Origin of the sequence: Rhodococcus sp. NPDC127593 (genome assembly GCF_042671975.1) — a bacterium.
In the GTDB taxonomy this organism is placed as follows: domain Bacteria; phylum Actinomycetota; class Actinomycetes; order Mycobacteriales; family Mycobacteriaceae; genus Rhodococcus_F.
The window spans coordinates 1-55,956 of record NZ_JBHXWI010000055.1 but is presented as its reverse complement, the minus strand read 5'-3'; the positions used below and the strand labels follow the sequence as shown (position 1 = coordinate 55,956).

The following is a 55,956-nucleotide window of genomic DNA, read 5'->3' as shown; positions in this document are numbered from 1 at the left end:
TGTCGGATATCGCCATGCTCGACTCCAGATTCCGGATCCACCCCGGGACGGCTGTGGGTCAGTAGTAGTGGCGTCGGCCCGCGACCGCGTGGCCGGCCATGCCCATGACCTCGAGCACCACTCCGATGATGATGAGCGCTATCCCGATGTACAGGAGCACTGGGACGCTGAGGACCAAGCCGACTATGGCGAGGATGATTCCGAGAATGATCATGATGACGGCCTGATTTCGGGACGGGGGTTGAGATTCGGACTGGTGTGGGTGCGGTCAGTGTTTGAAAATGCCTTTGATCTTCTGCCCTGCCTGCTTGATCTGGTCGCCGGCTTGCTTGGCTTTGCCCTTGGCTTCCTGTGCGCGTCCCTCGGCTTCCATGCGCTCGTTTCCGAGCGCCTTCCCGACGGTCTTCTTGGCGGCGCCTTCAGCGGTTTCAGCTTTGTGGCGAAGCTTTTTCCCGATACTCATGGCGGTGTTTCTCGTTTCTCGGTTGCGCGGCGGGCGCGGACCAATGGTCGTTCGTCAGCGGGTGTGTGTCACCGCTGGAGTTCAACACGCTTGCGACTCCGACGATCTCGGACGATCATGACGGCCTCCTGTGGCCCACGTTGCATACCCAAGTCAACGCCGGATTTCGTCGCATGTCAACACTGTAGATCTACGGTTTAGGCCTACAGTTGAAGCGAGGGAAGGTGTCGTGATGGCGAAGATGCCTGCGCGTCGTTCGATCCACTCCGACGGTGGCCCGATCACCCGTGAGCGGATACTCGAGTGCGCGCTCGAGATCATCGACCGTGACGGCATCGACGGGCTGTCCATGCGCCGCCTCGGTAAAGCACTCGGCCGCGACCCGATGACCCTGTACCGCCACGCCCCGAACAAGGCGGCGTTGCTCGACGGGGTCGCCGAGCGTGTCGTCGAAGAACTCGAGGTTGATACCGACGACGGCGACTGGGCCACGCAGCTGCGGGAGGTCGCGCGGGGCTTTCGCCGGCTTGCTCTCGCCCATCCTGAGGTGGTACCGCTACTGGTCACCCGGCCGCTGTCGACACCGCTCGGGCTCAGGCCGCTCGGCACCCTGCGCCCACTCGAGGACATCCTGGCCCTGCTCACCAAGGTGGGGTTCACCGACGCCGATGCCTTGCACGTCTATCGGGCGTTGTTCGGCTTCCTCTACGGCCACGTCCTCAACGAGTTGCAGGAACTCGTCGAGCGCCCCGACGAGTCCGACGACCTTCTGCGCCTCGGCCTTCACCGCCTGCCGATCGGCGAGTTCCCTCTACTCCGGGGCCTGGCACCGGTGCTGGCGTCCTACGACGGCGCCGCCGAACTCGAACGTGGAGTCGACATCCTCCTCGCCGGCCTGACCGCGACGCTGACGCCGCCCGACCCTCCGCCGGGCCGGTGACGTGAACGGGCGCCGGGTACCGTCGCCGGCGTGGCTCTCATCCATCAGGCTCAGCTGTCCCCGTCCAAGGCCGAGATGCTCGGTGACTGGGTTCCTCGCCAGTCCTGGATCGGGTCCGCCGACGCGTCGGCGCTCGAGGTGGTCGGTGCGTACCGGTTCGACGATCCGGCCGGGGAGGTCGGCATCGAAACCCACCTGGTCCGGACGGCGGACGGGCAGGTCGTGCAGGTGCCGGTGACCTACCGCGGTGCCCCGATGCCCGGTGCGGAGGCGTCGTTGATCACCACGATGCAGCATTCCGTGCTCGGTGAGCGCTGGGTCTACGACGCTTGCGTCGACCCGGTGTACGTGAGTGCGCTGGCGACGGCCATCCTGACGGGAGGGACCGAGGCGGAACTCCAGTTCGCCGCACCCAGCGAGCGTCGAGAGGTGACCACCAGGGTGTCGGGTAGCGGCTCACCAAGCTCGGCCGTACCCGTCGTCGGTGCCGTGACCTGCGCGAATGAGGGAACGACCACCGTCATCGCGACGGACGAGATCGGCGTGCGAGTGTTCCGGGTGATCGATCCGGATCAGGTCGCGGCTCTCGGCTCACACACCCTCGAGGGCACCTGGCCTGGCCGAGGCGCGCCGGCGCTGCTCGCGATCGCATATCCGACGGAGCACGACGAGGTGTGACGTCGGAGGGGCGGAATATCTCCGAAGGCGGTACTGTTGAAGCCGTCGACGGTGTCGGACATACCCCGGGTACCACATTAAAATTGTCGCCGAGTGCGACCACTTGCCGAGAGGCGATATGACGGCACCGTCGCAGAGGCCGCCGGCACCTTCAGGTGTCGGCGGCTTTCTTATGCCGTGATCCTTACCCGACAGTCTCGAATCCGGCCAGCATCTGCTCGAGGGCGGCCTGGTCGGGCCCGACGAAGGGATCCGACTTCGGTGCCTCGGCGAGCATGTCCAGAAACTCGGCGGTGCGTCCGTCCGCCGGTGGGAGGTGGGTGCTGAGGATCCAGCGGGGATCGAGCGCGCGCAGCGCGGCGACGGTGTTCAGGAACTTCGTCTCGTCCACCAGGTGCACCCAGGGGCTGTCGACGGTGGCCCACACGTGCTGCGCGGCACGGACGGCGCCGGGTGTGGAGTACCCGACGTCGTCGGCGGTGGCGAGTTCGGCGGTCTCCATCGGCGCCCCGAAGCAATCCGATGAGAAGTAGGCTTCGCTGCGGTCGTCGTAGAAGCCGACCGTGCTGGGATTGTCGAACAGCGGCGGACGCAGCGCCGTCAGTGTCCGATCGCCGACGTCGAGGGATTGACCCGGATTGAGCAGGTAGACCCGGTCCATCGGGACGGGCCGTGCGCACGACATGATGCCGACGCCCGTGAACGTCGTGATCAGGCGGGCGCGTGGCGCCGCGTCGAGCAGATCGAAGAGCGCGCCGGTGTGATCGCGGTCCGGATGTGTCAGCCAGATCCACTCGACGTCCGCCGGGTCGAGCGCCGATCCGAGGGCGTCCATGAAACCGCGTTCGGGCAGGGTCAGTCCGGTGTCGACGACGACGGGTTCGGCGGCGTGAAGCACGTAGGCGTTCACCGGTAGGTGCCCGATCCCCGGTACTTCCAGTTCGTCGCCGAGTACCGTGATGTCGCGTCGGATTCTGTTGATACGCATGGGATCGCCTTTCGCTCGTCGTGACCGTCACGAACTGGACATCCCTGACGCTAGGAGCGATGGAACGCGCGCACCATTCCACAATTCTGGTATTTCCGGAGGCCGATCCCCGCTCGTAGGATTGACTGGTGAGCGTGGATTCCGCGCAGTGCGCGGCAGACAAGATCGCACGACTGTGCGCCGCCCCACGTGGTCTGGTCTCGCTGTGGCAGGCCGCGTCGGACGTCGTCGCCGCTGTCGTCCCGTACTACTGGACGCCGTGCTGGTTCACCCTCGACCCCGTGTCCTTGCTGATGACCAGTCACTATCACCCCGGCATGGACGAGTTTCCGGTGGAATGGCTGGCCGCCGAGTACTACGAGGACGACGTTCAATCCGTCCCCGACGTAATGCGTTCCTTCGAAGGGATTTCCACGCTGCACGAGGCCTCGAACGGTGATCCGTCGAGAAGTCCGCGCTGGCTCCGGAACCGGACGCTCGGTGGCGACCAGGAGTTGATCGTGCGGCTGCGCACCCACTCGGGAGAAACATGGGGAGCGCTGTCGCTCTATCGCAACGAGGGGATGCCGGTGTTCTCCGAAACCGAGAAGTCGTTCGTGAAGGAGATTGCGCCGGCTCTCGCGGGCGGTGCCCGCCGTGCACTGCTCTTCGGGCAGGCCGAGGAACCGGAGTATGCCGATTCGCCGGGTCTGCTCGTCCTCGACGAGAACTGGAACATCGAATCCGCGACCCCCGGGGTCGACCGGTGGATGCTGGATCTGCCGGGCGGGGACTGGGATCGCGGTCGGCTACCGGCCGCGGTGATCACTCTCGCCGGTCGTGTGCTGCGCGGTGTGGAAGACCGCGACCGGCTGGGCGACGTGGCCATCTCGCGGGTGCTGTCGCGGTCGGGAGCGTGGGTGGTGCTGCACGGCGCCTGCCTGACGTCGACGGGGCGGCGGCGTATCGCGGTGATCGTCGAGCCGGCTCATCCGAGTCGTCTGTATCCGCTGCTGATGTCTGCGTACGGGCTGACCGAGCGTGAGAAGGAAGTCACGTCGATGGTGTTGCAAGGGGCGTCGACGTCGCAGATCTCCGCTGACTTGTCCGTGTCGGCGTACACCGTGCAGCAACACCTGAAGAGCATCTTCGACAAGACCGGCGTGCACAGTCGGCGAGACCTGGTCGGGAAGGTGTTCTTTCACCACTACGAACCGCGGTTCCGCGACAACGAGAAGCGGACCCTCGCAGGTCGGCCTGTCCGAGGTGGTCCCTGGCCGACGCAGACCGTGCCCCGGTAGACCGGTTCTACCGGCAACCGGGGCACGGTCCTGATCGGGCGGCGGTCAGGGGCCGGAGCCTACTGTTCCTTCTTCAGGCGGGCGGCCAGCATCGCCTTACCCAGGTCGCCACCCTTCCGGCTCACGGCTTGGGCGCGGCGGAAGAAGTCGGCCAACTCGGCGTCGCCGTCCATGTCGGCGTCCGAGATGTAGCCCTCGAGACGCAGGGCGTTGCTCAGTGACGCTTCGACGAACCAAATCAGGTTGTAGTCCTTGTCCCGAACACCGGTCACCGAACCTGCGTCTTGTTCACTCATCAGTGCGTCCTTCCCGAGAAACGGCCGACTGTCTTGTGGTTCCTGCCTACCCGTGTGGTTGCGTCGTAAACGTGAGGCGCGCCGGGCTCAGGCGAATACCCAGTTCATCAGGACGACGTACAGCCCGGTCCCGACGACGATCGAGAGCACCGCATTTTTGCGCCACAGGTGCACCCCCGCCGTCGCCCCCACTGCGATCAGTTCGGGGATCCCGTGCGACGGGGCGGTGACGGAGACGTTCTTCAGGGAGTACGCCACCAGGATCAGCATGATCCCGGCCGGCATGTAGACACCCAGATGGCCGACGAGTGCAGACGAGCGCAACGGCATGACGATCGCGAAGGGGACCGCGCGCAGAGCGAACGTGACGATCGCCATGATCGCGATGGCCGAGAGGATGTAACCGGCGTCAGGCATCGGTGCGCACCTTTCGCCGGCTGAAGAAGTAGCGGATGACGAGCAGGCTCACGAAGGCGAACATCGCTATCGGCAGCATGTGTTCGGGGTCGACGAGTCGCGCGATCAGCGCGCACATCACGGCCATCGAGGGAACCGCGAAACCGCTCTGGGCCCGGATGGCCTCGATGGACAGCACGACGAACAGCGCGGTCAGCGCGAAGTCGAGGCCGACGATATTCTCCGGGATCCATTGCGCCGCGGTCGCTCCGAGCATCGCTCCACCGATCCAGTACGCGTGGAGATACAACTGCGAGTACACGATGACCCGACCGGACATCGACTTCCGGTCGCCGGTGACCGTCATGGCGTAGGCCTCGTCGGTCAGCGCGAACATGCTGTAGAAGCGGGCGAGCCGGCCCTTCACCCGGTCGAGGGGAAAGCTCAAGGCGTAGAACACGTGCCGGAAGTTCACCAGCAATGCGGTCAGCGCGATGTACGGGAGCGGCGTCATCGCGGCCACCATGCCGACCGCGATGAATTCGAGGGAACCGGCGTAGATCAGCGAGGTGAAGACCATCGCCCACCACGGGTTGAGGCCCTGCTGGACGACGAGCACCCCGAGGGCGATGCCCAGCGGAACCAGCCCGATTCCGACGGGGAGGGACGCCTGCAGGGCGCGACGCCACTCCGGGGGCTGCCGGGGGTCGGGGTCGACGACTGCGGTCGTCGAGAGGGTTGCTGGATCGATCACCACGCAAATCTATAGCAACTATCCCGGTGCACGATTGCGAGCAAATGCCCATTCTCCGCACTCTGCGCAATATTAGTTCAATGGACGACATCGATCACGCAATTCTGGACCATCTGCGGAACGACTCCAGTCTGACCAACACGGAATTGGCGGATCTCGTGGGTCTGACCCCTTCCCCGTGCCTGCGCCGGGTCAAGAAGCTCGAGGCGGACGGAGTCATCACCGGCTACCGCGCCATCGTCAGCCAGGAAGCGCTCGATCGGGGTTTCCAGGTGATCGTCACCGCCGAGATCGGTGTGAACGACCAGGCGACCATCGAACAGTTCGAGTCCCGGGTCGCCGCCTTCGACGAGGTGATCGAATGTCGGAGGCTGTTCGGGATCCCCGACTACTTCATCCGGGTAGCGGTCCGCGACCTCGCGACGTACGAGAACTTCATGGCCACCAAGCTCAGCGGGCTCCCGGCGGTCTCGCGGGTCACCTCGTTGATCACGATGAAGACCATCAAGAGCGCCGACTGAGTCAGCGGTGTGCCGCGACCTCTCGGTAGAACTCGAGATGTTTCTGCGCGACGTCGTCCCATCGATGTGAGCGAGCGAAGGCGCGCCCCTCGTCGAGGGAGGAATCGTCGGCGGGTTCGGTCAGGGCACGTGCCATCTCTTCGTGGGTGGACGCGTACCGGACCGTCCCGAGAAAGACCTCCCGGAGGACCGGCAGGTCGCGGGCGGCGACGGGAACGCCCGCCGCCAGGGCTTCCATCGCGGCCAGCCCGAATCCTTCCTTGGTGGAGAGGAAGGCGAACGAGTGCGCCTGGGCCACCAGCGAGGGGAGCTCGGCGTCGTCGATCGTTCCGAGGATGGTCGGTGCCACACCCAGCTCTGCGGCCCGTCGGTCGAACTCGTCCCGGTACCCCCGGTAGTCGAACAGGGTCTCGCCGCCCGCGAACACCAGCCGCAGGTCCGGTCGCTCCTTGACGAGCAGCGCGTACGACTCCACCAGGTCGATGCTGCCCTTGCGCGGTTCGATACCGCCGACCGCCAACACGTAGTCGCCCAATTCACCGGCCCACCTGCCGCGGCGCCCGGTGTCCTCGCGGGCTTCCTCGAATCGGGCGGCGTCCACACCGTTCGGAATGACGGCGCAATCGAGACCCCACCCGGCGGAGACCTCCGCGGCGACGGCGGCGGACACGCAGATCCGCGCGTACGGATCCACGATCGCGCGCTCGTGGCAGGCGGCGAGCGCGGGCGTCGTGAACTGGTCGAGATGGTGGATGGTTCGCACGCACCGCCCGACGGCGTTGGCACTGATGCAGTCCTGCGCGTGGACGATGTCGTAGGCCTCCGGTGTGAAGGCGGCACGCATCGTCTCGATGGATCGGAGGATCCGCTCACCGACGGTCTCGTCGTCGACGTGTGCGAAGGGCACCACCCGCACGGCGACCGTCGGGTCGACCGGACGGAAGAAGGCGGCGTCGCCCTGCCTGCCCAGGGTCCAGACCGTCACGTCCGCGCCCTGCCGTGCGAGGGCCTCGGCCAACGCCAGCGTGTGCACGACTCCCCCGCGCGGTTTGGTCGAATAGGTCAGAAGCGCGATCCGCACGTCAGTGTTCTCCTCGGTCCAGCAGTCTCCGATAGGTGTCGATGCGGCGTTCCTCCAGGTGCCGCAGCACCTTCCTGGCCCGGTCCACCTCGTAGTCGACGTCGAGTTCGGCGACGGCGAGGCCGCCCTTCGTCCCCGTTCGCGCGAGCACGTCGCCGCCCGGGCCCACCACCTTGGCCTGACCGAGGAATCGCAGTCCACCCTGGATTCCGGTCTGGTTGGACGACACGAGGACCACCTGGTTCTCGGCGGCCCGTGCCGAGTCGTAGAGGTCGAACAGGCGTGATTGCCTGTCCTGCGTCATGCGCGCCGCCCGGTCCGTGATGCTGGCCGGCCACGCGGACAACGCGGCGATGATCCGCGCGCCGTCGAGCGCGAGGGTGCGGGCGGATTCCGGGAACGTCTTGTCGTAGTCGATCAGCATCCCGATCCGGCCCACCGGTGTGTCGAAGGCGGTGAAAGAGTCACCCGCGGCGTACGCCAGGGATTCCCCGGCCGGCTGATGCACCTTGCGGTGACTGCCCAGCACTCCGTCGCCGGTCACGCAGGTGGCGGCGTTGTATCGCACCCCGTCGCACAGTTCCGTGTACCCGATGCAGACCGTCATGCGGCCCGCCATCTTCGCGACGGCATGCAGCTCCGGGCTGTCCGCGGCGAGCGCGGGCGGGAGCTCCTCCGTGTCCGGCCGCCGGAGATCCGAGATGTAGCCGCCGAGGCAGGCGTCGGGCAGGACGAGCAGGTCCACGCCGTCGTTCGTCGCACTCTCGATCAGCGCCTGCAACTTCAGGAGCGCTCGATCGATGTCGCGGCCGAAGTGCCCCGCCAACGCTGCCAACCGTGTCGTCACCATAGGCGTCAGGCTAGTGTCGCCGTCGCCGGCAACACACCCGCCTCCAGTTCGATGCGATCCGCCAGATACTCCGCGTCCCGCGCCACTCCCGCGAACCGTCCCGAACCCCACGTGTGCTGCCACGGAAGGCCGAGGAAGTACAGCCCGGGCACCGCGGTGACGCCGCGGTTGTGGGTGGGATGGCCCTCACCGTCGAACACGCCCGCGCGGAGCCACCGGTAGTCGGTCCGGAAACCGATGGACCACACCACCGACGTGATGCCCGACGTCGGCAGGTCCAGCTCCGTGACCTCACGTTCGGGGCGCCAGACCGGCACGTAGCGGTCCTCGTGCGGCGCGTCGATGCCCGCGCGGTCGATGTAGGCGTCGATGGAATTCTTGATGCTCTCACTCACGGTGTCGGCAGCATCCAGCGACGACTCCAGGGTGGGCGCGAACCGCAGGGTTCCGTCCACGACGTCGAGCAACCGCCCGTACAGACGCATTCCTGCGAGCGCAAAGGCGCGGAGGTCGATGTCGCGGCCACCGTCCCGGCCGGTGACGTAGTGGTTGGTGTTCTCCCGCTTGCCCAGACCGCCCGGGTGATCGGCGATCGAGACATCGTAGGTGCCCATGTCGTGCAGCCAGGCCACGCAGTCCCGGCCCCGGTAGAACCGCGCGACCCGCGGCGCCCCACCGGTGACGAGGTGGACGGTGCGACCCGCCAGATGAAGATCCTCCGCGATCTGGGCGCCTGACTGGCCGTTGCCGACCACGAGAACCTCGCCCGCGGGCAGGTCGCCGGCGCTCCGGTACTGCGACGAGTGCAATTGGGTGATGTCGGCGGGCAGCCGTTCGGCGAACCGGGGCACGACAGGAGTGTGGTACCCGCCGACCGCGACCACGACGTGGTCGGCGTGCATCGAGCCTTCCGTCGTGTCCACGTCGAACCCTCCGGAACCCGATTGCCGCACCGCGACCACCGTGACCCTCTCGCGCACAGGAGGATCGAAGGTATCGGCGTACCCGCGCACGAACTGGTAGGTCTGCTCGCGGTTCATGAACCCGTCCGGATCGCCGCCCGAGTAGCTGTATCCCGGCAGGCTGCACTGCCAGTTCGGGGTGACGAGAGTGAAGCTGTCCCAGCGACTGTCGCGCCACTCGTGTGCGATCGACTCTCGTTCGAGCACCACGTGGTCGATTCCACGCTGCACCAGATGCCAGCTGATCGACAGGCCCGCCTGGCCGCCGCCGATCACGACGACTGTGTGTTGTTCGGTCATCACGACTCTCCGGGGAGGGAAGCCGGGTTCATCTCGAGGACCCGGACGAGGGATTGGGGGTCGAGGGTGCGGCCGGCGCGTTCGAGTTCCTGCATCTGCTCGGACGCGGACGTGCAGTACATCCCGAACTTGGCGCGGACCCGCTCACTGGCCTCGGTGAGCGCCGTCGTGGTGCGTGTGAGGAAATCGGCGACCGTGTAGTCCTCACCGGCCACCAGGTGGTCGTGCATGACCAGCGACGGCGAGTAGCAGGACTGGGTGCGTCCGTCCGGCCACCGCACCGTGAACGTCATCTCAGGCATCGACGGGCTCCAGTTCGGCTGTCGTGGTGCGGAGGAACGACGGTCGCGCCGTCGCGTCGAGGCGGGTGCCGCTCACCCGGTTGTCCGCGATGACGTCGCCGTACAGTTCCGGCCGGCGGTCCCGGAGGTTGTACATCCCGCCGCTGCGAATCGCGTCCAGTTCGGCCCGCACATCCAGCGTGGCCGAGGCGAGGCCGGGTTCCACGCCTGTGGTGGAGAGGATCTCGCCGCCCGGGCCGACGATTTTCGCGCTGCACACGAACCGGAGCGACCCGAACGTCCCCGCCTGATTCGACGCCACCCAGACCACCTGATTCTCCGTGGCCCGCGCGCGGTCGTAGATGTCGAATCTCTGCTTCCACCGGTCGTCTTCGGGATTCTCGACGCGGTTGGTGCGGGCGGTGGGCCACGCCGACAGGGACGTGATGATCTCCGCGCCGTCGAGGGCGAGCGTCCTCGCGGCCTCGGGAAAGGCCTTGTCGTAACAGATCTGCATGCCCATCCGTCCGACCGGTGTGTCGAACGCTTCGTACTTGTCGCCGGCGCGGTAGCAGAGGTTCTCCCCCAGTGGCTGGTGCACCTTGCGGTACGAGCCGAGTATCCCGTCGCCGTGCAGCGTCACCGCGGCGTTGTACCGGTCGGCGCCGTCGGCTTCGCAGAACCCGAGGGTGATCACCAGGTCGCCGGCCATGTCGGCGACCCGCCGGATCTCGGGCCCGTCCAATTCCAGTGCGGGCGGAAGGCTGCGGAGCCGGCGCTGCCGCTGCTCTTCGCTTTCGTCGCCTCCGCCCAGGCTGGGCAGGTAACCGCCCAGGCAGGCCTCCGGAAGCACGAGTAGCGAACTCCCGGCTGCCCGCGCCTGCTCGATCAGTTCACCGATCGTGCGATACGCCTGTTCCATGTTGCGGCCGAACTCTGCTGCCGCAACGGAGATTCCGATGTCAGTCATGCTCTTCCCAATCCTGTGACCGTGGAGTGCACCACGCGTGTCGTTACGCCGTCGGGCCAGCGAAGGCTGACCCCCGGCTCAAATGTCAATTCCCCGCAGACGCCCGAGGTGGCCGGTCCGGCGGGCGCCACCGCGCTACCCCGCCGATCGGCAGTGACCATCGCGAACCCGGGAAAGCACGTCATCCAGTCACCCGCCGTAGTCCCGGGCGGCCGCGGGACCGCTGCGACGTCGAGGACGGCGCCCAGTCCACTCGCCTCGGCGAGCATCCCGGTGGTGCCCGCGATCCCCGCCATGCTGATGTCCTTCGCCGCGGCGGGGCGGGTGCGGGCAACGAACGAGGCCATGTCCCGCAGTGCGTCCGACCTGCGATGGGACGTCGAATCCCACTGTTGTCCGGTGTATCCCGGCCGCCATCGCCCGCCGAGATCTGCCGTCAGCGTGAGCTCGTCGCCGACCCGGCCACCACCCGCGGGCACCGGATCCGGGGTGCGTCCGAGCGCCGTCACCGACAGCGCCGCGGGAACACCGAGTTGGGTGTGGCCGCCCAGTACCGGTACGTCCCACGCCGCCGCAGCCCGGCTGAGCCCACGGATCACCTTCGACAGGATCGACGTGTTCGGTGCGCCGACGGAGTCGAGCATTCCGACCGGGACGGCACCCATCGCCGACAGGTCGTTGAGGTTGACGAGGGCGGCGCACCATCCGGCCCACTCCGGATCGCGTTGAACCATGGCGGGCAGGATGGCGTCACACGCCGCGATCAGGTCGCTGCCCGGTACCGGCGCGCCGTCGTCGCCGCGGAACCCGCTGCCGCCGAGCGCATCACCGTGCGTACCGAAGGGCGCCAGGGTGTCGGCCAGACAGGACTTCGTGCTCTGGACCAGACGCTCGACGCGATCGATCGGCCACGTCATGTGCACGTGCGGGGCGCCCGCCACCGTGACGTCTCCCATCCGCGTCCAGCCCAGGTGCGCGAACATCGTTTCGTTCCCGCTCTGTACGGTGGCGTCGAACCGCAGCACACCACGGGATTCGGCGTGAGCGCAGGCGGCGCGCACGAGTGCCTTTCCGATTCCCCTGCTGTTCCGGACGTTTCGACCCACCACCAGGCGGCTTCCCGCCCACCACCCTAGGTCGGTGCCGTCCGTCATCGGTGCGAGGCGAACACCGCCGAGCACCTCGCCCGTGGTGCTGATCGCCACTAGCACCACGGTTCGGGGGTCGTCGTCGACATCGTCCCGGTCGCTGGCGGTGAACAGTCCCTGTTCCATGACGAACGTCTCACGCCGCAGTCGTCGGTACGCCTCGGTCATCACCCGACCGGTGGCGGGTTGCACGAGGAAGCTCCGCTGTGACTCCTGAATCGACGGCCCGGTGAGGACGGCGAAGTCGGAGGGAGTGCTCTCGGCGGTCGGCAGGTCCCACATGTCAGCCTCCGGCGTTCTGAAGGACGCTGCAGGCCCCGCACGCGGCGCAGCCCGCCTTCTGGTCGGCGCCGCGCATACCGCCCGCCTGCAATTCCTTCGCCACCCGTGAGGTGACGTCGGCGAGCAGGGCGGGCGACGGCGCCTGCGCCCCGTCCTCGACGGCCAGCGTGCCGGCGAGCGGCCGGAACGGGACGACGAACGGGTAGACGCCCATGTCGATCAGTTCGGCTGCGCCCGCGACCAATTCGTCTGGATCTTCACCCAATCCGACCAGCAGGTAGGTCGACACCTGATTCCGCCCGAAGACCCGTACCGCCTCCCGCCACGCCGCCCGGTACTCGTCCAGCGGCACCGTCGACTTGCCCGGCATCCAGCGCCGCCGAACCTCCTCGTCCAAGGACTCCACGTGGATGCCGATGGAGTCGGCCCCCGCGTCCCGGAGATCCGTGATGGTCCTGAGATCGCCGGGCGGTTCGCACTGCACCTGGATGGCGAGTTCCGTAGCCACCGCCTTGACGGCCGCGACGCATCGCGCCAGGTGACGGGCACCGCGATCCTTGGCCGCCGACGTGCCCGTGGTCATGATCATCTGGGTGACGCCGTCGAGACGCACGGCGGCTTCGGCGACCTCGGCGAGTTGTTCGGGCTTCTTCACCGCGACGGTCGAGCCGGACTGCAGTGATGCCTCGATCGAGCAGAACCGGCACCGCTGCTGCGGGTCGTATCGAATGCAGGTCTGGACCACGGTGGTGGCGAGGACGTTCGTCCCGTGCAGCCGGGCGATCTTCTCGTAGGAGATGCCATCGGCGGTGTCCAGGTCGTAGAACCGGGGCCGGCGCACCGGCTCGATCTCCACCCCCATGTCGGTGCCGTTCATCAGCAGGCGGTTTCCGCTGACTTCGTACGGGCTGTCGGACCGGATGGGGATGGCGCCGCCGATCCCGCCGATCAGTACATGACCGTCGTCGCTGGGGCCGGCACCGGAAGTCCGGGTGACCGGGACGTTCAGTGACCGAATCCCGCGTACTGCTACGTCAACTCGCGTCGAGAGATCGCTCATGGTTCACACCTCAGACCATGTATGTGGAATTGATGATGGCGCCCTTGCGGGAGTAGTGGATGATGGCGTCCTGCACATCGAGGGGATGTGCGGGCACGACGCCCTCGATCAGGTCCTCTTCCCTTCCACCGTGCAACGCGAGACCGAAGCGGCACGCGAAGACGGTCCCACCTTCGGAGATGAACGTCGCGAGTGCGTCGTTGATGTTCTGCTCGCCCGGGAACCCGTTGTCGCCGGTGGTCGGAAATCCGCGTGTCGCAAGGCAGTTGAGGGCGCCGGGGCCGTAGAAGTAGATCGCCGACTCGAACCCCTTGCGCAGTGCGCGGGTTGCCTGCAGGACGGCGACGAAGCTGACGGAGGATTCGTGCGCGATGCCGTGCACCAGCGTGAAGTAGGACTCGCCGTCCTCTGCCTTGTAGTCCGGGAAGATCTTCGTCGACCCGTAGATGTTGCTGCCCTTGGGCAGCGCCGGGTGGGGAATCTCGCCGAGTGACTTCTGGATGTTCTCGGCGATGCTGTTCTCGATGTCGGTCACAGGGGACTCCTGGTTGTTCGTGGGGCGGAGGCGCCCGAAGGGCCTGAACGCGCTGATGAGATGCTTGGGCGACGGGCCGGGCGTAGACTTCGATGTCCATTCGCTCTGCGTGAGGAGAGTGCGCTGCGCACTCCGTCGACCTGAAACAAGTACACGGTTCGGTGATTTCCGAATGGTCACGCGCGGAACAAGCTCAGGTTTCGTAACCCTCACCGCGGCCCGAATCCGGAAATCCGGTAGTAACACCGACCGTGTGACTCGGCGCACCCATCGGTCGAAAAAAGTAAAGAGTCCTTTACTATGGGTGATTCGTACCCCGAATACAGAGAGAGCCATGACCAGCGCGTCGCGCCCCCGAAGACCCAGCCCGCCCCAGAGTGATCACCGCAGTCCCGGACGCAGGGCGCGGGTGAACCCATGGTGACCGTCCTGAGCATCGGCTTCGGCGTCGTCGTCGTATTACTGATCACCGCCCTGACCGGCTACTTCGTCGCCCAGGAATTCGCGTACATGTCGGTCGACCGCTCGCGGCTCAAAGCCCGGGCCGAGGCGGGAGACGCGGGCGCCACGCGCGCCCTCGGCGTCGCCCGCCGCACCTCGTTCATGCTCTCCGGCGCGCAGCTGGGCATCACCGTCACCGGCCTGCTCGTCGGTTACGTCGCCGAACCCCTGATCGGGCGCGGCCTCGGTGAGCTCCTCGGCGGCGTCGGCATACCGACCGCGGTCGGGATCGGTGTCGGCGCCGTCCTCGCCGTCCTGTTCTCCACCTTCGTTCAGATGCTGTTCGGTGAGCTGTTCCCGAAGAACCTGGCGATCGCCCGTCCCGAACCGGTGGCGCGATGGCTCGCGTTGTCGACCACGATCTACCTGAAGCTGTTCGGCTGGTTGATCTGGCTGTTCGACCAGTCGTCGAACCTGCTGCTGCGCGCGCTGCGGATCGAGCCGGTCCACGACGTCGAGCACTCGGCGACCGTGCGCGACCTCGAACACATCGTCGCCGAATCCCGCGACGCCGGTGAGCTGCCGCGGGAACTGTCGACCCTGCTCGACCGGATCCTCGACTTCCCCACCCGCACCGCCGGGCACGCGATGATTCCGCGCGCCCACGTCGACACCGTCCGGGCCCACGATTCGCTGAGCAGTGTTCTCGAGAAGATGGGCGCCGGCCACACCCGCTACCCCGTGGTCGGCAGTTCCTCCGACGATCTGCGCGGCGTCATCCACCTCCACGACCTTCTCGGCGAGCAGGCCGACGGTACGGCCGCGTCCCGGGCCCGTCCGGCCGTCGTCGTGCCGGCGTCGCTGCCTCTGCCGGACGTGCTGGAACAGCTGACGGCTGCCCGGGACGAAATGGCCCTCGTCGTCGACGAGTACGGCGGCTTCGCGGGTGTCATCACGATCGAGGACCTCGCGGAGGAACTCGTCGGTGAGATCGCCGACGAACACGATCCCGACGGCGACGCATCGGTGACGGGCTCGGAGTCCGACGGCTGGACGATGCCCGGCGATCTGCACATCGACGAGGTGGAGCGCATCCTCGGACACGACCTGCCGTCCGGCGACTTCGAGACGCTCGCGGGTGCCGTCATCGCCGAGTTCGGCGGTCTCCCCGTCGTCGGGGACGCCGTCGCGATCCGATTGAACCCGGATCCGGCCGACCTGATCAACGACGCCGACCCACCCGTCCGCAGCCTCGACGCCGAGGTGCGGGCAGTCGACAAGCACGTCCCGTCCTCGCTGTTCGTGAGGCTCCGCATCGTGGAGAGTGACTCGACCGATGAGTAATCCGTGGGTCGTCGTGCTCGTCACCGTCGGGTTGATCGCGGCCAGCGCGTTCTTCGTGGCGATCGAATTCGCGTTGATCGCTGCCCGTCGCCACCGGCTCGAGGACGCCGCCCCCACCAGCAGGGCGGCCCGCGCGGCTCTGCGCAGCGCATCCGAGTTGTCCGTGTTGCTGGCCGGATCCCAGCTGGGCATTACCGTCTGCACCCTCGCGCTCGGTGCCGTCACGAAGCCGGCCGTGCATCACTGGCTCACCCCGGCCTTCGAGGGGTGGGGCGCCCCGCTGTGGCTGGCGGACGTGCTCGGATTCATCCTCGCCCTGATCATCGTCACGTTCCTGCACCTCGTCGTCGGTGAGATGGCACCGAAGTCGTGGGCGATCGCGCACCCGGAGAAGTCGGCGACCCTGCTGGCGATCCCGATGCGCGGGTTCATGTGGGCCACCCGCCCGCTGCTGCTGGTGCTGAACCGGATGGCGAACTGGTGTCTGCGGAGGTTCGGCGTGGAACCGGTCGACCAGGTGGGGGCCGGGCAGGATCCCGACGCGCTGCGGCACCTCGTCGAGCACTCGGCGACCGTCGGCACGCTCGACGAGCGATACCACGGCCAACTGACCAGCGCCCTGGAACTCCAATCGCTCGCCGTGCGAGACATGGTGCGGCCGAACACCGCCCCGAGCAGCGTCGCCCCGGACGCCACCGCGGCGGCGATCAGGGCGGCCGCGGATCGAAGCGGCCACCTCCGACTGCTCGTGCGCGACGAGGACGGGATCAAGGGTGTGGTGCACGCCCGGGACAGCCTGCGGGCCGGCGCCGCGGTCACGGCCGCCGACCTCATGCGCCCGGTGCTGACCCTCGACGCGGACGCCGCCGTGTACGAGGCACTGCACACCATGCGAGAGACGCGCAGCCATCTCGCGATCGTCACCGACAGCGAGCAACTGATCGGTGTCGTCACCTTGACGGACGTCCTCGCGCGTCTGCGCCCGGCGGCCGGGGCTTCCGCCTGACCCTGTAGCGAACGCCCGCGGCCGGGGTGGGTATCGGAAGCGGTACCCTCGCGGGGTGAATTCACGGTTGGATGTGGTCGCGCGGGTGCGCGGCTCCGTCGTGGGTTCACTGTCCGGCGCGGTCAGCATCGCCGCGCACGGCATCGGTGGAGGCGGAATGCCCCCGAGCGATGGCTCGGTGGTGCTGCTCCTCGCGGCGTGCGCCGCGGTCGGGGCGTCGGTCGCCGCCGTTCGGGTGGCCACCCGTGAATGGTTGTTCGTGCTGTCGGTGCTCGCGGCGGGCCAGTTGATCGGCCACACCACGCTGGCCTTGGCCGCTGATCATTCCCATGGGCTGGGGCTTTCCACCCCGATGATCGCCGCGCACCTCGCCGCGATCGCGGTGGCCGCGGTGCTGGTCCGGTCGGCCGAACGCGCCTGTCTGAGGGCACTGGCGGCGTTGACGCGCATCGTTCTCGCAGTCCTCGCCCCGTTGCAGGTCGATACCGGCACCTGGACCGCGACCCCGGTCTACCGCGCGAAGCTGTCGTTGTGGCTGCTGGTCGCCGCGGGCGCCGGCACCCGCGGACCACCCGCTCTCGTCTAGTCGAATCCTTTTCTCACCGCCCTCCCGGCGCACACGTCAGACGTGTGGTCGCCGGTCCGGCGTGTTCTCACACGGCACCAGCAGACTCCCCGGCGGGTCCCGGTGCCGATCCCTTCCTGAGTCGGCGCATCCCTGCCCTCGAGTTGCCCAGCGCACCCCTGACGCGCGCGGCCCCGGGGGCGCTGGGTGCCCGTCTCACCCGATTCGAAGCGAGATCGTCATGTCCATCCCTGAACTCGAACGCGACAAACCCGTCGCGCCCGCCCCGTCCCCGCAGGCGTCGCCGCGCGGTTTCCGGCCACTGATTCTGCGCCTGCATTTCTATGCGGGGATCCTGGTGGCCCCGTTCCTGGTGATCGCGGCTGTCAGCGGCGGCCTCTACGCCCTCGCACCGTCGGTCGAGCAGCTGGTCTACCGTGACTACCTGCACGTCGATTCGACCGGCCCGGACCTGCCGATGTCCGAACAGGTGCGGGCCGCGCAGCAGGCTCGCCCGGATCTCGCCGTCGCGGCCGTGCGCCCGGCGACCGAACCGGGTGACACGACGCAGGTGATGTTCGCCGATCCCACCCTGGGAGAGTCCGAACGCCGCGCGGTCTTCGTCGACCCCGTCACCGCGCAGTCGGTGGGCGAGCTGGTCGTGTACGGCAGTAGCGGCGCGCTGCCGATGCGGACCTGGATTTCGCAGTTGCACCGGCACCTGCACCTGGGCGAGCCCGGCCGCATCTACAGCGAGCTCGCCGCGTCGTGGCTGTGGGTCATCGCTCTCGGCGGCGTGTACCTGTGGGTGCAGCGCTACCGCACCACCCGGGCCCGGAACGCGGACGGCGCCGGGCTGTGGACGCTCGACCGGTCGAGCCGCGGACGCAACCGCACCCTGAGCTGGCACGGTGTGGTCGGCATCTGGATCGCGGTCGGCCTGGTGTTCCTCTCGGCCACTGGGCTGACGTGGTCGCGGTACGCGGGCGAGAACGTCGGCGAACTCCGCACCGCCCTGAGCTGGACCACCCCCAAGATCGACAAGAAACTGGCTTCGGCGCCCGATGCCGGCGACGCCACATCGGGCGGTCACGACGGACACGGCGCAGGGCACATCCCCGCGTCGGACCCGGGAATCCTCGACAGCACTGTGGGCGAACTCGACACCGTCCTCGACGTGGCTCGGCGGGGCGGTGTCACCGGCGCTGTCGAGGCGACCGTTCCCGCCGACGCAACAACCGCGTTCACCGTCACCCAGACCCGCGAACCGTGGCAGTTCTCGACCGACTCGATCGCGGTCGACGGAGCCACGGGCGCGGTGACGGACGTGTCGCGATTCGGTGACTGGCCGCTCGCAGCGAAGCTGACATCCTGGGGAATCGCCCTGCACATGGGGTTGCTGTTCGGCCTGCTCAACCAGCTGGTCCTGGCGGCCCTCGCGGTAGCGTTGCTGGCCGTGATCGTCCGCGGCTACCTCCTGTGGTGGCGGCGCCGGCCCACCCGCGGCACCACCCGGGCCGTCGGCAGGCCGCCGGTGCGCGGCACCTGGCGCCGAATCCACCCGGCCGCGGCCGTGGCCGGGGTCGCCTGCGTCGTCCTCGTCGGCTGGTTCGTTCCGCTGCTCGGCGTCAGCCTCCTCGCGTTCCTGCTCGTCGACGTCGCGATCGGGGCACTGGCCCGCACCCGGGCAGGGTGATCGAGCGGGGCACCCTGCGCCGACGCGGCGGTTACGGTTTGGGAACCGGGTGCCCCTCCGAGGCCTGGACGACGACGACGCCGTTTCCGGTGAGGCACAGCTGATATGCCTCACCGGAACCCCGGCCGATCGCGGCGCCCATCTTCGCGGTCTTGCGGATCGTCGAGTGCAGGCCGGTCGACCACAGGACCGCGCTCTGCATGTCGACGTAGGTGGGGGTGTCCACGTTCAGGACGACGGGGGTGCCGTAGATGGTGACGGCGAGGACGCCGCGGCCGGTGAACGTGGTGTTGAACAGTCCGCCGCTGAGCATGGACGCGCCCTCGACGCGGTTGATGTCCCAGCTCAGGGAACTGTCGAACGCGAGGACGTTGGAACCGCTGACGGTCACCGACTCGTCCTCGAGTTCGAGCAGGAAGATCTCGTCGGCGTCGCGGGCGAGAAACACGTCGCCGCTGCCGGAGACCTTCATCAGCGACATGCCCTCACCGGTGAATGCCTTCTTGAAGAACTTCCCGACGCCGCCGCTGCCCTGGTAGGCGAAGTCGACGTCGCCCTGGTAGGCGACCATCGATCCCTGCCGGGCAAAGAAGTGACCGCTGGTTCCGGCCAAGTCCACCTTGAGCATTCGGGGATTCTGTAGCACGAAGGTGCCCGGTTCACCACTGCGTTCCGCGTTCTTCATCAGGTCGCTGCGCATGACGGAATCCTATCCGTCCCGTCAACGAACCCATTCCGGTCCGGGCCCGTTGGCTTCCTCGAAGATCAGCCACGTCTTCGTCGCCTGCACACCTTCGAGGCTCTGCAACCGTTCGAGGACGACATGACGCAGTGCGCTGTTGTCCGGCGCGCGCACCAGGACGAGAACGTCGAAATCGCCGCCCAGTAGCGAGAAGTGCTCGACGAAGGGAAGTGTCCGGAGCTGGGTGGAGATTCCCCGCCACGAGTCCTGTCTGATCGAGAGGGCGATGAACGCGGAGGAACCGAGTCCGGCCTTGGAGTGCGAGATCCGGGTGGTGAAGCCTTCGATGATCCCCGCCTCCTGCAACCGCTCGATGCGGACGTAGGCGTGCGCGCGGGAGATGTGCGCCTTCTCCGCCAGCGCTCGCATCGAGATGCGGCTGTCGGCGACGAGTTCCTTGATGATGCGTCGGTCGATCGCGTCGAGTTCATACGTGTCCGCTGTGTCGCCCGCCATCTGTCCATCCCTGCTGTGGTCGCTCACCCTCCGGTGAGACATTCTGCTCCCGATGCGCCGATTCTAGACCATTTGTCTCTGATTCCTCCTTGTCGTTGTCGATAGGTTGTTCAGTTGCGAGCATTGACGGACACAATGCATCTGGAGGTAGACGTGACGCTCGTAGAGCCGCCCCTGGCGAGGCCCTATCGGAAGTTCCTTCCCGCCGAGTGCGCGGTGCAGTATCTGGACGCGGCCGGCGAGCTGACCGAGAGCGAGGCCCGGTATCCGAGGCCGAGCTACGACCGTCTGTTGGAGATGTACCGGAATATGGTGCTGGGCAGGCGCTTCGACCAGCAGGCGACGGCGTTGACGAAGCAGGGCCGGCTGGCCGTGTACCCGTCGTCGCGTGGTCAGGAGGCCTGCCAGATCGCGGCGGCGATGAGCCTGCAACCCAACGACTGGATGTTCCCCACGTACCGCGACTCGGTGGCCCTGGCCGCCCGCGGCATCGATCCGGTCGAGATCCTCAGCATGCTCGCCGGCGACTGGCACTGCGGCTACGACCCGGCCGCCCACCGCAGCGCACCGCAGTGCACCCCGCTGGCCACCCAGTTGCTGCACGCGACCGGTGTGGCCTACGGCGAACACCGCAAGGGAAACGACACCATCGCGCTGGCGTTCTGCGGTGACGGCGCGACCAGTGAGGGCGACTTCCACGAGGCCCTCAACTTCGCCGCCGTGTTCAAGGCCCCGGTCGTGTTTCTGGTGCAGAACAACGGATTCGCGATCAGTGTGCCGCTCGCCCGGCAGAGCGTGGCGCCCACGTTGGCGCACAAGGGGGTCGGCTACGGAATCGGCTCCGAGCAGGTCGACGGCAACGACCCGGTCGCCATGCTCGCCGTGATGGACGAGGCAGCGAAGTTCGTCCGCGCCGGCAACGGCCCGGTCATCGTCGAAGCCCACACCTACCGGATCGACGCGCACACCAACGCCGACGACGCCACCCGCTACCGCGACTCGTCCGAGGTGGAGCAGTGGCTCGGACGCGACCCGCTGGCCCGGCTGGAGAAGTACCTGCGCGGGAAGGGCCTGATCGACGACGCATCGTCGGAGGCCCTCACCGTGGACGCCGAGGCCGCCGCGTCGGTGCTGCGTGCCGGCATGAACGTCGACCGACCCACCGACCCGATGGACCTGTTCCGGTACGTCTTCGCCGAACAGACCCCGCAACTACGAGAGCAGCAAGCGCAGGCGGAAGCCGAACTGGCCGCCGAGTCCGAGGAGAACTGACACCATGCCCGTGCTCACCATGGCCCAGGCCTTGAACACCGCACTGCGTGACGCCCTCGTCGCCGACGAGAACGTCGTCGTCTTCGGCGAGGACGTCGGCACCCTCGGCGGGGTCTTCCGCGTCACCGACGGCCTGACCCGCGACTTCGGCGACGACCGGTGCTTCGACACCCCGCTCGCCGAATCCGGCATCATCGGCTTCGCGATCGGCATGGCGATGTCCGGGTTCAAGCCGGTCGTCGAAATGCAGTTCGACGCGTTCGCCTACCCGGCGTTCGAGCAGATCGTCTCCCACGTCGCGAAGATCCGGAACCGCACGAAAGGGGCGCTGTCCGTGCCGATCGTCATCCGAATCCCGTTCGCTGGCGGCATCGGCGGGGTCGAGCACCACTGCGACTCCAGCGAGGGCTATTACGCCCACACCCCCGGCCTGAAGGTCGTGGCCCCATCCACCGTCGAGGACGCCTACACCCTGCTGCGTGAGGCGATCGACGACCCGGACCCGGTGATCTTCCTCGAGCCGAAACGCCTGTACTTCTCCCGCGCCGACGTCGATCTCGCGGTGGGCGCGCCGATCGGGCAGGCCGCCGTCCGGCGTTCCGGCCGGGACGCGACCATCGTCGCGTACGGGCCGTCGGTGACCGTCGCGCTCGAGTCCGCCGAAGCGGCCGCGGCGGAGGGTCGCGACATCGAGGTGATCGACCTGCGTTCGATCGTGCCGTTCGACGACGAGACAGTCATGGCCTCGGTCCGGAAGACCGGCCGCTGCATCGTCATTCAGGAGGCACAGGGGTTCGCCGGTGTCGGCGCCGAGATCGCCGCCCGCGTCCAGGAACGCTGCTTCCATCACCTGCATGCGCCGGTGCTGCGGGTCAGCGGGTTCGACATCCCATACCCGGCACCGAAACTCGAACGCCTCCACCTGCCGAGCGTCGACCGTGTCCTCGACAGCGTCGACCGACTGCAGTGGAACGACAACGTCGACACCCAGTGGGCGGTGACCGCATGAACGATCAAGTGTTTCTCCTCCCCGACCTCGGAGAAGGACTCACCGAGGCCGACATCGCCGAATGGAAAGTCCGGGTCGGCGACACCGTCACCATCGACCAGGTGGTCGTCGAGGTCGAAACCGCGAAAGCCGCGGTCGAGGTGCCGATTCCCTTCGAGGGCACGGTGATCTCCCTGCACGGCGACGAAGGCTCGACACTGAAGGTCGGCACCCCACTGATCACCGTCAGCGGAACACATGCCACACACGAGCAGTACCGCGAAGAAGAACGAGCCGGCTCTGGCAACGTCTTGATCGGCTACGGCACCAGCGAGGACACCGGGCGGCGTCGGCGGCGGGTCGGCGTGAACCGCGAGGTCACACCGCCGCGGGAACACACCGGTGTTGCGCGACGGGTCATCTCGCCGATCGTCCGCAACCTCGCGCGGCAGAACGATCTGGATCTGTCGCGGCTGTCCGGGAGCGGTCCCGGCGGTGTGATCAATCGCGCCGACGTCGAGCGGGCACTCGCCACGCCACCCGAGACGGCCGACGCACAGCGGATTCCGATCAAGGGCCTGCGGAAGGCGGTCGCCGACAAGCTGTCGGCGAGCCGACGGGAGATCCCCGACGCCACCACCTGGGTGGACGTGGATGCCACCGAACTCTTGCAGGCCCGTCGCACGATCAACGCTGCGCTGCCGGATGCTGAGAACGTCAGCCTGATGGCCCTGCTCGCCCGCCTGGCCCTCGCGGCGCTGAAGCAGTACCCGGAACTGAACTCGACCGTCGACACCGAACGCAACGAGATCGTCCGATACGGTCACGTCCACCTCGGCATCGCGGCGCAAACGCCACGTGGCCTGGTCGTCCCGGTGATCGAGAAAGCCGACTCGCTCACCACTGTCGAACTCGCCCGGCAACTGCGGGACACCACGGCGCTGGCCCGTGAGGGGACGCTCCCGCCGGCACGGTTGACCGGTGGCACATTCACCCTCAACAACTACGGCGTCTTCGGTGTGGACGGCTCGACCCCGATCATCAACCATCCCGAGGCGGCGATCCTCGGTGTCGGCCGCATCATCGACAAGCCGTGGGTGGTGGACGGGCAGTTGGCCGTTCGGAAGGTCACCCAGGTGTCGCTGAGCTTCGATCACCGGGTGTGCGACGGCGGTGTTGCAGGCGGGTTCCTCAGATTGTTCGCCGACTACATCGAGAATCCGATCACCGTGCTGGGGAGGCTGTAGATGACCGACACGCACAGTGACGTCCTGATCCTCGGTGGTGGCTCGGGCGGCTACGCCTGCGCCTTCCGGGCCGCGCAGCTCGGGGTGTCGGTCACGCTGATCGAGGCGGACAAGATCGGCGGAACCTGTCTGCACCGGGGCTGTATCCCGACCAAAGCGCTGCTCCATTCCGCCGAGGTCGCCGACACCGCGCGGACCGGTGCCGCGTTCGGCGTGCGAACGACGTTCGACGGCATCGACATCGAGGCGGTGCACCGGTACAAGAACGGCACGATCGACCGGTTGCACAAGGGGCTGCAGGGCCTGGTCGCCCATCACAAGATCAGCGTCGTGAACGGGTACGGAAAGTATCTCGGAGACAAGACGATCGAGGTGAACGGCACCCGCTACACCGGGACGTCCGTGGTGCTCGCGACCGGCTCCTACGCCCGGACGGTCCCGTCCATCGAGCTCGGTGAGCGCATCGTCACCAGCGACGACGCACTGAACCTCGGGTTCGTCCCGAACAAGGCCATCGTTCTCGGCGGCGGCGTGATCGGTGTCGAGTTCGCCAGCGTCTGGGCGTCGTTCGGCGCAGAGGTAACTGTCGTCGAGGCGCTCCCCCGCCTGGTCGCCGCGGAGGATCCGTGGTGCTCGAAGCAACTCGAACGCGCGTTCCGCAAGCGCGGCATCGCCGCCCGCACGGGCGTGACGGTCGCGGCGGCAAAGGAAACCGCGGACGGCGTTCTCGTGGAACTCGAGGACGGCGAAACCCTCGAGGCGGAGATTCTGCTGGTGGCGGTGGGACGCGGTCCGCGCACCGGCGACAGTGGATTCGCCGAACACGGGATCACACTGGACCGGGGGTTCGTCGTCACCGACGAGCGGCTGCGCACCCACGTCGACGGTGTGTATGCCGTCGGAGACATCGTGGCCGGACTTCAATTGGCGCACCGCGGCTTTCAGCAGGGTGTGTTCGTTGCAGAGGACATCGCCGGCCTCGATCCCGTTCCCGTGGCCGAGCATCTCGTTCCGCGAGTGACGTACTCGCACCCCGAGATCGCGTCCGTCGGACTCACCGAGGACGCCGCCCGCGAGCGGTACGGCGACGTCACGTCCGTCGTGTACGACCTCGCAGGAAACGGCAAGAGCCAGATCCTGAAGACCTCGGGTGGAATCAAGGTCGTCCGAGCCGGCGACACCGGCCCTGTCGTGGGTGTGCACATGGTCGGCGACCGCGTCGGTGAGCTGATCGGTGAGGCCCAACTGGCCGTTGCCTGGGAAGCCCTGCCCACCGACGTCGCGCCATTCATCCATGCGCACCCCAGCCAGAACGAAGCGTTGGGTGAAGCGATGCTGGCGCTGTCGGGGAAGCCGCTGCATTCGTACGGCTGAATGAATGCAATCCGCGTCGGGAAAGATCGCGCACCGGTCCGCGGTTGATGGCCAAGCTCGCGAACATCGGCAAGAATCCGCAGGTTGCGCTCAATTTCAACAGCAGCGCCAACGGCGGTGACGTGTCGGTGTTCACCGGTAGAGCCCACGTCGACGCGGACGGTCCCTCGACGGAGGAGTGGGAGACCTACGTCGAGAAGTACCGCGAGGACATGGCCGGTCTGGACTACACGCCCGAGAAGTTCCGGCAGGACTACTCGACGCTCGTCCGCGTCATCCCGGACCGGTTGCGCAGCTGGTAGCCCCGATTTCTCGGCAGAACGACGGCGACGACGCCCCCGATGCGCCACCATCTGATGCGGAGCAATTTCGCTCCCCACCTATTCGGAGGAACTCGCATCATGGACTGGACACTCGAAGTGGTCGTTCTGCCCGTCAGTGACATTGATCGTTCCGTCGCGTTCTACCGCGACAAGCTCGGATTCCATCTCGACCACGACACCACCAACGAGCACATGCACGTCGTTCAGCTGACCCCGGCCGGTTCGGGGTGCTCGATCGTGATCGGTGACCTCCCGTCCCAGACGGAGATGGCACCGGGGTCGATGAGGGGACTGCAGTTGGTGGTCGCCGACGCCGCCGCGGCTCGCCAGGAGTTGCTCGATAGGGGCGTCGAGGTCAGTGAGATCACCGTGTTCGACGAGCGTGACGGGGGAACGTTCTTCGGATTCGCCGATCCCGACGGCAATACGTGGGCGGTCCAGCAGATCAAGGCGCGGGCGGAGAAGCCGCTGATTCCGGTCGAGGCCCGCGGACGGTTCGGGGAGAACGCCTGAGGGTTCGCACGCTCACGTCAGGGGACAGGCGTTGCGGGTGTCCTCGACGAGTTGTTCGGCCAGGGTGAGGGCGGCGGTCAGTTCGTCGGGCGTCGTTCCGAGCCGGCCGAGGACGACGTGGGCACGATCGGTGAAGTCGGTGGGTGCGTTCGGCAGGGCACCGGCGGCGGCAACGGCGCCCTTCTCGTTGATCAACCAGCGCCGGGCGTGCGCGTGGAGGGCGTGCGCGCAGAGGCACACCACGCGGAACAGACAGCCCGCCACATACGTCGCATCGGCGCGCGGGATCGCCTTGCGGGCCAGCATGGTGACGAAGTCCGCCTCCCACAGTCGCCGCACCAGGGCTTCGCGCAGCGGGTTCGGGTAGTGCTGCATGTCGGCGTGGAGCGCAGCGATGCGTCCGGACGGATCGGCGAGGATCACCGCCGACGCGAGTTCACCCGCGTAGGCGAAGTCCGCGAACCCGAACGGGTGACCGGTCTGAGCGTGAAACCCGTACACACCCTGCTGCGCGTCCCGCCACACCGCGGTCACCCGGTCGAGGTCGCGGTACAGCCAGTCGACCGCCCGGTCGTCGATCGTCAGCCACGCCCCGCCGTCGACCCACGGTCCCCACTCACCCGTCCGCGTCGCCGATGCAGAGGCGCCCGCCCACTCCTGCGCGAGGTCGTTCAGCCCGTCGGTGTCGAGGGCCCCGCGGTAGTAGACGCCCAGGTCGTAGTCGGATTCCGCCGTGTGTGTCCCTCGGGCGCGGCTGCCGCCGAGGGTGACGCCGACGACGCCGTCGACGCGGCACAACCGCTCGGCGAGTGGTCGCAACACCAGGTCCTCGAAATCCACACCCCACATCGTCCACCGCGGCCCGGCGCAGCGGATAAGTTCGGTTCATGCTCATCTTGGGAACGACCGTGATCGGGGCACGCGACGTCGGGCGTGCAACCAGGTTCTGGACCGAGGCACTCGGACTGACTGCGCTCCCGCCGGTCGGCGACAACAACTTCACCAACCTGTCCCTGCCCGACGGCCGACTTCTGCTGGCGATCCAGCAGAGCGAACACGACGCGGAACCCGAGCCACGGCTGCACCTCGACCTGCACGCCCGCGACAGCGAGGATCAGGCCGCGGAAATCGAACGACTCGTCGGTCTCGGCGCGCAGCGGGTGCCGTGGGACCGGTACCCCGAGGACTCGGACTTCGTCGTGCTGGAGGACACCGAGGGCAACCGGTTCTGCGTCATCGACAACTCTCGCGCGCCGGAACAGTGCCGGCTCGAGATGTCCTGAGGTCGCCGGGCTACGCGGCGCCCGCGTAGTGGGCGGGGCGGGGCAGCATCGGACGGCAGACGGCGCGCGGGATCCCGCACACTTCGAAGAAGTCGATGACGATGGATCGGACCTGCGCGGAGACGACCGCTGCGGAGAACCCCGCCGAGATCTCCTGCTGCGGCAGTGAGCGCGCGAATCGCTCGAGTTCGTCGCTGATCTGGATTTCATTGGGTTTCTTCGCGGGAGTCGCGAGAATCATCAGCCGCATCCGGTCGGCGAGGTGCGCCAGATCGGAGACGGCGTCCGCCAACTGCGGGTCCACTCGCTCGCCGTCGTACGTGGCGATCAGGGCGCGCCGCACCAGGACCCGGGTGTTGCGTGCGGCGTTGTCGATCGGGTCGGCGATCGATGCCAGCCGGCCGATGCGGCGTCGTCCCCGCCAGTGGATCGGTGACATCCGTGCCACTTCGGAGCCGGAGCGGAGTTCGACGCGCATGCTGTCGATGGTCGACTGCGTCGAACGGGCAAGTGCGAGAGCATCCTCCAGCGCGGAGACGTCACCGGCGGCCAGTCCCTTCGATGTCTGCCGGAGGGCTGCGGCCACACTGTCCAGCACAGCGGCGGCGCACCGGCGCGTCCGTCGCACGGGGTCGGTGGGCAACACGGACAGCGCCACCAGGCTGAGCGCACCCCCGATCAGTGCGTCCACGACACGGTCGAACGGGTGGGCGCTCGTGGCGGATGCCATGGCCGCAACCAGCGCCGCGGAGGAACCCGCCTGCAGCACGATCACCGAACCACCGTCGAGGAGCACCGCGAAAGACATCGCCACAGCCACTACGAGGCAGATCTGCCACGGCCCGTTGCCGATGTACCGCACGACGACGTCCGAGACGATCGTTCCGATGGTGACACCCGCAATCAGCTCGCCGGCCCGGCGACTGCGGGCACCCCGTGCGACGCTCAGGCATACCACCGCCGCCAGCGGGGCCAGCAGCGGCTGCTCGTGACCGGCCACCTCGACCGACACCCACCACGCCGCCCCAGCGGTGACCGCAGTCTGCGCAATCGGCACCAGGTACCCCGCGAAGCGAAGCAACGCGGCACGCACTGACGGCAGCGCGGTGGAGCCGATTCTCCGGAGAAAGCCGAGTATCGAAATGAGCTGGAACACAGTGGTACAGCTTTCTGGACGGTCACACGTGGGCAGGAGCACATTCACCAGCGCCTGCCGCTGCCGACGACTGCCGGTGGACAAGCCTTCGCAAAGCTTGTCCTGGATTTCTTACGCCCGTGTAAAAGTCGCCGCTTTCATAGCGCAGATCACGTTATGCGCCCTATTTCGGGCGATGCAGGTCACAGCAGACTGCTGAACGTGGCTTGAAATCTTCGTGATTCAAACCACTCGCCGCGGTTGTGAGCCACCGTACTATTCCCCCACATATACGGGGAAATCGGTCTCCGTGAGTGAAGGGATTGCGCGCGTGCCCGAAGTGGGAAGTAACGGAACCGGCGGTGTCGCGGGCCAGCAGGAGATCCCGCCGGACGCGCGAGGGTACGACGGATTCGGCGGACATATCGGGCGGACGAGTGCGGAGTCGACGCCGTGGTGGGCGCCGGAGACGACAGCGCCGGCCGGTGCACCGAACATCGTGGTCATCCTCATCGACGACATGGGATACTCGGACATCGGACCGTTCGGCTCCGAGATCGACACCCCCAACCTGAACCGGCTCGCCGACAGCGGCTACCGGCTGTCGAACTATCACACCACTTCGGTCTGCTCACCGGCTCGCGCGGCGCTGCTCACCGGCCTGAACCCGCATCGCGCCGGCTACGGCAGCGTGGCCAACTTCGATCCCGGCTTCCCCGGACTGCGGATGGAACTCGCCGACGACGCGCTCAGCCTCGCGGAGATTCTGCGCGCGAACGGGTATGCCACGCACGCGGTCGGCAAGTGGCATCTCGCGCGCGACACCAACCTCGCGCCGGGTCGCACCCGCGATTCCTGGCCCCTGCAGCGCGGATTCGACAGCTACTACGGATCGCTCGAAGGAATGAATTCGTTCTACTACCCGAACGAGTTGATCTCGGACAACTCCGTGGTCGACGTCGAGGAGTATCCGTCGGACTACTACGTCACCGACGACATCACGGACAAGGCCATCTCGCGCATCAAGAGCCTGCGCGCCCACGACGCCGACAAGCCGTTCTTCCTGTACTTCTCGCACATCGCGATGCACGGACCGCACCAGGCCAAGCCCGAAGACCTGGCCAAGTACCGAGGCCGCTACACCGAGGGTTGGGACGCAGTGCGGCGCAGCCGCTTCGACGCGCAACTCGAGGCAGGGTTCTTCCCGCCCGGCACCCAGATGGCCGAACGCAACACCGAACCCGGCTACGACGCCCCGCCGTGGGACGAGCTCACCGAAGAAGAGCAGCTGCGGTTCGCCCGGTACCAGGAGGTCTACGCTGCGATGGTCGACAGCATCGACCAGAGCGTGGGCCGGGTGCTCGACACCCTCGACGAACTCGGCGAGACCGACAACACCATCATCGTGTTCACCTCCGACAACGGCGGCACCGCCGAGGGTGGCGCGGCGGGAACACGGTCGTACTTCAGTCAATTCGTGCACGGACCGGTCCCGGCGGACTGGGTGCGCGACGTCCCGCACGACGAGGAACTGATCGGCTCGGAGAAGATCGGCGTCCACTACCCGCGCGGCTGGGGGCAGGCGTCGAATACTCCGTTCCGCTTCTACAAGGGTCAGACGTTCGCCGGTGGTGTCCGGGTGCCGTTCCTGCTGTCCTGGCCCGCCGGTCTCGGGCGCGCCGACGGCGATACCGGACTGCGCAAGCACTACTCGTACGTCACCGACATCACCCCGACCCTCCTGGATCTCGCCGGACTCGAGACTCCGAGCCATCGGAACGGGCTTCCCGCGCAGGAGCGTGACGGTGTCAGCATCGCCGACGTCCTGCGGGACGCCGCGCAGCCCACCCCTCACACGGAGCAGTACGCCGAGTTCGGTGGTCACCGCGGGTTCTACCGGGACGGCTGGAAACTGCTGTCGCTGCAGACGGATCCGACCCGGGTCGACGATCCGCAGTGGCAACTGTTCGACGTCGAATCCGACCCTGCCGAGACCACGGACGTCGCAAGTGTCTTTCCCGAGAAGGTGCGGGAACTCGCCGAGGCGTGGGATCGAGCGGCGTGGCACAACACCGTGTTCCCGATCCTCAACGACCGCAAGGCCGTGCAGCGGCGGCCCGACGAACGCCGACTCGCGGAGCCGGTGAAGATCCTCGCGGGTACCCCGACGCTGGAACGCTATCGGTCCAGTGTGCTGATCCAGTACCGCGACTTCACCATCGACGTCGCCACCCACGCGATCGCCGCGGGCGACGAAGGGGTGCTCGTCGCTCACGGTGACCCCCACGGCGGATACGTGCTCTACGTCGAGGACGGCCGGATCGTGTTCGCGGTCAACAGCTACGGCCGCGTCGCGCACACCTCCGCGCCCCTCGGTGCGGATGTGGTGGGCGTGCAGGTGCGGGCGGAGGCCACCGAATCCGTCCGGTGGAACTTCACCGTCACCCTCACCGACGCGGCCGGGGTCAGCACCGACGTGGCCACCCTCGACGACCAGTTCCAGCTGGTCGGCATGGCGCCGTGGACCGGGATCTCGGTGGGCGTCGACGCCCGCGGACCCGTCGTGTGGGATCTGCGGGAACGGCGCGGAACCTTCCGATTCACCGGCGGGCTGCGGTCGGTGACCTACACCCCCGGCCCCGTGCGGGTGCCCGAACCGGTGATCCAGGAGGTCGAAGAGTTGGCCGAGGCGATGGCCGACTGACCGGAGCGGGCGGGCGCGCGAAATCGCGCCCGACCTCCGATAGATTCCTCATTGCCTGCACCGCGAATGCGGTGTCGCCACCGGGGCGATTGTGTGGGCCAGGGGGAAGGTAACGCTGTCATGACCGATCCGAACTCGAATTGGCCGGTTCCCTATCAGCCGAACCCGTCGGCAGCGTCTGGCTGGTACCCGGATCCCGCCGGGTCCGGGCAGGTCCGATGGTGGGACGGGCAGCACTGGGCGCCGCTGCAGTACCCCGCCCTGCAGAACTCCGTCCCTCATCACGTCGTGGTGCACCAGCCGGTCGGGCTCGTTGCGCCGAAGAGTGTGGGTGTCGCATTTCTGCTGGCATTCCTGTTCGGGCCGCTCGGACTGCTCTACGCGTCGGTGGCCGGCGGAATCATCATGCTGGCTGTCGGCTTCTTCGCGTTCTTCCTGTCGTTCGTGTCGTTCGGTTTCCCGTTCCTTGTGCACTGGATCATCTGCATGATCTGGGCCTGTGTGGCAGCGAACGGTCACAACGAGCGCATTCGACGCGGGATGATGCACTGACACATCCGATTCCGCCGGGATCGGATGGTTGATCAGTTGTCGTCGTCGGAATCCTTCTTGCCGTCGGAATTCCGTCGCCAATGGGTGAACCGCTCCTTGATGTCCGCCGCGACGTCGCCGACGCCGTTTCCGACGGCGTCGACGGTGGTGCCCAGTCCGCTGCCGATTTCACGGAGCATGCGGATCAGCGGGTCGTTCGAGGTGTCGAAATTCTGTTTGTACGATTTCGCGGCCTTGCGGAATTCTTCGCTGATCTTGGCGTCGTCGTCCTCGCTGCGGCGCGGGTATTCGCCTCGCAGGATCGCCGCGTAGGCGCCGCTGTCCACCCACTTCTTCAACTCGGCGGCACGCAGCACCGAGAACGGGTGAGAGAGCAGTTCGATGTTGAGGAGCTTGAGGACGCCGTCGCGCAGGTCGCCGCTGGCGTCGTACTCGGCGGCCTGGGCCAGGAAGGCGTCGGTGTCGATCTCGCTGACCCGGGAACCGCCGGCCAGCTTCAGCTGCACGCGAAGGGCGGTGTGGACGTCCTGCCCGCACAGCAATCCGGCACGGTCGCCGGACAGTTCCGATTTACGCTGCCATTCCATGAGCGCGGCGATGATCGCCCGCAGCGCCCACCCGCCGATCGGGATCCAGCCGATGGTCCCGGCCAAGCGCATCAGATGCATGAGGATCGTGCGATACACCGCGTGCCCGGACAGGGCGTGCCCGAGTTCGTGGCCGATGATGAACCGCTGCTCCTCGTAATTCATCACGTCGAGCATTCCGGTGGTGACCACGATGAACGGCCGGTCCATGCCGATGGTGAAGGCGTTCACGACCGGGGTCTGCAGCACGAACAGTTCTGGTGTCTCGTCGGCACCCAGAATGCGCACGCAGTCGCTGCGGAGGTCGTGGAGATCGCTGAACTGCCGTTCGTCGACGCGCACGGAGGTGGCCAGGTACATCAGCCGGTGCTGACGCTCCTGCAGCAGACCCGAGATGGTCCGGAAGACCGTGTCGAACCCCTTCAAGGTGCGCAGGGTGACGAGCGCCGCCCGATCCGCCGGGTGCTCCCACGCACGCGAGCTGATCTCCGGGAACGCCGTGCGAACGCGGTCTGGTGTGGTGGTCAAGCTTCCCCCTGGGTCGGTGTGCGTGGCCTCCAGGTCAGGGTAGCGCCGGAGGGTAGCGGCGGCGGTCGTGCTGGGCATTTTGCCAACCACCGACCGCGGCGACTGCTCCGAACATGCGCAGTATGCTCAAGCTTGACGCTCGGTATTGCTCAAAGTGCGTTCCGATGTTCGACTGTTGTGAGAGATCTGCACACGAGACCTCGAAGATGCGGTGAGGTCGGTTCCCACAGGTCCGCCTGCCCGTCACCGCCGATCCGCCTCGCCCACGAACTGGGCCGAGGAGGATCGGATTCGGTGCCAGGAACTCACAGGCAAGGACGAAGCAATGAACGACGCCCGTACGATCGACGACCACACGGCGCAGCTCACCCCGCGCGCGGCCAATCCGGAAGCGCTCGTGGAGATCGAGCAGCGCGTGTTGTGGCTCTCGACCGCGATGATTCATCACGCCAACCGGGTTCGCCCGAACCCCACGGGCCTCAAGGTCGGTGGTCATCAGGCGTCGTGTGCGTCGATCGCGACCATCATGACCTCGCTCTGGTTCGAGCAGCTCCGGCCGGGTGACCGGGTGTCGGTGAAACCGCACGCCTCCCCGGTGCTGCACGGCATCAACTACCTGCTCGGTGAGTTGGACGAAAAGTATCTGACCACCTTGCGGGAGTTCGGTGGGCTGCAGTCGTACCCGTCCCGGTCGAAAGATCCGGATCCGGTGGACTATTCGACCGGGTCGGTCGGCATCGGCGCGACCGCCCCGATCTGGGGTGCCATCGCCCGCCGCTACGTGAACACCCAGATCGGGTCGGCGGGGACGGGCCGCCAGTACTCCCTCGTCGGCGACGCCGAACTGGACGAGGGCGCGGTGTGGGAGGCGATCCTCGATCACTCCGTGTCCGAACTCGGCGAGATCGTGTGGATCGTCGACCTGAACCGGCAGTCCCTGGACCGGGTGGTGCCGAACATCGCCGCCGGCCGGCTCGAAGCCATGTTCTCCGCCGCCGGCTGGCAGGTGCTCACCGTCAAGTTCGGGACCCTGCTCGAGTCGCTGTTCTCCCGCCCCGGCGGGCCGGCGCTGCGCACTCGGATCCTGGACATGCCCAACCCCGAATACCAGCGTCTGCTGCGCTGCGACGCCGCGCAGGTACGAGACCGGTTGCCCGGGGACGGCCCCGACGCCGCCGCGATCGGATCGCTGATCGCCGACCTCGACGACGACACCCTCCTCGCGGCGATCCGCAATCTCGGCGGTCACGACCTCGACGCGCTCCGCGTCGCCTATGCGCAGATCGACGACACCCGCCCGACGGTGATCATCGCCTACACGATCAAGGGCCGGGGCCTGCCGACGCAGGGGCATCCGCAGAATCACTCGTCGCTGCTGACGGTGGAGCAGTACGAACAGCTCGCCGCCGAATTGGGCATGGACCCGGCGGACCCGTGGGCACGGTTCGCCCCGGACAGCACCGCGGGGCGCGTCTGCGCCGCCTCAGCCGAATGGCTCACCCGTGAACCCGTCGACCTGGCCACCCCGCCTTCGGTGCCGGCCGACATCGGCCGCACCCCGTCCGGGACGTCGACCACTCAGGCGGCATTGGGTCGTGCGCTGCTGGATCTGTCCCGGGAGGCGCCGGAGGCGGCGAAACGGGTCGTCACCGTCAGCCCCGACGTCAGCTCCACCACGAACCTGGCCGGCTGGTTGAACAAGGTGGGGGTGTGGTCGCCGAACGAGCGCCGCAATTGGTTCGACGACGACGCCGAGACGATCATGCACTGGCGGGAAAAGCCCACCGGGCAGCACATGGAACTGGGGATCGCGGAGACGAATCTGGTCGGGTTGATGGGTGAACTGGGGGCCACCTGGAGTCGGTGGGGGCAGCCGCTGTTCCCGATCGGGGTGATGTACGACCCGTTCGTCGAACGTGCCCTGGAACCCTGGTCGTACGGGATTTACGCGGGCGGGCAGTCGATCCTGGTCGGCACCCCGTCCGGGGTGACCCTGGCCGCCGAGGGTGGGGCGCACCAGTCGATCAAGACCCCCTCGATCGGCCTCGAACAACCCGGGTGTGTGAGCTACGAACCGGCGTTCGCGATCGACGTCGAATGGACGCTCCTCGACAGCATCTCCCGGTTGGGCCGCCCGGACGGCTCCTCGTCGTATCTGCGGCTGTCGACCCGCCCGGTCGATCAGACCCTCGCCGCCGTGCCGTCGGATCCCGCCGCCCGGGAACGCCGACGCCGTCAGGTGGTCGCCGGCGCGTACACGCTGCGGCACACCGACAATCCGGCCGTGACTCTGGTCGGGATGGGTGCGATGATCACCGAAACCCTCACCGCCGCCGACCGGTTGGCCGAGCAGGGCATCGCCGCGGACGTCGTGTGTGTCACCAGCCCTGGGTTGTTGTTCGAGGCGGTGCAGGCGCGCCGCGGACTGGCCGACGGGCCGTCGTGGATTCTCGACCAGGTGTTTCCCGCGGATCGGGCGGCGCCGATGGTGACCGTCCTCGACGGGCACCCGCACACCCTGGCGTTCCTGGCCGGGATCAACCACGTTCGCGGCGCGGCACTCGGCGTCTCCAAGTTCGGGCAGGTCGGTTCCCTCGACGACGTCTACCGCTACCACGGTATCGACACCGACAGCATCGTCCGCGCCGCCCTCGACATCTCCTGAACACCTCGATACCTTTTGGGTATCAAAGTATCCAGAACTAGTGTTGGACTTGAATGGTTGTCGCTCCTAGCCTTGGACACAGCGCGCACCGACAGTGACGCGATTGCGAACGAGGAGAACGAAACCCATGGCCACTGCGTCCCCCCAAGAGATTGCCCACAAGCTCGGCTCCGGTCTGTTGTCGTTCCCGGTCACCCATTTCAAGAATGACCACTCGTTCGACGAGGCCGCGTACCGCGAGAACATCGGCTGGCTCGGGCAGTTCGACGCCTCCGGTTTGTTCGCCGCGGGCGGCACGGGCGAGTTCTTCTCGCTCACCCCGCCCGAGGTGGAGCAGGTGGTCCGGGCCGCGGTGCAGGAGGCGCCCGACGGTCTTCCGGTGATTGCGCCTGCCGGTTACGGCACGGCCACCGCCGTGCAGATGGCCCGGTCAGCCGAGAGCGTCGGCGCGCACGGCATCCTGCTGCTTCCCCCGTATCTCACGGAGGCAAGCCAGGACGGTCTCGTCGCCCACGTCAAAGAGGTTTGTGCTGCAACCACTCTCGGTGTGACGATCTACAGTCGCGCCAATGCCGTCTACACCGAGGCCGCTGTCGCGGAGCTCGCGGACAGCTGCCCGAACCTGGTCGGTTTCAAGGACGGTGTCGGCAACATCGAGCAGATGACGCGCATCTACGCCGGCCTCGGCGACCGGCTCACCTACGTCGGCGGACTGCCCACCGCCGAGATGTTCGCCTTGCCGTATCTCGGACTGGGCGTCACCACGTACTCCTCGGCCATCTACAACTTCGTGCCGAAGTTCGCGATCGACTTCTACAACGCGCTCCGCAGCGGCGACAACGCGTTCGTCATCAACGCGCTCAACGAGTTCGTGATCCCGTACTGCAACCTGCGCAACAAGAAGCAGGGATACGCGGTCAGCATCATCAAGGCCGGCATGACGGTGATCGACCGACCCGCCGGCCCTCTCCGCGCGCCGTTGACCGACCTCGACGCCGTCGAACTGGCCGAGCTCGCCGACCTGATCAAGAAGGTGAGCTGAGCCGCACCGTGCGCGTTGTCGCGAATGTCGGGCACGCCTGACTGGCACGCGGGAGAGCCGGTGCCCGGCGGTCAGCCGAGGCTGAAGGGCTGTCCCCACAGGGTGACGGTGCCATCGACCGAGTCGGTCGAGACGGAAACGGTCGCGTACGAGCGGGCCTGCGCGTAGCCGGCGCAACCGGAGACACCGAACGTCTCGTCCGAGTAGGTAAATCCACCGCTGTTGCCTTCGAAATCGAAGTCACTGGTGTGCGCCTCGGCGCCGTAGCTGTCCATGTACTCGACGTCGAGGATCGGGACGCTGACAGCCTGGCCGGGGGCGATGGAGATTCCGCCGCCGCCGGCCGTGTCGCTCGTGCTGATCGGGTTACCGACCGCACCGGCCTGGATGTCGTCCCACGACGCTCCGCCGGCTGCGCCACCGCTAACTTCGCCGCCGAAGTCGAGTTGGCACGCCACGATGTACCCGGCATCGATGTTGCCACCCTCGGCGGTGCCGCCGTCGATGGAGACATCGATGGTGCCCGACGCCCACACATTGCGGTGCAGGGGGGTCGACCCCATCGACAAGCTGATGTTCGTGGTGTTGCCGGTCGTGCGCACGGTCACGACGGTGCCGTCGAGCAGCGTCTGGGTGATGGTTCCGTCCTGCAACGGAACCAAGGTGTCGGCGTTGGCCGCACCGGTGGAGACGAGGCCGATCGCGACGGTGGCCGCGGCGACCACGCCGGCAGCCTTGGCGCCGTGGCGCAGGGTCTTACTGTTCATTGTTCCCTCCAGGGTGAATGTCGCTAACGCGAGAAGTCGTGAATGGTGTCGGTGCGAGCAATCAGCCGATGCTGAACGGCTGCCCGTAGAGGGTCGACTTGACGTAGTGGTTCCCCGGAATCTCGAGGACGGTGTATGCGCGAGCCTGCGCGTAGCCGCCGCAACCCTGGAGCTCGATCTGCTGGTCGCGGTACTGAATCGCGGAGACGCCCGGCTTCAGGTCCGTCTTGGACTTGATCTTGGCGAACTTCACCTCACCGGCGCTGATCGGAATCGACAGCGAACCACCCAGGCCGAGCGAGTCGAGACCGAGATCGGCACTCAGACCACCTTCGAGGCCGGTGATGTCGGCCTGGCAACCCACGATGTAGCCCGTGGTCAGCGTCGCGCCTTCCTCCGGGATCTCGCCGCCGAGCTCGGCGAACGCATCGCCCGACACCCACGCCGTGCGGCCCGCACCATTGGCGGCCAGCGACGGCGAAACCAGAGCGCTCTCCGCGTTGCGGGCGATCTTGGCCGTGATACTTCCGGCGTTGACGACCTTCTCGCCACCCGGCAGCGGCACGAAAGTGTCGGCGTTGGCCGCACCCGTGGACATCAGGCCGAGGACTACAGCCGCAGCGGCACCTAGGCCGAGGAGTCGGGCTCCACGGAGCAGGCCTACCTTACGGATTTTGCTCATTCATTCCCTCATTCGTGATTGTGAACAGCGAGCTGACAGCACGTCATCGCACGGGATCGGTGGCGATCTCGTGCGATGACGGAACATGTTGTCGAGCAGGTGAATTTCCAGGGCTCGGGTCGGCAGGTGTGCTGCCGGCGGACCGAGCGGACTATCGCCGCAGTACCGCCTGGGCTGCCGAACGCCCGGTCCTGACTGCGCCCTCCATGTAGCCGGCGACCCAGTAGTCCGATCCGGCGACGAAGAACGGCGGCTCGTGCGCCGCGTGTAGCGGACCGATGGCGGAGAGATCACCGGGAGCGTAATGCGCCATGTAACCCAACGAGTATGGCTTGATCGACCATTCCTCGGTGAACAGTGCCGTCGGGTGGGCGGCAGCCTCCCCGTACATCCGTGCCAATGCCGCGCGGGCGTCCACGTCACGCGCGGCCTGATCTCCGGCGAGGTGGAACGACAACTGCGCCGGGGGCACGAGTGCGGACAGCACACCCGGCCCTTGCACCCAGGTAGATCCGAGAAGTCCATCGCCGTAGGCGGATCCGCTCTGACCCTGGCCGCGCCAGAATGAAGTGTCGTACGCGGCGACCACTTTCGCCGTGAGCGAGTTGCGAATCCAGTGAAGGGATTCGAGGCGCTCGGACGTCAGCCCGGTGATGGCGACCCGCCTGAGAGGAGCAACGGGAATCGCACACACCACATTTGCGGCGGCGACCGTGCGACCGCCACGGAGCTCCACGGTGACTCGGTGGGGCTCGATGTGGAGAGCGGTGACGGCGCTCGACACTTCGATTCGGTCTCCGAGCTCGGTAGCCATACGATGTGCGACCGTTGCGCTACCCTCCGCAACCGTCGACCGAGTCCACTGGTCGATGTCGTAATACCTCTCGAGGGCGGTCGCGCCGACAGAAGACATCTTGCGCAGCTCGGCGAGGAGCGAAGTTCGTGCCGTGCCATCGGCCGCCAGTCCCGCCTTGGCCAGCTCGAACATGCGACTCACCGCGGGTCGAGCTGCGACCTCGTCGAGCCACGTGGCGAACGACAGGGAGTCCAGCACGTTCGCGTCGGGATGTGCCCACGGATTTTCGGGCTGAACTTGCTTCGCGAGAGCGACCATCATCTGAGTTACACGCTCGTAGTCCGCAACATCTTCTTCGGCCATCCAGGTTGCGAGGTCGCCACGGAGGACGGTTCCGTCGATATCCCACACCGTCTGCCCGGGCTCGGAGATGTAGCTGTCACGCAGCGACAATCCGAGTTCGTTCACCAGACCGATGTACGACGTGTGGGAATTCCCGACCAACTCGCCGCCGAGCTGAACGATCCGACCATCGTCGAGTCGGGTCTGTTTGACCCGGCCCCCGACGCGATCCCGGGCCTCGAGGACCCGGACATCGAGACCTCCGTGCATGAGATCTCGCGCGGCTGAGAGGCCGGCGAGCCCGGCCCCGAGGACTACCACGTCCAGCATTGCTTCTCCGCTTCGTGATGTTCGAACCACAGTGTGGCTCATGGTGTGTAAGGCCTGGGCAGCGATTGTGAGGCCAGGAGTGCAGGAGAAGCTGCACGAATGCCGGCGGCGCTGCTCACCTGTAGATTTCAGCGACCGGAAGTCATTCCCGTCTCGCTCCAGAAGCGAGGAGTTTCGAGGAATGAAATCAACTTCCGAATGACGAGAACTGTATCTACCGGGGGATATGGCCGTCAAGGCCCGAATTCCCGCGAGGCAGGCACTGGTTTCCCGGTCGGGTGGACAGGGCCGCGGCCGTATGTTCAGCCGAGGAGGTTGTGTCCCGCTCGGCGGGGATGCCGTCCCAGCGCGGCCGGGGTGCTAGTAGCTTTGCGTGCATGTCCACTTCAGACGTGCGCGCGCAATCGGAAGCCTCGCCAAGCTCGGTCAAGACCCTCGCTCGCGGTCTGGAGATTCTGCAGCTCTTCTCGGAGGACGATCCGGAGTTGAGTCAGAGCGACATCGCGTCACGGTGTGGCCTGCCGATGCCGACCGTCCACCGGTTGGTGGGGACTCTGGTCGGTCACGGGTTCCTCGAGCCGGTCGCGGGCGGTCGAAACCTGCGATTGGGCAGCACGCTTCTGCAGCTCGCGGGACCGCTGATCGCTCGCAGCGATCCGACCGTGGTGATACGTCCGAAGCTGCACGAGTTGTCGAAGCAGTCGGGTGAAACCACGAACTTGGCCATGTTGCTCGGACCGTGGGTGGTCTACCTGGATGGGGTGACTGGATCGCGCATGCTCACGCCGCAGGCGACGATCGGTGCGCGGATCTCCGCGCACAACACGGCTCTGGGGAAGGCGCTGCTCGCCCAGTTGGACGACGCGGAGGTCAAGGAGCGTATCGGTGAAGGTCCGTATCATCGGACGACGAAGCGAACCGCAGCCGATTGGCCGGAACTGAAGAAGCGGCTGGACGAGGTTCGCAAGACCGGGATCTCGATCTCGGACGAAGAGTACGAAATCGGCCTGACCTCTATCGCGATCGCGTTGCCACCTCAGTCGGACGGGACTCTGCGCGGGATCAACATCTCGTTGCCGCTCAGTCGAGCGACCGATGAATTCCGGGTTACGGCGATTGCCATGTTGCGCGACGTGGCGGCAGCGGTCTCGGCGCGCTAACCGCTTCGACCGCGAGACGTTCCAGGCCGCAACTGACTGTTGACGGCCAGTTCTTGCCGTCCGTACTGTTCTCGCTATGCGAAAGTCAATTTCTCTCCCTGAAAGTCACGGCGCAACGGGGAGGGTGGAGTCGACCTTCTTGGTGACCCGTGAAGTGCGGCGCGAAGCCGACGGTATCTCGTCGTTTCGCTTCGAACGCGCTGATGGCGGCGCCTTGGAGGCATGGGAACCCGGCGCCCATCTGGACTTCACCCTCCCGTCGGGTCTCGCTCGCCAGTACTCGTTGTGCGGCGATCCCTCGGATGACCGCAGTTACATGGTGGCGGTGCTCGACCAGCCCGAAGGGCGTGGTGGGTCCCGCGAGTTTCACGCCTCGATCGCCCCCGGGGCGACGATCGAGGTCCGCGGACCGAGGAATCATTTCCCCCTCGTCGACGCCGAGTCGTACCTGTTCATCGCCGGCGGCATAGGCATCACGCCGATCCTCCCCATGGCCCGTGCGGTGGCGGCGGCGGGGAAGCGCTGGCGAGTTGTATACGGCGGCAGGACGACCGAGTCGATGGCCTTTCTCGAGGAACTTCGAAAGCTGCAGGGTGACACGGACTTCGTGCCGGAATCCTCGCGCGGCCGGATCGATATAGCGGGGGCGCTCGCTGCCGCTCCGGCTGGTACGCAGGTCTACTGCTGTGGTCCGGAACCGCTGCTGCGGGCAGTCGAGGAGTGCTGCGCGAATCACGCGAATGTCGGCGCCTTGCATTTCGAGCGCTTCGGAAGTGCTCGTCTTCCCGGTGATTCGACGCGCCGAGCCGGCGATGCCGGCGCCACGTCCGGGTTGGCGCGGTTCGAGGTCGAGTTGGCCTCGACTGGGAAGACGGTCGTTGTGGACGAGGGGGAGTCGATTCTCGATCAGGTGCTCGAGGTCGTCCCCGGCTGGCCGTGGGCATGTCGCGAAGGGTATTGCGGCAGTTGTGAAGCCCGTGTGGTCGAAGGTGAGCCGGAGCATCAGGACGACGTGCTCACGGACGAGGAGCGGGCTTCCAACGCGGTCATGATGATCTGCGTCGGGCGTTCCTGCTCGCCGCGCCTGGTCCTCGACATCTGACCTTCGCACGGGCGCCCAATTTTCATTGACACTCGCCAATCCGCAGAGCTATTCTCATATAGCAAAAGTTACTTCCATACAGTGAAACCAAATGGAGTTGAGGCAAGCCTATGACTACGGCAGGCTTTGAGATCGCAAACCCCGCTCTCACGCTCGAGGACACGGCTGCAACGGCAGCCCGTTTGGCGCAGGAGTTTGCAGTCAGTGGCTGCGGGGTGCCGAGCAATCAGGGTTCACCTTCCGACGCCGACTCCCGCGAGGCATATGCGGCATACGGGAAGGCCGGGCTCATCGGGATGCACTGGCCGCAGCGTTACGGCGGCCGCGGGCTGGACGCACTGTTCACATTCGCCGTCGAGGAGCAGCTCGGATACAACTGGCTTCCACTCTCGAGCTACCTGCTGTCGGTGAAAACAATTGGGAATGCCCTACTTCAGTTCGCCAGTGAGAAAATGTGCCAGATCTTCCTCCCGCAGATCGCCTCCGGCGACATGATCTTCTGCCAGGGGTTCTCCGAGCCCGAAGCGGGCACCGACCTCGCGTCACTTCGCACCACGGCGCGCCGCGACGGTGACCGGTATATCGTGAACGGCCGCAAGATCTGGACATCGAGCGCCGAACATGCCGACTGGGTCTACCTCGCAGTCCGTACCGGTTCCACCGAGGCACGTCACCGTGGACTCTCCGTCTTCCTCGTGGACATCACCACGCCGGGCATCCTCGTGGACGTCCACAAGACACTGGGAGGCGGAACCCTCGGCGAACTGACGTTGACGGACGTGTCCATCCCGGCCGATCAAATCGTCGGCGAGGAGAATGCGGGTTGGGAAATCCTCATGGGCACACTCGATTTCGAGCGGGTTACCAGTGAGAAAGTCGGCATCGTCCTGCGTCTTCTCGACGACATGGCCCCTCTGGTCACGGCGCCGAAGGACCGCGAGATTCTCGCAGGGCTCCGCGGCGACGCGCAGATCGCGCGCCTGCACGGACGCCGGGCGACGGAGCGGCTCGACGCACGACAGGACGCGAGCGCCGAATCCTCGATGGCCAAACTGTCGATCGCCTTGCTGTTGCAGGAACTGGCAGACACGGCGGTAGAGGTGCTCGGACCCCGTGCGTTGATCGAAAGCAGCCCGGGCGCAGTGCTCGACGGCAAACTAGCGGCACTAGCACGCGCAGCGGCGGCGACCACCATCGCGGGCGGTGTTTCGGATATTCAACGCAAGAACATCTCCAGGCGAAGAGTAGGCACAGCGTCATGACCGTACCGACCGCCAAGCCGCTCGCCGGGCTGCGTGTGCTCGACTATGCGCAGTACGTCGCGGGCCCGTTCGCGGCGATGATGCTGGCCGATCTCGGCGCGGAAGTCATCAAGGTGGAACCCCCGAACGGTGACGCCTGGCGGCACTACGAGCCGTTGACTCCGGATGGCGGACGATGGTTCATCTCGCTGAATCGCAACAAGAAGTCAGTGGTCGCGGACCTGAAAACTGAACGAGGACAGGACTTCAGTCGTGCGTTGATCCGTACCGCGGATGTCGTGATCCACAACATGCCCCCCGAACGGGCCTTGCGGTTCGGCTTGGATCGCGACACCGTCAAATCCGTCAACCCCGACGCGGTGTGGTGCTGCGTGTCGGCCTTCGGCACCGACGGGCCCGAATCGCAGACCCTCGGCTACGACTTGATCGCACAGGCGGCGTCCGGACTCCTGCTCGCCGACGCGCGCAGTGGTGATCCCGTACCACGCCGATCTGGTGGCATCGCCATGGCCGATCTGACGGCCGGCTTGCTCACCTTCGCGGCGGCGCTTGCCGGTCTCACCGACCGCTTCCGGCGACACGGCGAGACCGGCGTGTCCAAAGGTTTCGAGGTGTCGCTGCTCGGAGCGTCGTTGGCCGTGCAGGTACAGCGGTTCGTGTCGGTCGGAGACAGCGAGTTCGACGACGCGCCCGCTGTCTGCGACGAGACGAGACTCGAGCAACTGGCCGAAACGGTGACGGAGTCGGACGAACTGGAACCGTACTACCGTTGCTACGGCGCCTCGGACGGATTCATCGCGCTTGCCTGTCTCAATCTTGCGCAGCGCCGGAAAGTCCAGGCGCTACTCGGTATCGACGACCCGTGGGCGGTCAACCCACAGGCCGATCCCGCCGACCAGGCGGAACGGGAGATGCGGAGTTCGCTGAAACACCGATTCGCCGAGGTGATCAAGACCGATAGCGTCTCTCATTGGATCGCGGCATTCGAGGAACTCGGCGTTCCCGCCGGGCCTGTTCGCGAGATCACGCAAGCGCACTCTCTACCGCAGGTGCGCGCCAACGGACTCGTGCAGACGATCGAACAGCCCGAGATAGGTCCCGTCAGCGTACTGGGATCGATCTTCAAGATCGACGGACAGGCCCGACCCGACGCCGGTTCTGCACCGCGTCTCGGCGAACACACTCAGCAGCTGGCCGAACTCGTCAGCGCAACACACACTTCGGAAGGGATCGCGACAGCGCGATGACTGCAAACACAACGATGACGAAAGACGATGTTCGAGAGTTCGCGTCTTCGGTGAAGAAGATCTGCAGTTCTTTCCCGACGACGGGATCCTGGGCGCCCGATCGTCCCTCGGACGATCGCGACGCTGCGGTGCGCGAGAACCTCTCGCGCGCAGGCTGGTTCGATCTCGCCTCGGAACAGCAGGGACGCGACTTCCTCGGCGCCGGCGCAGTCGAACTCGGACGGGCACTGGTTTCCGTCGACTGCATCGATGCCCTTCTCGGTCACGGTGTGGCCGTGGCATCGTGTGAGAACGGCGATGTCACCTTGGCGAGGTACTCACTGCCGGGTGACACCGTGTGGCTCTGTGGTCGCGGCGCGGCCCAGCTCGTCGAGGTGGTGGAAGCCACGCCGGTCAACTACATCGACGCACAGGGCGTCTCGATCGTGTCGACCACTCCGATCGCACAGCAGGCCGTCCCGTCCGCGAGTGTGGACGCCTGGTACGCCGCGATGACGGGCTACACCGCTGGTCTGGCCGCGGGCGCGCTCGAGCTGGCACTGAACCATGCCGAGAACCGCATCGCCTTCGGAAAGCCACTGTCCGCCCTGGATTCGGTGGCGAAGAAGCTCGCGGATGCTGCGACCGCGACCGAGGGGCTCCAGATGGCGGCAGAGGACCTGCCGAGTGAGTTCGTCGTGCGCCGTGCGGTCGGCACGGCTGCGGGCGTCGCCAAGGACTGCCACCAGATCCTCGGCGCACTGGGATTCACCCTCGAATTCCCCCTGCAGCGATACTCACGGCGAATCAAGGCGCTGCGTTCCTGGACACCCCGGATCGTGGTGGCGCTGGAAGCAGCGCGCGAGGGTGTCCGATGACCCGGCACGATCCGCGGACCGTCGTCATCACCGGCGGAGCGAGTGGTATCGGATTCGGCATCGCTCGGCGGATGGTCGACGATGGGCACCACGTCGTCCTCGTCTCTCGTGACATCGACAAACTCAGCAGCGCTGCCGAGCGGCTCGAGGACGCGCCTGGCACCTGTGCTATCCACGCAGTCGATGTGAGGGATCACGACGGCGTCGCCGCTCTGTTCGAGTCGCTCCCCAGTGTGGATGCGTTGGTCAACAACGCGGCAGGCAACTTCACTGCGCCGACTGTGGATCTGTCGTTCGGTGGTTTCCGAGCGGTCGTCGAGATCTCTCTCTACGGCACCTTCAATGCCTCGCAAGCCTTCGCGCGGCGTCTGATCCGGGAGTCGCGGCCGGGGGTAATTCTCAACATCGTCGCGAGCTATGCGTGGACCGGAGCACCGCTGGTGGCCCACTCCGCGGCAGCGAAGGCCGGGATGATCGCCTTCACGAAGTCCGTGGCACGCGAGTGGGGGCCGAACAACATCCGCGTCAACGCACTCGCTCCCGGTTTCGTCCCGACCGACAACGCGGTGGCCGGCATTCTCTCGACACCCGGAGCGAAGGAGCGAATGCTGGAACTGATCCCGATGGGCCGGTTCGGCACGCCGGAGGACATCGGCGACGTCGCGGCATTCCTGCTGGGTGACGAATCGCGATACGTCACCGGGGCGGTTTTCGCCGCGGACGGTGGCCGATCGGTCGGAGTCTCGATGCACGACGGCGGGGACAGATCCGCCGACACAGAACAAGCGGTAGCCGCCGCGGGAAGGGGTTGAATCATGACCGATACGCTTGCAACGGAGAGCTTCTCCGTGAACACGGACGAGACGGCGCGAGTTGCGGAACACCTGGAGGAAGGAAAGACGCTTCCCCTCGAGTGGTACACCTCTCCCGAGGTCGCCGAGGCGGAGAAGAAGGCGATCTTCGCATCCAGCTGGCACTACGTCGGTCGCGCCGCAGATGTCGAAGAGACCGGGATGTTCGTCACCGCCGACATCGGCGACGTCCCCATCGTGATCGTTCGCGATCGGGATGGATCGCTGAATGCCTTCCACAACGTGTGCCGGCACCGCGCGGCCAAGGTTGTACTGGACGAGAAGGGTCAGCGCCGAACACTGCAGTGTCACTACCACGCCTGGACGTACGGTCTGGACGGAAGCCTCAAGGGCGCACCGCGTTCGGCATCCGAGGAGTGCTTTCCGCAGCAGCAGTTGGGACTGCGCAAGGCGTCCGCGCAGACGTGGGGGCCGTTCCTGTTTGCGCATCTCGACGACTCCCCGGCTGATCTCTTCGACCAATTGGGTGAGGTGCCGGATCTGATCGCGGCTGCCGGGATCGACGTCGACGACCTGAGGTTTCACTTCCGGTCGGAGTACGACATCGCCTGCAACTGGAAGGTCGCGATGGAGAACTATCTGGAGTGCTATCACTGCCCGACCGCGCACCCCGGATTCAGCGACGTGCTGGACACCCAGATGGATGCCTATCAGCTCGAACTGGAGCACACCTTCGCGTGGCAGAACGGACCGCTGCGTCCGTTGCCCGTCAACGCAGTCCCTCGCTCCGAGGGATACACGGGACGAGACGGAGCGGTTCCGGAAGGTCGATACTTCGCCATCTTCCCCAACCTGAAGATCAACATCAATCCGGGTTTGCCGAACCTGTCGATCGGTCCGATGGTGCCGACGGGACCCAACGACTGTCACGGGATCCTCGACTACTTCTTCAGCGCGGACGTCACTCAGCAGTGGATCGATGACATGCTGGTATTCGACGATCAGGTCGGCGTCGAGGATCGTGTACTGGTGGAGTCGGTACAGCAAGGTATCCGTTCGGGGTCGCTGACCGAAGGGCGGATCATGCTCCAGTCCGAGGCGCTCATCGGCGGGTTCCAGAAGTGGGTGCTCGAGAGGTACTCGGAAGGGACCCGGGGCGCGTGACCTTCGAACTCGCGCCTGGTTCGGCCGCGGTTCGGTACGACTGCCTGTCCATCGGCGGACAATGGCGTCCGCCGGTGGACCCGGCGGTTGCCGAGGTGGTGAACCCGGCAACGGCCCGGGTCTGCGGTGAGGTCGCCATCGGCGGCGCAGCTGATGTCGACCTCGCCGTCGACGCCGCCCGCACTGCGGGGCTCCGATGGTCGCGCACATCACCTCCGGTCAGAGCCCAGCTCCTCGAGGCTGTTGCGGAGCGCATTCGACTGCGACGTGACGAGTTCGCAGAATTGATCAGCCTGGAGATGGGCGCGCCGGCAGACAACGCGCGCGGCACGCAGACCGATCTCGCGATCGCCGTTTTCGAGTCCTACGCGAAACTCGTGAACGAATTCGAGTGGGAGGAGGCGCTGGGGAACTCGCTGATCGTCCACGAGCCGATCGGGGTCGTCGCGGCGATCACCCCCTGGAACTACCCGCTCTACCTCGCGTCGGTCAAGATCGCCGCGGCCCTCGCGGGCGGGTGCACGGTGGTCTTCAAACCGAGCATCGACTCACCGCTCGACGGGTACCTGCTGGTCTCCACGATCGAGGAAGTCGCACGCGAATGCGGTGCACCGGCCGGTCTGGTCAATCTCGTCCCCGGTCACGGGTCCGTGGTGGGCGCGGCGCTTGTCGCGCATCCGGACGTGGCCGCGGTCTCGCTGACCGGGTCCACGAACGCAGGCAGGCAGGTGTCGATCGCCGCGGCGCACTCGATCAAACGAGTGGGGCTCGAACTCGGCGGTAAGTCCGCGGCGATCATCGTCGACGATGTCACGGACCTTGCCGGGGTGCTGTCGGGTGCCTTGACCGACGTGTTCTTCAACTCGGGTCAGACGTGTACGTCGTGTGCCCGCATTCTCGTCCCTGCCGGCCGGTACGACGAAGCCGTGGAGTTGTCGGCCGATATCGCGTCCCGTTGGACGATCGGCGATCCACGACTCGGGGGCGATCACATCGGGCCCGTCGCGACGCGCGCGCAATACGAATCCGTGATCGGCCATCTCGACGCCGGCCTCTCCGAGGGCGCACGTCTCGTGGTCGGCGGAGTGTGCCCGCCGGACCGGATTCCTGCCGGGATGGAGAACGGATTCTGGATTCTTCCGACGGTCTTCGCCGACGTCGATCCGGAAATGACAATTGCGACCGAAGAGATCTTCGGGCCGGTCGCCCTCCTGATTTCCTATGAAGACGACGACGACGCCGTGCGGATCGCCAACAGTTCGATATACGGGTTGAGCGGTGCGGTGTGGTCCGAAGACAACGATCGCGCACTGGCGCTCGCGCGCCGTCTCGAGACGGGTCGCGTAGTCGTCAACGGTGGACCGTTCAACGTGCTTGCGCCGACCGGCGGGTACAAACAATCGGGTAACGGTCGGGAACTCGGAATTCACGGTCTCCGTGAGTTTCTCGAGGTCAAAAACATTCAGCGCTGACTCCGGATTTCCGACGAAAATCTCGGTGTCGATTCCGTGTGAAGCCTTGTGGCGCCGGTCACTTCAGCGCTACTATGAATAACGAAAGCGGCTTTCATAGATTGAAAGTCTGCAGGCCGGGGTGGTGAGAACCTACCGACTCGAGGCCCTAGAAGGAGCGGATCCGTGAGTTTCGATGCAGTCAGTCGCCGAAAATTTCTCGCGCTCGGCGGCGTGGGCGCAGTAGCGCTCGCACTGGCGTCCTGTGGACGCACTACAGTCCCCGGCGCTCAAATGGTCGGACCCCCGTCCGGTGTCCCGGCGGCGCCGCCGGGACCCGGCGATGTCGTGCACGGCCGCAGTGGTGGAAGTGTCGTCACCGCGTGGACCGCGGAGGGCAACTCCTACGACGCACAACTCGGCTACGACCTGCATTCGTGGGAGGCGGTGACGAGCCTGCTCTATCTCCCGCTGTTCCGGTTCGAAGGACAGGCGGGAGGGCCCGCGCCCGCCGCGGCAGCCGCGCTGCCGGAGATTTCCGAGGACGGTACTCGGTACGTCATCCGACTTCGTCCCGACGTCAAGTTTCACAACGGACGTCCCGTCGTCGCCGACGACTACGTGTACGCGTGGCGGCGACTCCTCGATCCGGCGACAGAGTCTTGGGCCTCAGGCTATTTCGGCTCGATAGTGGGAAGTGAGGACTATCTCGCCGGCATCTCGACCGCGCTTCCCGGCGTCTACGCGCAGGATGATCTCACCCTCATCGTGGAGCTGTCGGCGCCGGACGTGACGTTTACGAGTTTGATGGCCCAGCCCTACGCGGTGGCCCTGCCGCGGGAGGAGGTCGAACGCCTCGGTGAGGAATTCAGCCGGACGCCCGTGGGCAACGGGCCCTTCATGATCACGTCGTACGACACCAAGAACCGGCGGTCGGTGTTCGTTCGCAGCCCCTACTATCCGTGGCCGGGACTGCCGTTTCTGGACGAGGTCGTCTATCGATGGGGCATCGATCCCTCGATGCAGTTCCTGCAACTCCAGAACGGCGATGTCGACATCCTCGGCGAGGGGCTCACGCCGACCATCGCCGAGCGGGTGCAGGGTAATCCGGAACTGCGAGAGACGTACACGAAGTTCATCCCCGTTCTGGGGGCGGGCTGGGCGGCTCTCAACGTCGCGACCGACAAGCTCGCGGATCCGCGTGTCCGTCAGGCGCTCAATTGGGCCACCGACAAAGACCAGTTGGCCAAATACTCGCGCGGACTGCAGAAATCCTGGGGGGCGATAATTCCCGAGGACGAGCCCGACTACCAACGAATTGTTCCGCCGTACTCGTACGATCTCACGCGCGCGAAGGCACTCATGAAAGACGCCGGTGTCGATTCCCTCGAACTCGAATTCTTCTGCAATGACGACGACTATTGGAAATCCGCCAGCCTCGTATTGCAGCAGCAATGGGCAGAGATCAATGTGAACCTCAACATCACGACGCTCAGTAACGCCGCATTCTGGACGGCTTTGGACAACGGCGAGGCGGATGTTTTCGGCAGGCAGTTCTACCAGGTTCAGCCGACCGGACTGGATATTCTCGCGAGCAACTTTGTGACCGGGGCGTCGTCGAATTTCCAGGGATATTCCAACCCCCGAGTCGACGACCTGGCGGGCCGTTCACTGGCGAGCCTGACGCGCGAAGAGAGCAATGCGCATCTTGCGCGCGCCGAAGCGCTCGTGGCCGAGGACGCGCCGGGTGTGTTCATCGGCAGTCTCCAGTTCTATGCGATGCGGTCACCGCGGGTCCAGAACTACCAAATGCGGGCCGAGACCGGCACCTACTACGACCGAATCTGGGTGTGATGTGAGTACCATTGTTGCGGCAGCCGTTCGGGACGAACACGTCGAAGTGCCGGCCAAACCGACCAAGGCGGTTCGGCGAAGCAAGTTGCTCTACATCGGCCTTTCCCTACTCGGCCTCCTCATTCTCTTCGCAGTCGCCTCGCCACTGTTCGGGTCTCCCTACGTGCTCCACCGAGACGGCCTGACGGATCTGGGAAGCCCCCTGGGCATCTTGTCACCCGGCCATCTCGCGGGCACGGACTCGCTCGGCAGGGACCTCCTCGCCCGGAGCGCCTCGGGACTGCGGGCAACGCTCGTGATCGCGATCGCGGCCAACGTCACGTCGATGCTCGTCGGCACGGTGGTGGGTCTGATCGCGGGATCGTTCGGACCTGTTGTGCAACAAGGACTCATGCGGGTCGTCGATGTGTTCCTGTCGATTCCCATCGTGCTGTCCGGACTGGCTCTGGCCAGTATCGTCGGCCGCGGAATGTGGGGCATCGTCGTCGTGGTGACGGCCCTCTACTGGGCGTGGACTGCGAGACTCGTCTACGGCGAGGTGCTGCGTTTGCGCGGCAGAGGCTTCGTCGAAGCCGCCGCAGTCCACGGCGTCGGCAAGCTGACGATCCTGCGCCGGCATATCCTGCCGCACATCTCCACGGTTCTCCTCAACATCGCGGCACTCAACGGCGCAGCTGTCGTCGTGATCGGCGCCGGCCTGTCCTATCTCGGCGCCGGCATCCAGCCGCCGCAGCCGGAACTGGGCAATCTTCTGGCCAGTGGGTCCACCGCGATCGACTACGCGCCGCATCTGTTGCTGGTACCGCTTGTCCTGACCATCGCCACGGTTCTGTCGTTCGTGCTCATCGCCGAGGGCATCAACCGTCGCAACTCTCTCTCGGAGCGGCAATCATGGCTCGATATCTGATCACACGGGTGCTCTATGGTGTGCTGACCATAGCGCTGGTGATTCTCCTGACCTTCATGATCCAGTACATGCTTCCCGGCGATCCCGCCCGCACGATTGCCGGGCCACGCGCAAGCGACGAGGTACTCGCGGCCGTCCGGGAACGGCTGCATCTCAACGATCCACTCGTCCTGCAGCTCTGGCACTACTACTCGTCGGTGTTCACCGGAGATCTGGGCGAATCCTACACACGACACCGCCCGGTGCTCGACCTGATCTTGGAGAGACTGCCGGCCACCGCACTACTCGCGGTCACGGCACTGGCAGTGGAGATGATTCTCGGTGCGTCCCTCGGGCTCTGGGAGGCATTGCGTCCCACCCGGAGTTGGGCCCTGGCGGCCACCAATGTCGCCCTGCTGTCGATTCCGCCGTTCGCGCTGGGATTCCTGCTTCTGCTCGCTTTCGGTTACCTCGTACCGATCTTCCCGGTGGACGGCGGCACCGGGTTCTCGCACCTGGTGCTTCCTGCACTCACGCTCGGGGTGCTCGGCGCCCCGTATTACGCGAATGTCGTGCGAGACGGCATGAAGGACGCCCTCGCCTCGTCGTTCACGCGAACGGCTGTAGCGAAGGGCCTGTCGAGGCGCTACATCGTGTCCCGTCATGTCGTCCGCAACGCGCTGCCTCCGTCGATCACGATGCTGGGGATGGACGTCGCGATCATGTTCTCCGGCGTCGTCTTCGTCGAGGCCATCTTCGGCTGGCCGGGAATCGGCGCCCTGCAGACCGAGGCATTCGCCGACGTCGACCGACCGGTGCTGACCGGCACGGTGATCGTGGCCGCTGTCCTCGTCGTTCTCGGAAATCTTGCTGCCGACGTCATCCGAGCGTTTATCGATCCCCGAGCGAAAGTGGGCGCACTGTGAATGCACCATCGGGCGCTCCGAGCGCGACCGCGGGTGGCCCGGCCACGGCCACACCTCGTGTCATCGGCAGTGATGTCGTCGTCAGCGATCTGTCGATCTCCTACGGCAGTTACTGCGCGGTCCGCGACGTCGGTTTCGAGATCAAGGCGGGCACCACGATGGCCCTCGTCGGCGAGTCGGGTTCCGGGAAGTCGACGATTGCGCTCGCAGCGAGCAGGCTCCTGCCACGCGGCACGACGATCGATTCCGGCTCGATCTGCGTGAACGGCAGGGACGTCGTGCGGATGCACGGGAACGAATTGCGCGAGATGCGTGGCGATACAGTGGCCTACCTCGCCCAGGACGCTCTGGCCGCTCTCAATCCCGTGGTTCGCATCGGGCGGCAGGTCAGCGAGATCTACAGCGTTCGCGGGGGTGACAGGAAGTCGGTTGCGGAAGCAAAGGCGATCGCCGCTCTGGCCCAGGTCAACATCAACGATCCGGAGAGAGTGGTGCGGATGTATCCGCACCAACTGTCCGGGGGTATGCGCCAGCGGGTCATGATCGCCATGGCGCTGGCGTTCGAGCCCGCACTGCTGATCGCCGACGAACCGACCACGGCGCTCGATGTCACGGTGCAGGCCGAGATTCTCCAACTGATCGTCGATCTCCAGGCGCGAAATGGTCTCACGTGCCTCTGGATCACCCATGACATGTCGGTGGTCGCCGAGATGGCGGACTCGGTCACCGTGCTCTACGGCGGCCGGATGCTCGAATCGAGCGACGTGTACTCGATGTTCGACACTCCGCGGCAGCCCTACACGCGCAAATTGCTCGACTGTTTCGCCAGCGGACGCTCCGCGAAGCCGAAAGAAGCGTTCAGCGCGATTCCCGGAAGCCCCTCCGCGCATTCGACCACGACCGGCTGCCCATTCGCATCACGGTGCGACCGAGCGGATGACGTCTGCGTCTCGGAGACACCCCGGTCGGTCGAACTCGCCCCCGACCACTGGGTGGCCTGTCACCACCCGCTCGACATCGATACCGACGAGGGCGTCAAGACGCCGGCGCTCGCCGCTAGCAGAGGTGGACAATCGTGAGTAGCGTCGAGAGGCCCCTGGTCGAAGTCCGTTCGGTGTCCAAGAGCTTCGGCTCGGCCCAGGTGCTGGACGGGGTGTCCTTGCTCGTCGAGCGTGGCAAGACCACCAGCCTGGTCGGCGAATCCGGTTCGGGGAAATCCACCTTGGCGCGGATCGTCACCGGCCTGGAGACATTCGATTCGGGAGAGCTGCTCTTCAGTGGCGCGCCCCGCCCGCGCCGGGGGAAGGCGGCACGTGAGTTCCGGCGCACCGTGGGGGTCGTTCTCCAGGACCCGTATGACTCGATCGATCCGAGATTCACGGTCGGTGAGGTCGTCGCCGAGCCGCTACGCGCTCAGAAGCGTTACCGCGCAGGCGGAAAGGAACGGGTCCGCGAACTACTTGACCAATGCGGAATGTCGGAGGTCGGAACGGACGCTCACGTTCATCGGCTGTCCGGCGGACAGCGACAGCGAATCTGCATCGCCCGTGCGCTGGCGACAGATCCCGACTTCATCGTGTGCGACGAACCGACGTCGGCCCTCGATGTGTCCGTACAAGCTCAGATCCTGAATCTACTTCTGCGGTTGCAGCGCGAACGGGGACTCGCCTACCTCTTCATCACGCACGACATCGACGTGGTCCGGCGGATCAGTGACCACGTCGCGGTGATGCACCGAGGCAGAATCGTCGAGAGCGGAGCCGCGCACGACGTCACGCAGAATCCGCAGGACGCCTACACGCAACGACTACTGTCCGCGGTCCTGGGTTCCTCACCGCACACACGAAAACTCTCGTATCCGTACTCGTCACACACCTCCTAGGACGGACATGTTCGAATTCACCGCAATCGATTCCTCGCTCGCGATGAGCGACGGGGTCCCGCTTGCGTTCACGTTGTACCTTCCGGTCACCGACGAGCCGGTTCCCGTACTGCTCGAGGCGTTGCCCTACCGCAAGGACGATCTGCTCGAACGGGTGCACTACGAGCGATTCTGCACAGAGTTCGGGTTCGCCGTCTGCCGGGTGGACGTGCGCGGCACCGGTTCGTCGGGCGGACTGGCCACGGACGAGTACCCGCTCAGCGAACTCGACGACATGGCGTCCCTGATCGAGTGGCTCGCCGGGCAGGAGTGGTCGAACGGATCGGTCGGTATGTTCGGCTGGTCGTACAGCGGCTTCAATTCCCTGCAAGTGGCCGCCGCCCGTCCGGCAGCGCTGAAGGCGATCGTGCCGATCTACTCGTCCGACGACCGCTTCAACGACGACGTGCACTACATGGGCGGCGCGATGCGTGCCCTCGACCTCGTCGACTACCCGTCGTTCATGATCGCGATGAATGCCATGCCCCCGGTCCCGTCGCTGTGGGACGGTGACTGGCGCGAGGAGTGGCGACACCGGATCGAGAGCAATGAGCCGTGGGTCTTCACGTGGCGAAGCGAGCAGCGCCGGCAGCCGTACTGGCAGGACGGATCGGTTCGACCGGACTACGCCCGCGTCACGTGCCCCACGATGATCGTGGCCGGATGGGCGGATGGCTACCGCAACAATACGTTTCGCACGGTAGAGGCCCTGGAGAATGCGGGGACCCCGTGGAAGCTGCTGATCGGCCCGTGGAGTCACATGGGCGCGGAGCTGTCCCTTCCCGGCCCCTGGATCGACCTGACCGCAGAGATGGCCAGGTGGTTCGATCGTTGGCTTCGTGACGAGCAGAACGGGATCGACGCCGAACCCCCGGTCACGATCTTCCACCGGCGCTCGACCGCGCCGGAACCGGATCTCCGTGAGGTCAACGGGACGTGGCGGGATCACGTCGGACTACCGCTCGCGGACACGAAGACGCTCGACTTCGATCTCGGCACCGGTTGCGTCACCCATGCGGTGATCGGTGACGTCGGAACCGCTGCGTGGAACAGCTGCGCGGGATCGCTCCCCTGGGGCCAGCCGACGGACCAGAGGTACGACAATGCCGCGTCGATGACATGGGATTGGCCTGCGGACGACCTTCATCTATACGGTCACCCACGCCTACAGCTGAGAGTGCGCGCCGACCAGCCGGTCGCGTTCGTCTCCGCCAAGCTGTGTGACGTGGCCCCGGACGGGACGTCGTCACTGATCACGCGCGGCTTGCTGAACCTCACCCACCGCGGCGGATACGACAGCGACCCGGTGGCGCTCGAGCCCGGCGAGTGGGTGGATGTCGAAATCGAACTCGAAGCCACCGCATGGAGCCTCGACGAAGGCAGGCGGCTCCGTCTCGCCGTCACCGGAAACGACTGGCCGAACGTGACGGCGCCACCGCGGCCCGTGACTCTCGAGATCGACCGCGAGGCGTCGAACCTGCTGTTGTCGGTGATGGAGTCGATCGACGACCTTCCCGAGTCGAACCTGCCCCATGTGCATCCCGAGTCGTTGCAGACCGGCGACGGCGTGACCTGGAGAGTGGAGCGTGACGTGCTGGCGCGCACGACCACCTGCCGCACGGCACACGGTTCGCGGTGGACGAGCACCAAGGGCTTCCCCTGCAGCGAGGCGTACAGCGGAGAGGTCACGCTCGATCTCCGCACGTTCGATCAGCGCATCGAGGCGTTCGCCCGGTTCGAGGTCGATTATCCCGAGGGCAGGACGGCGACACAGTCGACAATGACCGTCACGACGTCGCCCACCCATTTCGACCTCGACGTTTCGGTTGAGGCCTTCGACGACGGAGAACCGTTCGCGCAGAAGCAGTGGCGCCACACCGTTCGCCGAGACCTAGCATGATCCCAGCCGACAGCCCTCGACCGTCCCGATCGATTACCCCTTCCCGTTGGAGTGTTTGATGTCTTCTTTTCCTGTTTCCGGTGAGCTCGCTGCTCGCGCTGCCGAGGTCCTGGCGCGGCTCGGGGCCGACGCCCCGTCCGGTCCCGATGGTCCCGTGGTGTCGCGGAGTCCGATCAATGGTGAGGTCATCGGCCGGCTGCAGGCCAGTACCGCGCGCGAGGTCGACGACGCGATCACGTCGGCGGCAAG

General features: G+C 66.3%; 56 protein-coding genes and 1 pseudogene (1 of these 57 only partly in view). 34 read left to right on the top strand and 23 right to left on the bottom strand.

The features are described from left to right. The 3 genes in view from ACFVJ3_RS38015 to ACFVJ3_RS38005 are tightly spaced (at most 54 nt apart) and all read right to left on the bottom strand, a layout consistent with a single transcriptional unit that may run on beyond the window. Positions 1–16, bottom strand: partial view of a fatty acid desaturase family protein gene (locus tag ACFVJ3_RS38015; RefSeq protein WP_378456966.1) — the 5' portion only. 1,187 nt of this gene lie to the left of the window's left edge; only the first 16 of its 1,203 coding nucleotides appear in the window; its start codon is at positions 14–16; its stop codon lies beyond the left edge, outside the window. 42 nt (positions 17–58) lie between these two features. After that, positions 59–214, bottom strand: a complete 156-nt coding sequence (locus tag ACFVJ3_RS38010) for a DUF6131 family protein (protein ID WP_005249980.1) — start codon at positions 212–214, stop codon at positions 59–61. Between the two features lie 54 nt (positions 215–268). Beyond that, the gene (locus ACFVJ3_RS38005) at positions 269–463 is read right to left on the bottom strand and encodes a CsbD family protein (RefSeq protein WP_378456965.1); all 195 of its coding nucleotides are present in this window, start codon (positions 461–463) and stop codon (positions 269–271) included. 232 nt (positions 464–695) lie between these two features. Between ACFVJ3_RS38005 and ACFVJ3_RS38000 the strand changes: the two genes are divergently transcribed. Both ACFVJ3_RS38000 and ACFVJ3_RS37995 read left to right on the top strand, forming a co-directional pair. Then, positions 696–1,403 carry a TetR/AcrR family transcriptional regulator C-terminal domain-containing protein gene (locus ACFVJ3_RS38000; protein WP_378456964.1) on the top strand — a complete coding sequence of 236 codons (708 nt, stop codon included), beginning with the start codon at positions 696–698 and terminating at the stop codon, positions 1,401–1,403. A 30-nt stretch (positions 1,404–1,433) separates the two neighbouring features. Then, positions 1,434–2,081, top strand: a complete 648-nt coding sequence (locus ACFVJ3_RS37995; RefSeq protein ID WP_378456963.1) for a hypothetical protein — start codon at positions 1,434–1,436, stop codon at positions 2,079–2,081. Between the two features lie 184 nt (positions 2,082–2,265). Here the strand turns inward: ACFVJ3_RS37995 and ACFVJ3_RS37990 are convergent, their stop codons facing one another. After that, positions 2,266–3,069, bottom strand: coding sequence for an MBL fold metallo-hydrolase (locus ACFVJ3_RS37990; protein ID WP_378456962.1), 804 nt, complete (start codon positions 3,067–3,069; stop codon positions 2,266–2,268). Between the two features lie 128 nt (positions 3,070–3,197). Between ACFVJ3_RS37990 and ACFVJ3_RS37985 the strand changes: the two genes are divergently transcribed. Next, positions 3,198–4,349, top strand: coding sequence for a helix-turn-helix transcriptional regulator (locus tag ACFVJ3_RS37985; RefSeq protein ID WP_378456961.1), 1,152 nt, complete (start codon positions 3,198–3,200; stop codon positions 4,347–4,349). Positions 4,350–4,408: 59 nt separating this feature from the next. Here ACFVJ3_RS37985 and ACFVJ3_RS37980 read toward each other — a convergent pair whose 3' ends face one another. From ACFVJ3_RS37980 to ACFVJ3_RS37970, 3 genes are all read right to left on the bottom strand, one after another. Further along, positions 4,409–4,645: a hypothetical protein gene (locus ACFVJ3_RS37980; RefSeq protein WP_378456960.1), complete on the bottom strand. Its 237-nt coding sequence runs from the start codon at positions 4,643–4,645 to the stop codon at positions 4,409–4,411. Positions 4,646–4,732: 87 nt separating this feature from the next. Then, positions 4,733–5,062: a branched-chain amino acid transporter permease gene (locus ACFVJ3_RS37975; protein ID WP_378456959.1), complete on the bottom strand. Its 330-nt coding sequence runs from the start codon at positions 5,060–5,062 to the stop codon at positions 4,733–4,735. After that, positions 5,055–5,798 carry an AzlC family ABC transporter permease gene (locus ACFVJ3_RS37970; RefSeq protein ID WP_378456958.1) on the bottom strand — a complete coding sequence of 248 codons (744 nt, stop codon included), beginning with the start codon at positions 5,796–5,798 and terminating at the stop codon, positions 5,055–5,057. The genes ACFVJ3_RS37975 and ACFVJ3_RS37970 overlap by 8 nt, the downstream gene beginning before the upstream one ends. 77 nt (positions 5,799–5,875) lie before the next feature. Here ACFVJ3_RS37970 and ACFVJ3_RS37965 point away from each other — a divergent pair, with 77 nt between their 5' ends. Further along, entirely contained in the window at positions 5,876–6,316 is a 441-nt protein-coding gene (locus ACFVJ3_RS37965; RefSeq protein ID WP_005254660.1) for an Lrp/AsnC family transcriptional regulator, read from the top strand. Position 6,317: 1 nt separating this feature from the next. On the opposite strand, the gene ACFVJ3_RS37960 is transcribed toward ACFVJ3_RS37965, so the two are convergent. Genes ACFVJ3_RS37960 through ACFVJ3_RS37925 form a run of 8 tightly spaced genes read right to left on the bottom strand, consistent with a single transcriptional unit; the run spans position 6,318 to position 13,785 of the window. Next, the gene (locus ACFVJ3_RS37960) at positions 6,318–7,397 is read right to left on the bottom strand and encodes an MSMEG_0565 family glycosyltransferase (protein ID WP_378456957.1); all 1,080 of its coding nucleotides are present in this window, start codon (positions 7,395–7,397) and stop codon (positions 6,318–6,320) included. 1 nt (position 7,398) lies between these two features. Next, positions 7,399–8,247: a carbon-nitrogen hydrolase family protein gene (locus ACFVJ3_RS37955; RefSeq protein ID WP_378456956.1), complete on the bottom strand. Its 849-nt coding sequence runs from the start codon at positions 8,245–8,247 to the stop codon at positions 7,399–7,401. A gap of 5 nt (positions 8,248–8,252) precedes the next feature. Next, positions 8,253–9,509: an MSMEG_0569 family flavin-dependent oxidoreductase gene (locus tag ACFVJ3_RS37950; RefSeq protein WP_378456955.1), complete on the bottom strand. Its 1,257-nt coding sequence runs from the start codon at positions 9,507–9,509 to the stop codon at positions 8,253–8,255. Next, complete coding sequence (locus ACFVJ3_RS37945) at positions 9,509–9,811, bottom strand: MSMEG_0570 family nitrogen starvation response protein (protein ID WP_378456954.1); 303 nt, start codon at positions 9,809–9,811, stop codon at positions 9,509–9,511. Before ACFVJ3_RS37945 ends, ACFVJ3_RS37950 begins: the two co-directional genes overlap by 1 nt. Beyond that, positions 9,804–10,760 (bottom strand): carbon-nitrogen hydrolase family protein, encoded by a 957-nt coding sequence (locus ACFVJ3_RS37940; protein ID WP_378456953.1) that lies wholly within the window; start codon positions 10,758–10,760, stop codon positions 9,804–9,806. Before ACFVJ3_RS37940 ends, ACFVJ3_RS37945 begins: the two co-directional genes overlap by 8 nt. Continuing rightward, on the bottom strand, positions 10,757–12,190 hold the full coding sequence (locus ACFVJ3_RS37935; RefSeq protein ID WP_378456952.1) for an MSMEG_0567/sll0787 family protein: 1,434 nt from the start codon (positions 12,188–12,190) through the stop codon (positions 10,757–10,759). The genes ACFVJ3_RS37940 and ACFVJ3_RS37935 overlap by 4 nt, the downstream gene beginning before the upstream one ends. Position 12,191: 1 nt before the next feature. After that, positions 12,192–13,250 (bottom strand): MSMEG_0568 family radical SAM protein, encoded by a 1,059-nt coding sequence (locus tag ACFVJ3_RS37930; RefSeq protein ID WP_378456951.1) that lies wholly within the window; start codon positions 13,248–13,250, stop codon positions 12,192–12,194. Positions 13,251–13,260: 10 nt separating this feature from the next. After that, on the bottom strand, positions 13,261–13,785 hold the full coding sequence (locus tag ACFVJ3_RS37925; RefSeq protein WP_378456950.1) for an MSMEG_0572/Sll0783 family nitrogen starvation response protein: 525 nt from the start codon (positions 13,783–13,785) through the stop codon (positions 13,261–13,263). Positions 13,786–14,202: 417 nt separating this feature from the next. On the opposite strand from ACFVJ3_RS37925, the gene ACFVJ3_RS37920 reads away from it, so the two are divergent. The 4 genes from ACFVJ3_RS37920 to ACFVJ3_RS37905 all read left to right on the top strand — a co-directional run bounded on the left by ACFVJ3_RS37920 (position 14,203) and on the right by ACFVJ3_RS37905 (position 18,837). After that, positions 14,203–15,570, top strand: coding sequence for a hemolysin family protein (locus ACFVJ3_RS37920; protein ID WP_378456949.1), 1,368 nt, complete (start codon positions 14,203–14,205; stop codon positions 15,568–15,570). Beyond that, the gene (locus ACFVJ3_RS37915; RefSeq protein ID WP_378456948.1) at positions 15,563–16,576 is read left to right on the top strand and encodes a CNNM domain-containing protein; all 1,014 of its coding nucleotides are present in this window, start codon (positions 15,563–15,565) and stop codon (positions 16,574–16,576) included. Before ACFVJ3_RS37920 ends, ACFVJ3_RS37915 begins: the two co-directional genes overlap by 8 nt. A 55-nt stretch (positions 16,577–16,631) precedes the next feature. Then, complete coding sequence (locus ACFVJ3_RS37910) at positions 16,632–17,162, top strand: hypothetical protein (RefSeq protein ID WP_378456947.1); 531 nt, start codon at positions 16,632–16,634, stop codon at positions 17,160–17,162. A 220-nt stretch (positions 17,163–17,382) separates the two neighbouring features. Further along, positions 17,383–18,837 carry a PepSY-associated TM helix domain-containing protein gene (locus ACFVJ3_RS37905; RefSeq protein ID WP_378456946.1) on the top strand — a complete coding sequence of 485 codons (1,455 nt, stop codon included), beginning with the start codon at positions 17,383–17,385 and terminating at the stop codon, positions 18,835–18,837. A gap of 31 nt (positions 18,838–18,868) precedes the next feature. Here the strand turns inward: ACFVJ3_RS37905 and ACFVJ3_RS37900 are convergent, their stop codons facing one another. Beyond that, positions 18,869–19,537, bottom strand: coding sequence for an AIM24 family protein (locus ACFVJ3_RS37900; protein WP_378456945.1), 669 nt, complete (start codon positions 19,535–19,537; stop codon positions 18,869–18,871). 21 nt (positions 19,538–19,558) lie between these two features. After that, entirely contained in the window at positions 19,559–20,035 is a 477-nt protein-coding gene (locus tag ACFVJ3_RS37895; protein WP_378456944.1) for an Lrp/AsnC family transcriptional regulator, read from the bottom strand. 135 nt (positions 20,036–20,170) lie between these two features. Between ACFVJ3_RS37895 and pdhA the strand changes: the two genes are divergently transcribed. The 6 genes from pdhA to ACFVJ3_RS37865 all read left to right on the top strand — a co-directional run bounded on the left by pdhA (position 20,171) and on the right by ACFVJ3_RS37865 (position 25,752). Then, positions 20,171–21,307 (top strand): pyruvate dehydrogenase (acetyl-transferring) E1 component subunit alpha, encoded by a 1,137-nt coding sequence (pdhA, locus tag ACFVJ3_RS37890; protein WP_378456943.1) that lies wholly within the window; start codon positions 20,171–20,173, stop codon positions 21,305–21,307. A 4-nt stretch (positions 21,308–21,311) separates the two neighbouring features. After that, positions 21,312–22,316: an alpha-ketoacid dehydrogenase subunit beta gene (locus ACFVJ3_RS37885; protein ID WP_378456942.1), complete on the top strand. Its 1,005-nt coding sequence runs from the start codon at positions 21,312–21,314 to the stop codon at positions 22,314–22,316. Beyond that, the gene (locus ACFVJ3_RS37880; protein WP_378456941.1) at positions 22,313–23,542 is read left to right on the top strand and encodes a dihydrolipoamide acetyltransferase family protein; all 1,230 of its coding nucleotides are present in this window, start codon (positions 22,313–22,315) and stop codon (positions 23,540–23,542) included. Before ACFVJ3_RS37885 ends, ACFVJ3_RS37880 begins: the two co-directional genes overlap by 4 nt. Then, positions 23,543–24,916, top strand: coding sequence for a dihydrolipoyl dehydrogenase (lpdA, locus tag ACFVJ3_RS37875; RefSeq protein ID WP_378456940.1), 1,374 nt, complete (start codon positions 23,543–23,545; stop codon positions 24,914–24,916). 47 nt (positions 24,917–24,963) lie between these two features. After that, a complete protein-coding gene (locus tag ACFVJ3_RS37870; RefSeq protein WP_378456939.1) occupies positions 24,964–25,218 on the top strand; it encodes a hypothetical protein in 255 nt (84 codons plus the stop codon). 99 nt (positions 25,219–25,317) lie between these two features. Continuing rightward, a complete protein-coding gene (locus tag ACFVJ3_RS37865; RefSeq protein ID WP_378456938.1) occupies positions 25,318–25,752 on the top strand; it encodes a VOC family protein in 435 nt (144 codons plus the stop codon). A gap of 12 nt (positions 25,753–25,764) precedes the next feature. Here the strand turns inward: ACFVJ3_RS37865 and ACFVJ3_RS37860 are convergent, their stop codons facing one another. After that, positions 25,765–26,601 carry a nucleotidyltransferase domain-containing protein gene (locus tag ACFVJ3_RS37860; protein ID WP_378456937.1) on the bottom strand — a complete coding sequence of 279 codons (837 nt, stop codon included), beginning with the start codon at positions 26,599–26,601 and terminating at the stop codon, positions 25,765–25,767. Between the two features lie 38 nt (positions 26,602–26,639). Between ACFVJ3_RS37860 and ACFVJ3_RS37855 the strand changes: the two genes are divergently transcribed. Further along, the gene (locus ACFVJ3_RS37855) at positions 26,640–27,035 is read left to right on the top strand and encodes a VOC family protein (protein ID WP_378456936.1); all 396 of its coding nucleotides are present in this window, start codon (positions 26,640–26,642) and stop codon (positions 27,033–27,035) included. A gap of 10 nt (positions 27,036–27,045) precedes the next feature. On the opposite strand, the gene ACFVJ3_RS37850 is transcribed toward ACFVJ3_RS37855, so the two are convergent. Next, the gene (locus ACFVJ3_RS37850) at positions 27,046–28,191 is read right to left on the bottom strand and encodes an aromatic acid exporter family protein (protein WP_378456935.1); all 1,146 of its coding nucleotides are present in this window, start codon (positions 28,189–28,191) and stop codon (positions 27,046–27,048) included. 319 nt (positions 28,192–28,510) lie between these two features. On the opposite strand from ACFVJ3_RS37850, the gene ACFVJ3_RS37845 reads away from it, so the two are divergent. Continuing rightward, positions 28,511–30,874, top strand: a complete 2,364-nt coding sequence (locus ACFVJ3_RS37845; RefSeq protein WP_378456977.1) for an arylsulfatase — start codon at positions 28,511–28,513, stop codon at positions 30,872–30,874. Between the two features lie 120 nt (positions 30,875–30,994). Next, positions 30,995–31,426, top strand: coding sequence for a DUF2510 domain-containing protein (locus tag ACFVJ3_RS37840; RefSeq protein ID WP_378456934.1), 432 nt, complete (start codon positions 30,995–30,997; stop codon positions 31,424–31,426). A 32-nt stretch (positions 31,427–31,458) separates the two neighbouring features. On the opposite strand, the gene ACFVJ3_RS37835 is transcribed toward ACFVJ3_RS37840, so the two are convergent. Then, on the bottom strand, positions 31,459–32,541 hold the full coding sequence (locus ACFVJ3_RS37835; protein WP_378456933.1) for a M48 family metallopeptidase: 1,083 nt from the start codon (positions 32,539–32,541) through the stop codon (positions 31,459–31,461). 325 nt (positions 32,542–32,866) lie between these two features. Between ACFVJ3_RS37835 and ACFVJ3_RS37830 the strand changes: the two genes are divergently transcribed. Both ACFVJ3_RS37830 and kdgD read left to right on the top strand, forming a co-directional pair. Next, positions 32,867–35,206 (top strand): pyruvate dehydrogenase, encoded by a 2,340-nt coding sequence (locus ACFVJ3_RS37830; protein ID WP_378456932.1) that lies wholly within the window; start codon positions 32,867–32,869, stop codon positions 35,204–35,206. A gap of 127 nt (positions 35,207–35,333) precedes the next feature. Next, complete coding sequence (gene kdgD / locus ACFVJ3_RS37825; RefSeq protein WP_378456931.1) at positions 35,334–36,248, top strand: 5-dehydro-4-deoxyglucarate dehydratase; 915 nt, start codon at positions 35,334–35,336, stop codon at positions 36,246–36,248. Positions 36,249–36,319: 71 nt separating this feature from the next. On the opposite strand, the gene ACFVJ3_RS37820 is transcribed toward kdgD, so the two are convergent. From ACFVJ3_RS37820 to ACFVJ3_RS37810, 3 genes are all read right to left on the bottom strand, one after another. Continuing rightward, positions 36,320–37,015 (bottom strand): MspA family porin, encoded by a 696-nt coding sequence (locus tag ACFVJ3_RS37820; RefSeq protein WP_378456930.1) that lies wholly within the window; start codon positions 37,013–37,015, stop codon positions 36,320–36,322. A 61-nt stretch (positions 37,016–37,076) separates the two neighbouring features. Further along, the gene (locus ACFVJ3_RS37815) at positions 37,077–37,697 is read right to left on the bottom strand and encodes an MspA family porin (protein ID WP_378456929.1); all 621 of its coding nucleotides are present in this window, start codon (positions 37,695–37,697) and stop codon (positions 37,077–37,079) included. Between the two features lie 151 nt (positions 37,698–37,848). After that, positions 37,849–39,165: a flavin monoamine oxidase family protein gene (locus tag ACFVJ3_RS37810; protein WP_378456928.1), complete on the bottom strand. Its 1,317-nt coding sequence runs from the start codon at positions 39,163–39,165 to the stop codon at positions 37,849–37,851. A gap of 317 nt (positions 39,166–39,482) precedes the next feature. Here ACFVJ3_RS37810 and ACFVJ3_RS37805 point away from each other — a divergent pair, with 317 nt between their 5' ends. The 15 genes and pseudogenes from ACFVJ3_RS37805 to ACFVJ3_RS37735 all read left to right on the top strand — a co-directional run. After that, positions 39,483–40,325, top strand: coding sequence for an IclR family transcriptional regulator (locus ACFVJ3_RS37805; RefSeq protein ID WP_378456927.1), 843 nt, complete (start codon positions 39,483–39,485; stop codon positions 40,323–40,325). Positions 40,326–40,467: 142 nt separating this feature from the next. Then, positions 40,468–41,427, top strand: coding sequence for a PDR/VanB family oxidoreductase (locus ACFVJ3_RS37800; RefSeq protein ID WP_378456976.1), 960 nt, complete (start codon positions 40,468–40,470; stop codon positions 41,425–41,427). Positions 41,428–41,537: 110 nt separating this feature from the next. Further along, positions 41,538–42,689, top strand: a complete 1,152-nt coding sequence (locus ACFVJ3_RS37795) for an acyl-CoA dehydrogenase family protein (protein WP_378456926.1) — start codon at positions 41,538–41,540, stop codon at positions 42,687–42,689. Then, positions 42,686–43,936, top strand: a complete 1,251-nt coding sequence (locus ACFVJ3_RS37790) for a CaiB/BaiF CoA transferase family protein (protein WP_378456925.1) — start codon at positions 42,686–42,688, stop codon at positions 43,934–43,936. Before ACFVJ3_RS37795 ends, ACFVJ3_RS37790 begins: the two co-directional genes overlap by 4 nt. 14 nt (positions 43,937–43,950) lie before the next feature. Continuing rightward, positions 43,951–44,793 carry an acyl-CoA dehydrogenase family protein gene (locus ACFVJ3_RS37785; protein WP_378456924.1) on the top strand — a complete coding sequence of 281 codons (843 nt, stop codon included), beginning with the start codon at positions 43,951–43,953 and terminating at the stop codon, positions 44,791–44,793. Next, the gene (locus tag ACFVJ3_RS37780; RefSeq protein ID WP_378456923.1) at positions 44,790–45,605 is read left to right on the top strand and encodes an SDR family oxidoreductase; all 816 of its coding nucleotides are present in this window, start codon (positions 44,790–44,792) and stop codon (positions 45,603–45,605) included. The genes ACFVJ3_RS37785 and ACFVJ3_RS37780 overlap by 4 nt, the downstream gene beginning before the upstream one ends. Before the next feature lie 3 nt (positions 45,606–45,608). Beyond that, positions 45,609–46,769 carry an aromatic ring-hydroxylating dioxygenase subunit alpha gene (locus ACFVJ3_RS37775; RefSeq protein ID WP_378456922.1) on the top strand — a complete coding sequence of 387 codons (1,161 nt, stop codon included), beginning with the start codon at positions 45,609–45,611 and terminating at the stop codon, positions 46,767–46,769. Then, positions 46,766–48,241 (top strand): aldehyde dehydrogenase family protein, encoded by a 1,476-nt coding sequence (locus tag ACFVJ3_RS37770; RefSeq protein WP_378456921.1) that lies wholly within the window; start codon positions 46,766–46,768, stop codon positions 48,239–48,241. Before ACFVJ3_RS37775 ends, ACFVJ3_RS37770 begins: the two co-directional genes overlap by 4 nt. Before the next feature lie 165 nt (positions 48,242–48,406). Further along, positions 48,407–50,074, top strand: a complete 1,668-nt coding sequence (locus ACFVJ3_RS37765; RefSeq protein ID WP_378456920.1) for an ABC transporter substrate-binding protein — start codon at positions 48,407–48,409, stop codon at positions 50,072–50,074. Position 50,075: 1 nt separating this feature from the next. Continuing rightward, a complete protein-coding gene (locus tag ACFVJ3_RS37760) occupies positions 50,076–50,981 on the top strand; it encodes an ABC transporter permease (RefSeq protein WP_378456919.1) in 906 nt (301 codons plus the stop codon). Continuing rightward, on the top strand, positions 50,966–51,886 hold the full coding sequence (locus tag ACFVJ3_RS37755) for an ABC transporter permease (RefSeq protein WP_378456918.1): 921 nt from the start codon (positions 50,966–50,968) through the stop codon (positions 51,884–51,886). Before ACFVJ3_RS37760 ends, ACFVJ3_RS37755 begins: the two co-directional genes overlap by 16 nt. After that, complete coding sequence (locus ACFVJ3_RS37750) at positions 51,883–52,965, top strand: ABC transporter ATP-binding protein (RefSeq protein ID WP_378456917.1); 1,083 nt, start codon at positions 51,883–51,885, stop codon at positions 52,963–52,965. Before ACFVJ3_RS37755 ends, ACFVJ3_RS37750 begins: the two co-directional genes overlap by 4 nt. Then, the gene (locus tag ACFVJ3_RS37745) at positions 52,962–53,768 is read left to right on the top strand and encodes an ABC transporter ATP-binding protein (RefSeq protein ID WP_378456916.1); all 807 of its coding nucleotides are present in this window, start codon (positions 52,962–52,964) and stop codon (positions 53,766–53,768) included. Before ACFVJ3_RS37750 ends, ACFVJ3_RS37745 begins: the two co-directional genes overlap by 4 nt. Positions 53,769–53,775: 7 nt before the next feature. Next, entirely contained in the window at positions 53,776–55,707 is a 1,932-nt protein-coding gene (locus ACFVJ3_RS37740; protein ID WP_378456915.1) for a CocE/NonD family hydrolase, read from the top strand. A gap of 58 nt (positions 55,708–55,765) precedes the next feature. Beyond that, positions 55,766–55,956, top strand: a pseudogene (locus tag ACFVJ3_RS37735) (aldehyde dehydrogenase family protein); the annotation flags it as partial.

What these genes read in the sequence shown, in the direction of transcription:
- ACFVJ3_RS38010 (WP_005249980.1), bottom strand. Translation starts at nt 214, where the DNA reads ATGATCATTCTCGGAATCATCCTCGCCATAGTCGGCTTGGTCCTCAGC.
- ACFVJ3_RS38005 (WP_378456965.1), bottom strand. Translation starts at nt 463, where the DNA reads ATGAGTATCGGGAAAAAGCTTCGCCACAAAGCTGAAACCGCTGAAGGC.
- ACFVJ3_RS38000 (WP_378456964.1), top strand. Translation starts at nt 696, where the DNA reads ATGGCGAAGATGCCTGCGCGTCGTTCGATCCACTCCGACGGTGGCCCG.
- ACFVJ3_RS37990 (WP_378456962.1), bottom strand. Translation starts at nt 3,069, where the DNA reads ATGCGTATCAACAGAATCCGACGCGACATCACGGTACTCGGCGACGAA.
- ACFVJ3_RS37980 (WP_378456960.1), bottom strand. Translation starts at nt 4,645, where the DNA reads ATGAGTGAACAAGACGCAGGTTCGGTGACCGGTGTTCGGGACAAGGAC.
- ACFVJ3_RS37975 (WP_378456959.1), bottom strand. Translation starts at nt 5,062, where the DNA reads ATGCCTGACGCCGGTTACATCCTCTCGGCCATCGCGATCATGGCGATC.
- ACFVJ3_RS37965 (WP_005254660.1), top strand. Translation starts at nt 5,876, where the DNA reads ATGGACGACATCGATCACGCAATTCTGGACCATCTGCGGAACGACTCC.
- ACFVJ3_RS37955 (WP_378456956.1), bottom strand. Translation starts at nt 8,247, where the DNA reads ATGGTGACGACACGGTTGGCAGCGTTGGCGGGGCACTTCGGCCGCGAC.
- ACFVJ3_RS37950 (WP_378456955.1), bottom strand. Translation starts at nt 9,509, where the DNA reads ATGACCGAACAACACACAGTCGTCGTGATCGGCGGCGGCCAGGCGGGC.
- ACFVJ3_RS37945 (WP_378456954.1), bottom strand. Translation starts at nt 9,811, where the DNA reads ATGCCTGAGATGACGTTCACGGTGCGGTGGCCGGACGGACGCACCCAG.
- ACFVJ3_RS37940 (WP_378456953.1), bottom strand. Translation starts at nt 10,760, where the DNA reads ATGACTGACATCGGAATCTCCGTTGCGGCAGCAGAGTTCGGCCGCAAC.
- ACFVJ3_RS37935 (WP_378456952.1), bottom strand. Translation starts at nt 12,190, where the DNA reads ATGTGGGACCTGCCGACCGCCGAGAGCACTCCCTCCGACTTCGCCGTC.
- ACFVJ3_RS37930 (WP_378456951.1), bottom strand. Translation starts at nt 13,250, where the DNA reads ATGAGCGATCTCTCGACGCGAGTTGACGTAGCAGTACGCGGGATTCGG.
- ACFVJ3_RS37920 (WP_378456949.1), top strand. Translation starts at nt 14,203, where the DNA reads ATGGTGACCGTCCTGAGCATCGGCTTCGGCGTCGTCGTCGTATTACTG.
- ACFVJ3_RS37915 (WP_378456948.1), top strand. Translation starts at nt 15,563, where the DNA reads ATGAGTAATCCGTGGGTCGTCGTGCTCGTCACCGTCGGGTTGATCGCG.
- ACFVJ3_RS37905 (WP_378456946.1), top strand. Translation starts at nt 17,383, where the DNA reads ATGTCCATCCCTGAACTCGAACGCGACAAACCCGTCGCGCCCGCCCCG.
- ACFVJ3_RS37900 (WP_378456945.1), bottom strand. Translation starts at nt 19,537, where the DNA reads ATGCGCAGCGACCTGATGAAGAACGCGGAACGCAGTGGTGAACCGGGC.
- ACFVJ3_RS37895 (WP_378456944.1), bottom strand. Translation starts at nt 20,035, where the DNA reads ATGGCGGGCGACACAGCGGACACGTATGAACTCGACGCGATCGACCGA.
- pdhA (WP_378456943.1), top strand. Translation starts at nt 20,171, where the DNA reads ATGCATCTGGAGGTAGACGTGACGCTCGTAGAGCCGCCCCTGGCGAGG.
- ACFVJ3_RS37885 (WP_378456942.1), top strand. Translation starts at nt 21,312, where the DNA reads ATGCCCGTGCTCACCATGGCCCAGGCCTTGAACACCGCACTGCGTGAC.
- ACFVJ3_RS37880 (WP_378456941.1), top strand. Translation starts at nt 22,313, where the DNA reads ATGAACGATCAAGTGTTTCTCCTCCCCGACCTCGGAGAAGGACTCACC.
- lpdA (WP_378456940.1), top strand. Translation starts at nt 23,543, where the DNA reads ATGACCGACACGCACAGTGACGTCCTGATCCTCGGTGGTGGCTCGGGC.
- ACFVJ3_RS37870 (WP_378456939.1), top strand. Translation starts at nt 24,964, where the DNA reads ATGGCCAAGCTCGCGAACATCGGCAAGAATCCGCAGGTTGCGCTCAAT.
- ACFVJ3_RS37865 (WP_378456938.1), top strand. Translation starts at nt 25,318, where the DNA reads ATGGACTGGACACTCGAAGTGGTCGTTCTGCCCGTCAGTGACATTGAT.
- ACFVJ3_RS37860 (WP_378456937.1), bottom strand. Translation starts at nt 26,601, where the DNA reads ATGTGGGGTGTGGATTTCGAGGACCTGGTGTTGCGACCACTCGCCGAG.
- ACFVJ3_RS37855 (WP_378456936.1), top strand. Translation starts at nt 26,640, where the DNA reads ATGCTCATCTTGGGAACGACCGTGATCGGGGCACGCGACGTCGGGCGT.
- ACFVJ3_RS37840 (WP_378456934.1), top strand. Translation starts at nt 30,995, where the DNA reads ATGACCGATCCGAACTCGAATTGGCCGGTTCCCTATCAGCCGAACCCG.
- ACFVJ3_RS37830 (WP_378456932.1), top strand. Translation starts at nt 32,867, where the DNA reads ATGAACGACGCCCGTACGATCGACGACCACACGGCGCAGCTCACCCCG.
- kdgD (WP_378456931.1), top strand. Translation starts at nt 35,334, where the DNA reads ATGGCCACTGCGTCCCCCCAAGAGATTGCCCACAAGCTCGGCTCCGGT.
- ACFVJ3_RS37820 (WP_378456930.1), bottom strand. Translation starts at nt 37,015, where the DNA reads ATGAACAGTAAGACCCTGCGCCACGGCGCCAAGGCTGCCGGCGTGGTC.
- ACFVJ3_RS37815 (WP_378456929.1), bottom strand. Translation starts at nt 37,697, where the DNA reads ATGAGCAAAATCCGTAAGGTAGGCCTGCTCCGTGGAGCCCGACTCCTC.
- ACFVJ3_RS37810 (WP_378456928.1), bottom strand. Translation starts at nt 39,165, where the DNA reads ATGCTGGACGTGGTAGTCCTCGGGGCCGGGCTCGCCGGCCTCTCAGCC.
- ACFVJ3_RS37795 (WP_378456926.1), top strand. Translation starts at nt 41,538, where the DNA reads ATGACTACGGCAGGCTTTGAGATCGCAAACCCCGCTCTCACGCTCGAG.
- ACFVJ3_RS37790 (WP_378456925.1), top strand. Translation starts at nt 42,686, where the DNA reads ATGACCGTACCGACCGCCAAGCCGCTCGCCGGGCTGCGTGTGCTCGAC.
- ACFVJ3_RS37785 (WP_378456924.1), top strand. Translation starts at nt 43,951, where the DNA reads ATGACGAAAGACGATGTTCGAGAGTTCGCGTCTTCGGTGAAGAAGATC.
- ACFVJ3_RS37780 (WP_378456923.1), top strand. Translation starts at nt 44,790, where the DNA reads ATGACCCGGCACGATCCGCGGACCGTCGTCATCACCGGCGGAGCGAGT.
- ACFVJ3_RS37775 (WP_378456922.1), top strand. Translation starts at nt 45,609, where the DNA reads ATGACCGATACGCTTGCAACGGAGAGCTTCTCCGTGAACACGGACGAG.
- ACFVJ3_RS37755 (WP_378456918.1), top strand. Translation starts at nt 50,966, where the DNA reads ATGGCTCGATATCTGATCACACGGGTGCTCTATGGTGTGCTGACCATA.
- ACFVJ3_RS37740 (WP_378456915.1), top strand. Translation starts at nt 53,776, where the DNA reads ATGTTCGAATTCACCGCAATCGATTCCTCGCTCGCGATGAGCGACGGG.